This window comes from Ensifer sp. 22460 (assembly GCF_052044935.1).
Taxonomy (GTDB): domain Bacteria; phylum Pseudomonadota; class Alphaproteobacteria; order Rhizobiales; family Rhizobiaceae; genus Ensifer.
In genome coordinates, this window is record NZ_JBQENZ010000008.1 from 56,417 (window position 1) to 114,087 (window position 57,671).

Consider the following 57,671-nt stretch of genomic DNA (forward strand, 5'->3'; position numbering starts at 1 on the left):
GGCTGGAGCGGGCTCATCGCCGCGAACGGGCCCGAACTTTTGTTCATGCTGCTGACGGTGATGGTGTTCCGCTTTATTGCGGTGTCGCTGGCGGCGCTCGTGGAAGAGCAATCGATCATCACCGGCTTTCTCAATCTGGTGCGCTGGCAGTCCTATGTGCATGTGGCCCGACAGTCGCTGACCTTCTTCCAGAACGACTTTTCCGGCCGCATCGTCACCAAGGTCTGGGCAGGCGCCCAGGCGACGAGCGATCTGATCGTCTCGCTGCTGCAGGTCGTCTGGTTCATCGTCATCTACACCGCCTCCACCATGGCGCTGGTGGCGCAGCTCGACTGGCGCCTGGCGGCGATGGTCGCCTTCTGGATCGTCGTCTTCCTGGCGCTCGCCCGCTACTTCGTACCGCGCATCCGCAAGCATGCCCGCGATACCGCCGAAATGGCATCGATGCTGAATGGCCGCATGGTCGATGCCTATTCCAATATCCAGACGCTGAAGCTCTTCGGTCGCGACGATGAGAACGACCGCTATATCCGCTCCGGTTTCGATCGGTTCCAGCACGCGGTCATTCCGTTCACGCGGCTTCTGACGGCGGTGCGCGCTTCGCTGGCGCTGCTTTCCGGCATGATGATCACGGCCATCGCCATCTATGCGATCCATCTCTGGCTCGGCGGCGCGATCAGTTCCGGCGCCGTCGCCTTCACGCTGGCGCTGGTGCTCCGGCTCAACATGCTGCTCGGCCGCATGATGACCCAGTTCAATTCGATCATGCGCAACATCGGCACCATCCAGAACTCGGCCGAACTCGTGTCGCAGCCGATCGGTCTCGTCGACCGGCCCGATGCCGCAGAGCTCGCCGTCAGCCAGCCGGAAATCCGCTTCGAACACGTCCGTTTCCACTACGGCAAGGGCGAGCGCGTCATCGACGATTTCTCGCTGATCGTTCGCCCGGGTGAGAAGGTGGGCATCGTCGGCCGTTCCGGGGCCGGCAAGTCGACGCTCGTCAATCTGCTGCTGCGCTTCTATGACCTCGAGGGCGGCCGGATCCGTATCGACGGGCAGGATATCGCAGCGGTCACGCAGGAGTCACTGCGCGCCCAGGTCGGCATGGTCAGCCAGGATACTTCGCTGCTGCACCGCTCGATCCGCGACAACATCCTCTTCGGCCGGCCGGATGCGAGCGAGGAGCAACTGATTGCCGCCGCGCGCAAGGCCGAAGCCTACGACTTCATCCTCGGCCTGCAGGACCAGCGCGGCCGCCAGAGCTTCGATGCCCATGTCGGCGAGCGCGGCGTCAAGCTTTCGGGCGGTCAGCGCCAGCGCATCGCCATTGCCCGGGTGATGCTGAAGGATGCGCCGATCCTCGTGCTCGACGAGGCGACCTCGGCGCTCGATTCTGAGGTCGAAGCGGCGATCCAGTCCAATCTCGACCGCCTGATGCAGGGCAAGACAGTGCTGGCGATTGCGCACCGGCTGTCGACGATCGCGGCGCTCGACCGGCTCGTGGTGATGGACAAGGGGCGGATCGTCGAGGAGGGAACCCACGCGGAGCTCGTCGCCCGCGGCGGACTTTACGCCGCGCTCTGGTCGCGTCAGTCGGGCGGATTTCTCGCCCGCGAGGAAGCGGCGGAGTAGGGCGGTACAAGACTGCTTCAACGCCCGCTCGACCGGCCCGAATTCAGCCTAACTGGCGACCGTCAAGTCCTTGTGCCGATTGGCCGCGCTTTTCCCCGCGACAATCTGCCCACATCCCCTTGTCAAGGCTGGACATAATTTGCGATCAAGCATAGAACGCGCCGGATTGACGGGGAATCTGTGTGCCGTGGGTGCGCAGAATTTTTTCGGATTCTGGTGCCGATGTCGTGTTTGCAGGCGCAAAACGGCGGGGGCGTTAGCACTATGAATAGGGCGTGGTTCCTTGACCTGGATCAAACCGCAAGGGGCAGGAATTTCGCCGGGGGCGGATGCGGTTTCCGCAACATTGCGTGAGAGGATGGTTTAGCCGTGAGCGAACACGACACTTCAAGCGAGGCCTTGGGCGAGCCCACTCGCCGCGATTTCCTTTATCTGGCTACCGGTATGGCAGGCGTCGTCGGCGCCGGTGCTGTCGCTTGGCCGTTCATCGACCAGATGCGTCCGGATGCATCGACGCTCGCGCTCGCCTCGATCGAGGTTGATGTTTCGAGCCTGCAGCCCGGCATGTCGCTGACGGCAAAATGGCGCGGCAAGCCGATCTTCATCCGCAACCGTACTGAGAAGGAAGTCGAAGAGGCAAAGGCCGTCAAGCTCGACGACCTGAAGGATCCGGTTGCGCGCAATGCCAACCTTCCGGCCGACGCATCGGCAAGCGACGTCGATCGCTCTGCCGGCGAAGGCAAGGAAAACTGGATCGTCATGATCGGTTCCTGCACCCATCTCGGCTGCGTGCCGCTTGGTCAGGCCGGTGACTTCGGTGGCTGGTTCTGTCCCTGCCACGGTTCGCACTACGATACGGCCGGCCGCATCCGTAAGGGTCCGGCGCCGGAGAACCTTCACGTGCCGACCTTCACGTTCGTTTCCGACACAGTTATCAAGATCGGTTGAGGGGACTACTGATAATGAGTGCTGAACATTCAACCTACACGCCGACGACTGGCATTGAGAAATGGGTTGATTCCCGTCTGCCGTTGCCGCGTATGATTCACGACAGCTTCATCACCTATCCGGTTCCGCGGAACCTGAACTACGCATACACCTTCGGTGCCATGCTTTCGGTGATGCTGGTCGTCCAGATCCTCACCGGTATCGTTCTGGCGATGCACTATGCCGCCGAAACGACCGTTGCGTTCAACTCGGTCGAAAAGATCATGCGCGACGTCAACCAGGGTTGGTTGCTGCGCTACATGCACGCCAACGGCGCATCCTTCTTCTTCATCGCCGTTTACCTGCACATCGCCCGTGGTCTCTACTACGGTTCCTACAAGGCTCCGCGCGAAATCCTCTGGATCCTCGGCGTGGTCATCTACCTGCTGATGATGGCGACCGGCTTCATGGGCTACGTTCTGCCCTGGGGTCAGATGTCCTTCTGGGGCGCGACCGTTATCACCGGCTTCTTCACCGCCTTCCCGCTGGTGGGTGAGTGGATCCAGCAGTTCCTGCTTGGCGGCTTTGCCGTTGACCAGCCGACGCTGAACCGCTTCTTCTCGCTGCACTACCTGCTGCCCTTCATGATCGCCGGCGTTGTCGTGCTGCACATCTGGGCGCTGCACGTCGTCGGCCAGACCAACCCGACCGGCGTTGAAGTGAAGTCCAAGACCGATACCGTTGCCTTCACGCCCTATGCGACGCTGAAGGATGCGCTCGGCGTCTCCGTCTTCCTGCTCGTCTATGCTTGGTTCGTCTTCTACATGCCGAACTTCCTCGGCCACCCGGACAACTACATCCCGGCTGACGCGCTGAAGACGCCTGCTCACATCGTTCCGGAATGGTACTACCTGCCGTTCTACGCGATGCTGCGCGCCATCACCTTCAACATCGGCCCGATCGACTCCAAGCTCGGCGGCGTTCTGGTGATGTTCGGCTCGATCATCGTCCTGTTCTTCCTGCCCTGGCTCGATACGTCCAAGGTCCGTTCGGCCGTCTACCGTCCGTGGTACAAGCTGTTCTTCTGGATCTTCGTCGTCAACGCCATCATGCTCGGCTGGCTCGGCTCGCGCCCTGCAGAAGGCCTCTACGTCGTGATGTCGCAGATCGGCACGCTCTACTACTTCGGCTTCTTCTTCGTCGTCATGCCGGTTCTCGGTCTGATCGAAACGCCGAAGCGCATTCCGAACTCCATCACCGAAGCGGTGCTGGAAAAGCAGAATGCCAAGGCGCAGCCGGCCGCCGCGCGCGCCTGATCAGAACAGCGATTGATAAGGAACCCACAACAATGAAAAAGCTTGTTACAGGCATTCTGTCACTCGCTGTCGTCGCTGGTCTCGGTCTCGGTGCAGCTATCGCCGAAGAGGCGAAGGGCGGCGAGGAGCACGGCGGCGGTACGCCTCACTATCCGATCCACAAGCCGGAACAGCAGGAATGGAGCTTTGCCGGCCCCTTCGGCCACTATGACAAGGGCCAGCTTCAGCGCGGCCTGAAGGTCTACGCCGAAGTCTGTTCGGCCTGCCATTCGATGAACCTGGTGCCCTTCCGTACGCTCGAGGGCCTCGGCTATTCGGAAGCACAGGTGAAGGCGTTTGCGGCCAACTACGAAGTTCAGGACGGCCCGAATGCCGATGGGGAGATGTTCACCCGCAAGGCTCTGCCGTCCGACCACTTCCCGTCGCCTTACGCGAACAAGGAAGCGGCTGCGGCATCGAACAACGGTGCAGCTCCGCCGGACTTCTCGCTGATCGCCAAGGCACGCGGCATCGAACGCGGCTTCCCGCAGTTCGTCTTCGACATGTTCTGGCCCTACCAGGAAGGCGGCCCGGACTACATCCACGCGCTGCTGACAGGCTACCAGGAGCCGCCGCAGGGCGTCGAAGTCGCCGAAGGCACGCACTACAACCCGTACTTCGCGAACGCTGCCGCTCTGGCGATGGCGCAGCCGATTTCCAACGACCAGGTCACCTACGACGACGGCACGCCGCAGACGGTCGACCAGTACGCCAAGGACGTTGCGTCGTTCCTGATGTGGGCGGCCGAGCCGCACCTCGAAGACCGCAAGCGCACCGGCTTCATGGTCATGGTGTTCCTACTGATCTTCACCGGCCTCGTCTACCTTACGAAGAAGTCGGTCTACGCCAACAAGGAACATTGATCGTCGGCCGGCTTAAGCCGGCTCTGATTAAGATCCAAAGAAAAGGCCCCGGTTCGTCCGGGGCCTTTTCTTTTGGAAGTCCGGTCGCGGCGGGATGCAGGCCTTGCAGGGGGCCAGCCGACCTGGCGCTGGCCGCAGAGTGCTCGCGCTCGCTGTGGCGCGTGCGGTCAAGCGTCGGACGGGCCCGGCTGCCAGCCGGTTTGGGCCGCCCAGCGATCTGCACGATGGATAATTGTCCAGAGGTGTTCGGACTTGGCCTCGGTGTAGGCCACTCGATCATTCTGGTATCGCGCCGCCAAGGCGCGCTTGAGTTCTCCATAGGGCGCGTGCTCATGGGCGTGGGCACGCATGTAATCCCGGAACAGCAAGGACCATTGCTCGCTCCAGCTTCCGCGCCCGCGCACATGAACATGCGTACGCTCGTTGCCTGGCGCCTCTCGGAAATAGCGCTTGGTCAGGTCAGCATTCGATGGTCGCCACACGTATCCAATGGCCGTCATCCTCTCCCTCAGGACTTCGACGGATTGCAGATCGGCCACCGAAATTTGAATGTCGATGATCGGCTTTGCCGCCAGACCTCGGATCGCCGTCGAGCCAATGTGGTCGATGCGCATAGCGTGCGCGTCCAACACGCTTCGGATGAGCTTTGCCTTGACGGCGAACTGAGTTGGCCATTCGGGACACCAGGCGCAGATTTCAATCGGTTGCATCGTATTTGTCGGCGCTGTGTTCATTGGCGTTGAGAGATCAAGCTCGTGTCGGGCTCTACCCTGGCGGATTAACCGGCTGGTTTGGAGACGACGGCGTAAATAGGTTCGTCGTCCGCAATCGGCAAGCCGGCCAAGGCCGCGGTCCAACGGAGACCGATCATCTCGCAAGAATGCACAGCGCTTGGTTGTGATTTCACGCACATGTCTCTAAATGTGCCCAAGCTCAAACTTCTGCTCCCGAAGGTTCCTTGAAACAGGATCGCGCTAATGAAGCTGGTGACCGGTAACTCGAACCGCGCCCTTGCCGAAGCCATTGCCAACCACTTAAATCTTTCCCTCACAGATTGTACGGTCAAGCGCTTCGCCGACCAGGAAATCCACGTTCAACTTCATGAAAATGTACGCGGGGAGGACGTCTATGTTCTCCAGTCGACAAGTGCCCCCGCCGACGGCAATCTTATGGAGTTGCTTCTCCTGGCCGATACGCTGCGCCGCTCATCCGCTCGCCGTATCACCGCCGTTATCCCTTACTTCGGCTATGCCCGTCAGGATCGCCGTGCCACTGGCCGTACACCGATCTCGGCGAAGTTGGTAGCCAATATGATTGCCGCTGCAGGCGTCAACCGCGTGATAACGCTCGATCTCCACACTGACCAGATACAGGGGTTTTTCGATATCCCCACCGATAATCTTTATTCAGCACCCGTGATGACCCGTGACATTGAGCAGCACTACGACATCGAGAACTTAATGGTCGTTTCGCCTGATGTGGGCGGCGTGGCGCGCGCTCGTGCCATCGCCAAGCGCATTGGTACCGATCTTGCGATCGTCGACAAACGGCGACCCCGTGCTGGCGTGTCCGAAGTGATGAACATTATTGGCGATGTTTCCGGGAAGAGATGTCTTCTGGTCGACGACATCGTCGATAGCGGCGGCACGTTGATCAACGCGGCTGAAGCGTTGTTGATGTCTGGCGCCAAGGACGTTTCGGCCTATATCACCCATGGCGTTCTTTCCGAAGGTGCCTGCGAACGCATTGGTGCCAGCCAGCTCAAGGAATTGGTCGTGACCGACTCCATTCACGAAACCGAAGCGCAACGTGAGACCCCCAACATCAGACGCATCACCATCGCGCCGTTGATAGGCGAAGCGCTAGCTCGCACGGCGAGAGAGCAAAGCGTTTCAAGCCTTTTCAACTAAGCCGACACAAGCCGCGACGACCCCGCGACTGAGGATCGCCCCTCCACAAGGGCATCTTCGAAGGAACGTGGCAGCGGAAGCTACCAGCAGGTTTGCTTCGTGATGATCGCGCAAATGAAAACGCCCCGTCTTGCGACGGGCCGTTGTGTTTTCTAACACCGCCGGCCGCTTTGTTGATCGTAGCGGGCGCCACCCGAGCCTTTCAATCCGCGACAGTCCATTGCGGGTTCCAGGCGATCTCCCAAAGGTGGCCGTCGGGATCCTGGAAGTAGCCGGAATAGCCGCCCCAGAAGCGGTCGTGTGGGCGATCGGTGATGGTCGCGCCGGCGTCTTCGGCCTGTTTCATGACCACATCGACCTCCTCCTTTGATTTGACGATGTGCCCGATCGACACTGCGCCGAGCCGCGTCTGCGTCGCGGTTATTTTTGCGTCTTTGGTAAGTGACGCCGCGGGATAGAGCGCCAGTATCAGGTCGTCGCCCATATGGAAGAAGACCACTGCGCCGTCTTCGAACTCCTGGCCAATAATTCCTTTCGTCGGCAGCTCCATGCCGTCGCGATAGAAGGCCAGAGACTTTTCGAGATCGTTTACCGCGAGCGTAAGGACTTTCAACCGTGGTTTCATGTCCGCCTCCTGATCTGAAAACGGAGAGACGCTGCCGGATGGGCCGCGCTGCTTCCAATACATTATAACGGAGGACGTCTGCTTTTTGAGCGGTAGTAATGGCGGTCGGCGCGACGGCCGAGCCCATGCACGAAGGTAGCACCGGTTGGTCTTGGCGGGTTTGCATATGCGAAAACGGCCCCGTCTTGCGACGGGGCCGTTTCTTTATCGTATGCCAGCGCCGCTTAGCTGAAGCGGCCGGCGGCGTGGGCGAGCATCGTGTAGACCTTGCCGGTATCCGACGTCAGATAGGTCTGGGTGATGCGCTTGTCCGGATCGTTGCGGGCAACATCGGCGAGCAGCTTCTCGAAGTCGGCGATGTAGCGGTCGACGGCGGTGCGGAACTCCGGCTCGCGATCGTACTTGCGCTTGATCTCGTCGAAGGTCTGCTGGCCCTTCAGCGTATAGAGGCGACGGGTGAAGACGTCACGCTCGCCGCGCTGGTAGCGGCGCCACAGTTCGACCGAGGCATCGTGGTCGATGGCGCGGGCGATGTCGACCGAGAGCGAGTTCAGCGACTCGACGACGTGGCGCGGGTTGCGGCTGTCGCCGGTACGGGCCGCAGGCTGTGCTTCGGCCGGGCGCTGTGGCGCCGGCGAGGGGGCCTCTTCGCGCGATGCCGCACGCAGCAGATCGCGCATCCAGCCACCACCTTCTGCAACCTCGCTGGTCACCGCCTGCGATGGCGCGGGCTGGCGAACGGCCGGCTGTTCGATGCCGAGGCTGCCGCGGAGCGCCGGGGCCGGCTCCTGCCGGCGCGGCTGCTCAACCGGCTGCTGCACCACGGGCTGCTGGGCTACGGGTTGCTGGGCAACAGGCTGGGGCTGGACGACCGGCTGCGGCGCCGGCTGCTGCTGCACCGGCTGCTGTTGCACCGGACGGGCGACCGGAGCGGCGGCAGGCTGCTGACGCAGCGGCTGGGCGACCTCGAGCTGCGTCGAGGACTTGCCGATGATGTCGGACAGTTCCTGCAGCGCCTTGATCTGTTCGCCGACGGCGCGACGCATGACCGCCGCATTTTCCTTGGCCTCTTCCGGCAGGTCGAAGGCACCGCGCTTCAGTTCTTCGCGGGTCATATCGAGTTCCTTGCGGATCTCGCCGGCAGAGCGACGGATTTCGTCGGTCGCACCGCTGAAGCGGCCGATAGCCTCGTCGATCGCAACGCGAACCGCGTCGCGCAGTTGCCCTGCGACGCCGTCAGACTTCTTGCCGCTTTCGGTGAGCATGCGCTCGATGTCGGACACCGAGGCTGCGACGCTGCCGCGCAGACGCGAGGCGACTTCCTTGGAGCGTTCCTCGGCGTTGGCAAATGCGCCTTCGATCGATGCACCGGCATCTTCGCCGACCTTGGCGATCGCCTGGCGCAGCGCTTCCGAGGCGCCGAGCGCACGGCCCTCGACCGAGGAGAGCGTCTTGTTGACGTCGGCAAACGAGGTCTCGACGCCGGAGCGGAGCGTGTCGGCGATCTGGCGCGAGCGCTCCTCGGCTCGGCTGAAGACCTGCTCGACCGAGGCGCCTGCTTCGTCGCCCGCCTGGGCCAGCGTGTTGCGCATCGCTTCGGCTGCTTCGGCTGCGCGCTGTTCGGCGCTGGTCAGCAGGCGGCCAACATCCGAGAAGGACTGCTGGATGCCGCTGCGCAGGTTGCCGGCGACAAGGCCCGAGCGTTCTTCGGCCCGCTGGAAGGCGCCATCGACGAAGCCTTCGAGCGCACGCATCGTCCGTTCGATCTCTTCCGAGCGCTGAACGAGCCCGACCGACAGGGTGCGCAATGCATCCTGGCGTTCTTCGAGCGTGCTGACGAGGTTCGACTGGGCGGCGCCGAGCAGGTCGGACGCCTGGCCGAGCACCTTCGAATGGTCCTCGAAGCGGCCGACGATGCCGCCGATCTTCGACAGGGTGGAGGCGGAAATGTCGGACAGCTTGTCGACCTTGCCCTCGATGAGGCGGGTCGAGGTCGAGAGCATGTCGGAGGCCTGACGGGTCGATTCCGACACGCGGGCTATCGTCGATTCCAGACGCTGGTCCATTTCGCCGAGGTTGTTGCTTGCCTGGTCGATGACCGTGGCGATCGCAGCGTTGTTGTTGGCGAGCTGGTCGATCAGGCCCATGGCGGTCGACTGCAGACGGTTCTCGACCATCTTCATCGCCTTCGCCGTTTCCTCGGCGCGGTGCGAGATCGCGTTCAGCGTTTCACCCGTGCGCTCGGCAATGGCGTTGACCAGGGCCGCATTTTCCGCGCGCAGGCGATCGGCGCTTTCCTGGGTCACGGCGGCGATGCGTTCGGCGGCCTCGCGGCCAGTTGCGGCATATTGGTCGATGACCGGGCGGGCCTGCTCGTCGATCAGGCGCGACAGCTCCAGCGAGCGGCCGGCGAGCATCGAGTTGAGCTCGCGGGTGCGGTCGTCGAGTGTGTTGCGGATCGCTTCGCCGCGCGCTTCCAGTGCCTTCTCGGTGTTGGCGAGGCCCTGGTGGATGTTGTCGGCGTGGCTGGCGATCTGGCTGTGCGTGGCAGCAAGCCGTGCCGTTGCCGTATCGGCCGCGTCGGCGATCGAACGGGCAAGATCGGCGTGACGCGCAGCGCTGGCAGCAGCCTTCTGCTCGATCGTATTGGCAAGGTCCGCATGGCGGGCGGCGGTTGCCGCTGCCGTCTGGTCGATCGTGTTGGCGAACTCGGCCTGACGGGCCGCGAGCGCCGAAGCGAAGTCGTCGCCGGCCCTGGAGAGGAGCTCGGCCGAGCGTGCCGCTTCCGCGTCGATTTCCCGGGCAACGTCGCCGACGGCGCCGCGAAGGGTGGTGGCGAGGCCAGCAGCCTTGTCCTCGATGCGGATGGCTTCTGCGCCGAGTTCCTGAGCGACATCGCCGACAGCGCCGCGAAGTGTGGTGACGAGGCCGGCAGCCTGGTCCTCGATGCGGACCGTCTCTGCATCGAACTCCTGGGCCACGTTGCCGACTGCGCCGCGAAGCGCGGTGACGAGGCCGGCGGCCTGGTCCTCGATGCGGACGGCTTCTGCATCGAACTCCTTGGCCACGTTGCCAACCGCGCCGCGAAGCGTTGTGACGAGGCCGGAAGCCTTGTCCTCGATGCGAACGGTCTCTGCATCGAACTCCTGAGCCACGTCGCCGACTGCGCTGCGCAGATTGCTGACGAGATCGGTGGTCTTGCCTTCGAGGCGGGAGGCTTCCGCGTCCAGATCCTGCGTCGCTTCGCTGACCGCACCACGCAGGCTGCTGACGAGAACGGCGGCCTTGCCTTCGATGGTCCGGTTGACGTTTTCAAGGCCGATGTTGAGGGCACGATCCATGGTGCCGAGACGTTCAGCGATGCGTTCCGCACCAGCCTCGATGGCGCCGGAGATCCGGCTTGCCGCCGTCTCGCTCATGCGATCGATGTCGCCGGCCCGGTCGCCGAGGCTGTCGGCGATGCGCTGGCCGGCGCCGTCGACGACCTCGTTGACGCTGCCGACGCTGTCACGGACGCGTTCCTCGAGCGAGCTGAGGCTGACTTCCAGGCGCAGGCCGGTATCGTCGACCAGGGCGTTGACGTCGTTGACGCTGCCGCGGATGCGGTCCTGCAGGGCGCCGAGGCTGTTTTCAATGAGGGTGCCGGTATCGCCGACGACCGAACCAACGCTGGTGACGCTGCCGCGGATCCGATCTTCCAGCGCACTGAGGCCGCCCTCGACGCGGGCTGCGGCATCGTCGACGACGGAGCCGACATTGGCAACGCTGCCACGAATGCGGTTTTCAAGCGCGCCGAGGTTGCTTTCGATGCGGGCGCCGGTGTCGTCGACGACCGTGCCGACATTGCCGACGGTGTTGCGAATGCGATCCTCGAGCACACCGACGCGGGTTTCGATATGCATGCCCGTTTCATCGACGATCGAGCCGATGTTGCCCGCGCTTTCGCGCATGCGCTCCTCAAGGGAGCCAAGGCTCGTCTCGATGCGCAGGCCGGTATCGTCGAGGCGGTCGTTGATGCCGTTGATCGACATGTCGACGCGGTTGGTGAGGCTGTCGGCCGCGAGGCTGATCTGGTTGGCGGTCTCGGCCAGGCGCTCTGCGATGTGCCCCGTCGTCGAACGCATGCGCGTGTCGAGCGTTTCGCCGCTGCGGTCGATGACGCCGGCAAGCGCGGACTGGCGCTCTTCCAGCGACATTTCCAGCATGCTGGCGCTGGTGGCGAGCGTGGTGGCGATAGCGGTCGACTGATCGGCCAGCATGCCTTCGAGCTGATCGCGACCCTGGCCGACGGCGAGATTGATCGCGTTGATCCGATCGTCGAGCGTGGCGCGGATCTGTTCGTGCGTCGACGACAGCGTATCGCGCAGATGCTCGGCGCGGCCGCTCAGCGTCTGCTCGATTTCGGCTGCCTTGCCGGCGAGCGAGGCGGTCGCCTCGGTCGTGCGTGCGGTCAGGGCATCGGCGATGTGAGCGCTGGTCTCGGTCAGCGTGTCGGAAATCTTGCCGACGCGGCCACTGAGATCCTCGGCGATGCGGGCGCTCGTCTGGGTGAGGGTATCGGAGATCAGGCTGACGCGGCCGCCGAGGTTTTCTGCGATCGAGCTGACGCTCTCGGAGAGCTTCTGCTCGATATCGCCGACGCGGTCGGTCATGGTTTCGGCGACGGCCGTTGCGCGGAACGTCAGGCTGTCGGCCACGTCTTCGGCGTGGCGGCTCAGCGTGTTGGCCATTTCATTGGCGCGCGACGACATCGTCGAGGTAATGGCGGCGGCACGTTCGGCGAGAACGCCATCGAGGGCCGACGTCTGGGTCGTGAGCGCTTCGGAGATCGCTTCGCCACGCTCGGACAGAACACGCTCCAGCCGGTCGGCCGTGCCGCTGACGGCGTTGTCGATCGAGTCCGTGCCCATGGACAGAATGGTCGAAAGGGCGAGCGTGCGCTCGGAGAGCGTGTTGTCCAGGCGGTGCTGGCTGGCAGCGATCGCGCTGGTGATTTCGTCGGTCGAGCCGCTGAGCGTCTGTTCGATGCGGGCATGGGCAGCGTGCAGGCCGTCGACGAAGGCGGCGGTGCGGGTGTCGAGCCCCTCGGTCAGGCGCTGTTCGCTGGTGGTGAGCGCGCTTGCAAGGGCGTCGGCGCGCTGGCCGAAGCCGTTTTCGATGCGCTCCTGCGCCTGGGAGAGGGCGCCCATGAGGCCGCTGGTCTTCTCGGAAAGGACGCTGTCGATGCGGCTGTGCGCATCGCCGACCAGGTTGCCGAGCTCCGAGGTCCGGCTGGTGATCGTTTCCTCGATGAAATCCTGGGTCGCGCCGAGCGTCGCCGCCAGCGTCAACGACTGGTCGGAGAGGGCGGAGCCGATCTTCTCGATGCTGCTGTCGAGCGCGCCGCCGATCGCTTCCGAGCCGCCGGAGACGGTCTCGTTGATGCGGTGCAGGCTTTCCATGAGCTTGGTGTCGAGCATGCTTGCGCGCTTGTCGAAGGCCGAGGCAAACTCGTGGAAGCGCTCGTCGAAGGCGGTCGCGAGCTGGCCGACGGTGGTCTGCAGCTTTTCTTCGAAGAAGCCGCCGCGCAGGTCCAGATCCATGATCGCATCGTCGGCGCTGGAACGCAGGCTCTGACGGAAGCTTGCGCCTTTCTCGTCGAGCGTGGCGTTGAGCGAGGCGAGGACATGATCGAGGCCGCCGGTGATCGCCTGCTGGCCGACGCTGAGACTTTCATTCAGGTCACGCGTGCGGGCGATCAGCGTCTCGTTGAGCTGGCGTGCGCGGTCGTTCAATGCCGCGTTCAGCCTTTCGGTGCTGGCGTCGAGCGAGGAGGCGCGCGTTTCGAACTGGCTGAGCAGGTCGTCGCCGCGCTTCGTCAGCGTCTCGCTCAACTGGTCGAGCCGGGTATCGAATTCGGTGCTGAGGCCAAGGCCGGCCGCCGTCAGGCCGGAAAGCAGCGCATCCGTGCGGGATGACAGCATGGTGCCGATCGACTGCAGGGCGGTGTCCGACTTTTCGCTAAGGGCTGCGGCGCGCGTGTCGATCAGCGAGGCGAAGGCTTCGCCCGAAATCGCGATGCGCGAGGCGATGTCATCGCTCGCCTGTTCCAGGTCATCCTTCAGCTTGCCGTGGGCGCCGGATATCGCCGAACGGATACGCTCCGAATGACCGATGATCGCTTCGCGCTCGAGGCCGAGTTCTTGGACCAGCGTGCGGACGCGCAGTTCGTTTTCGCTATAGCTGCGCTCAAGCGCGTTGACTTCGGAATGAACAAGCGTTTCGAGTTCGGTGGCGCGCGCGATGGTGCGCTCGATACCCTCGTTCATCGCCGAGACTTCGCGGCGAACGGCCTGGCCGACAGTCATGACGCGATCGGCTGCGGCCGTTTCGGGCTCGGCAAGGCGCAGCGCGACCTCAGCCATGGAGCGGGCCGCGTTGCGCAATTCCTGCGCACGGGCGATCATGATGGCGAAGGAGAAGAAAAGCATGACCGGCAGCAGGATGCCGATCGCAACGCCAATGGCGCCGGGCGTCGCAGCCAGATCGCTCAGGGAGCGGATCTGCCAGATCTGCGGGCCATAGAGCAGGTTGGCAATGCCGAGGCCGGCGATGGCCCAGATGATCGACACCAGCGCGGCAACCCGGATCGCGGCGCGATTGGAGCGCACGTCGAGTGCGCGCAGCATCGCAGCCGGCGAACGGCGCCCATCGTCGTTGGCGGCGGAAAGGGAAGGGGATTTGGGCGCAGGTTCCGGGGCGAGCGTCTTGGCGGCTTCGGCAGCACGCGCCGCGCGGGATGGCTCCGGTTGAGTCTTTGCTCTTTTATTCTGATCGGGCGCGGGCGCCTGATTGCCGGGCTGAGACACATTTTCCTCCGGATCATCCAAGGAAGTCTTGTCGTTCGGGCTCGAGTTAAGCTCGTCGAAATCGATCGTCAGGGCAGCTTCCAAAGCCTGGAAGGCCTTCTCGTCGATTGACTCATTGCTCTTTTTCGTCGCCATAGGGATACGCCTCATTACCTTTTGCCAGCGACAAAGCTGCCAGCGCTCGCGCACAACGGGCGGGCCGGCTTCTTCCTCGCGGGCTGTGACGGCAAGATACGCGCATCGGATCTACGCAATACCCTACTGATCACACACTGCATTGCCTCGACGGATAGTCACATTTGTGGCCGAAAGGGACCACGAGTTGAGCTTATCCACCGGAACGGTTGCCATTTTCGTACGCAGGCAAGTTCCTAAGCGTATCGTAGTGACACATTAGCTGGGTTCTTACAATTATGAGCGCTCGGGCTTAATTAAAATCCTAATGAAATCTTAATGTGATAACGGTGCCAAAGCCAGAAAATACAAGGAAATCAGACGGTTTAACAGCCGTTAACCATTTCCCCAGATTCCTGCCCATATTGCGCCCCGATTTAAGCTGATAGCAGCCCGCACCCGCAAAGGATGTGTATCTGAGTTTGCGCGTGTAGGTGTGGGCGATATGGCGACACCGAAACAAGACCAACATACAATAAACAATAGGGAATTTGGCTCATGGCGGCCCTCAGGATTGCCTTCGAAGCTCCGGACACCCCGGGAAACTCTGCAGCTACCGGCAAGAAGCCGATCGACTTCGCCCACCTTGCGGCACAGACGATGGGTGACAAGGCTTTGGAAATCGAAGTGCTGCAACTCTTCGCGCGCCAGGCGCGCCAGGTCATGAAAGAGATCGTCGAGGGAGAGAGCACGCTTCGCGCTCAGGCTGCCCACCGGCTGAAGGGCGCTGCACTTGCAGTCGGCGCCGTCGACGTTGCCAGCATTGCCGGCGCGATCGAGCAAAACCCGGCAGACGCATCGCTCTCCGACACGCTTTCGGCCGCTGTGCTCGAGGCCGAGCTCTTCATATTGAAGCTCAGCCGCTAAATCGCGGCCCGACGGCGCCGGAAACGGCCAACGCTTTCCCGCCGTCCCACATTTCAAGATAGTGGCCTCGCGCTTGCTGTGCGCGAGGCACGCAGCGATTGCCGTTGTTGACTGGCCGGCGGATTTGTTGGAAGAACTTCCACTGAATTTGCGCCCGAGCGGCGTGCGTTCTGAACAGGCTTTGCGCCTTGCCAGTCCCAGCAGTTCATTCCGGAAAGAGACATGACAAAACTTACGATCGTTGCCTTTGATGGCGCGCGCCATGAACTTGATGTCGAAAACGGCTCGACGGTCATGGAAAATGCCGTTCGCAATTCGGTTCCCGGCATCGAAGCCGAATGCGGCGGAGCCTGCGCCTGTGCGACCTGTCATGTCTATGTCGACGACGCCTGGTCGGCTGCGGTCGGCGCTCCGGAAGCCATGGAAGAAGACATGCTGGACTTTGCCTACGATGTCCGGCCGACGTCGCGGCTTTCCTGTCAGATCAAGATGAGCGACGCACTCGACGGTCTCGTCGTGCATGTGCCGGAGCGCCAGGCCTAAAGCGCGCCGCGAGTTCTCAAATTCGCTCCTTGCGCCTTAAGTTATTGGTATTTCGCATGTCGTTGTCGCAGAACCGCTGCACGGTTTTTTGCGCGACATGCTCAGGCACCCTCCAATTCGTAGCTGACCCACAAAAAAAGCGCCTCGCCAGTCGTTGGACAAGCGAGGCGAGGAGGGCGCATCGCTGACAGATGAGGGAGGGGACATCTGCAGCACCAAGACACGCCAGGAGAACCCACTTTGGCCTCGCTGTTCAATTTCTTCTTTTTAATATTGAACAACGCCGCCTAAACTAAAGTAATGGCAACATTTAAGCTCTTCGCACAACTACTGCGCCGCGCTTAACCCGCTCATTCGGCGGAGGCTAGTCTTGACCCTGGCCCCTCGCTCTATGGTTTCAATATAGATGAGTCGGCGGCTGCCAGCCATCGTTATATTTCACCAATAAAATACTGTGGGTATTGGCGCTGAAATCGCGCCGAGCCGGACTATAGTCAGGCTCTTCTTCAGGGTATGGCCCCCGCTACCTATTGTTGCGTTTTCTTCAGCGCTTCGAGCCGGTATTGCAGGAGCCGGATCATGCGTTTGTCGAAATTGGCGGCTTCGGTGCGATCGAAGCGCGCCTGATCCTTGTCGTGCGCTTCGATCGCCGTGATGCTGACCCGCGCGACGCTTGCCTGCATGCGTTCGCAATCCGCTTCCGGCTTCAGGGCGAGGAACATCTTTTCCATGCGGCGGGCGTGGTTGCGGGCAATTTCAGCGTGCCGCTCCTCATGGCGCTTGATGTCGCTCGAGAGTGTGTCCCAGACCAGAGCCAGGTCACGACCGGCCTGACGGCGGTATTTCCAGCGCGGCAGGATGATGCGGGTGCTGAGCGTTACGCGCGCCGAGCCGACCGCGCAGCGGCCGCCACGGTTGACGTAGGTGATGGAGCCGCCGAACTTTATCCGGGTGGCGCCCGGGTGGCGCGCGCCGGTGGATTTCATCATCGGGCCACCGGCAGAAAGCGCCTTGTCGAGTTCCTCCGCAGTCCGTCCACCGATCGTGAAATAGGAAAAGCTCTTGTTGATCACGGTTTCGCCCGACGCAGCGCTCAAGGGGGCGGCGACCAGGAGAGCGAGGAGGGCGGCTTTGAACGGGACGCGTACTCGGGACATCAATGCGTGGTTCTCTTCAGTTGAACTTCGATCAAGCTTGGGGCATAGCCACGACCGGCGCAACAGCAAATCGAGGGCTCTCGGCCGAATGCGGATCGTGAGGGAAAATGACTTACAATCCATTTCAGAAAATTAGCTGGAAGCTGGCGCATGGGCGCAGCCTGGAACTCGGGCCGCGTGGCGTTTTGATGGCGATCGTCAATGTTACCCCGGATTCTTTTTCCGATGGCGGACGTTTCATCGATGCTGTTGCAGCGGCGGCGCAGGGCGTGCGGTGCCTTGAGGAGGGCGCATTGATCCTCGATATCGGCGGTGAATCGACCCGGCCGGATGCGGCGACAGTGAGCGCCGAGGAGGAGCAGGCGCGCATCCTGCCGGTGATCTCCGCGCTCAGCCGCGACACCGATGCACTGATCTCCGTCGATACCTACCGCGCTTCGACGGCGCGGCTGGCGGTCGAGGCAGGCGCGCACATCGTCAATGACGTGCACGGCCTGCAGCGCGAGCCGGACATCGCGACCGTTGCCGCGGATACCGGAGCAGGGCTCTGCATCATGCATACGGGCCGCGACCGGCAAAAGCTCGCCGACGTGATCGACGATCAGTTCCATTTCCTCGAACGATCCCTCGAAATCGCCGAAGCCGCCGGTGTCACGCGCGACCATATCGTCTTGGATCCGGGCTTCGGCTTTGCCAAGGATACGGATGAAAACCTCGAACTCATGGCGCGATTTGCCGAGTTGCACCGTTTCGAGCTTCCGTTCCTGGTCGGAACGTCCCGGAAGCGCTTCGTTGGGGCGGTGAGCGGCCGCGAGGCGGGCGACAGGGATGTGGCGACGGCGGCGACCACCGCGCTGCTGCGTGCTGCCGGCGCCTCGATTTTCCGCGTACACGATGTCGCAAACAGCAGGGATGCGCTGGCCATGGCCGATGCTATGCTCAAGGCCAGGGCGGAATGAGGAAAAGCGCGTGCGGCTCTTTTCCCGCATCCGACTGCAACCGATCAGAATCGATCACGTCATGAATTAGGTCGGCCTGACCCAATATCAGCGTGATCCCAGAAAAGCCGACGGGACGGAGAAGCATGAGCCCGACTTACACAATCACTCTCAAGAACTGTGCCTTCTTCGCGCGCCATGGCGTCTTCGACGAAGAAGAGCTCCTCGGGCAGCGCTTCTTCGTGGATGCCGAGCTCGAAGTCGAGCAGGGAACGGCGCTCGTCGATGATTCGATCGAAGACACCGTCCATTATGGCATTGCCTTTCAGGAGATCGAGCGCATCGTCACGGGGCGCCGCCGTTACCTGATCGAGGCGCTGGCGCTGGAAGTCGCCAAGACGCTCTGTGTGCGATTTCCGCAGATCAAGCGCGCCAAGGTCTCGATCCGCAAGCCGAACGCGCCCGTGCCCGGCGTGCTCGACTATGTCGAAGTGACGGTCGAGCATGTCGTCTGAGGCGGGCTGGCGGGTCGCCACACTCGGCCTCGGCGGCAACCTCGGCGATCCGCGCAAGGCGATGGCCGAGGCGCTGCGGGCTCTCGATGCGCGCGACGACTGCGTCGTCGAGGCTGTGTCGCGGCTCTATCGCACACCACCGTGGGGAAAGACCGATCAGGCCTGGTTCTTCAACGCCTGTGCTCAGGTCAGGACGACTTTGAAGCCCGAGGCTTTGCTCGATACGTGTCTCGACATCGAACGTTCGATGAAGCGGGTGCGTGACGAGCGCTGGGGACCGCGCACGCTGGATATCGACGTTCTGACCTATGAAGAGGTGGCCCAGGCTGAAACACGGCTGGAACTGCCGCACCCGAGAATGACGGACCGGGGCTTCGTGCTGATGCCGCTTGCCGACATCGCCGCCGATTTGCCGGTGCGCGGGCGCACGGTGGGCGACTGGTTGGGTGGGGCGGATGTAGCAGGCATAGAGGTTGCCGATGGCGACATGACCTGGTGGCGCGCAGACACCTGACCTCTCCCATCAAGTCGATGAGACCTTTTTAAAACGATAAAGCCCCGGCAAATACTGCCGGGGCTTTATTGTTTGACTGTGCTTTGGAGTTACTTGATCGAGCCGACGGCAATCGCATCGAGCTGGCGGTTGAGGCTGACGCCGATGACCGGAACCATCGTCTCCTCGACCTTGACCGAAATGGTGATGTTCATCGTCTGATCGTCCTGAAGGCGGGCGATCATGGCGCCGTTCAGCTTCTTGCGGTTGATGCCGACGACGACCTTGTCCTTGGCGACATTGCCGGAAACGACATCGAGGCCCTTGCCCTCGGCGCCGTCGAGGAACTTGCCGCTGTAGCTGTTGCCCTTGCGGGTGATCACCGCCGACATCGGCTGCTTGAACACGCCGACGCGGCAGAAGCCGTCGAGCTTGATGCCCGTGTCGTCACCGGCAACCGGTTCGCCGGAGAGATCGCAGGTGAACTTGGTACCCTTGTACTTGCCAGCGACGATCTCGCCCGGGCCTTTCCACTGGCCGGCAACCTTCTCGAAGAAGGCCTTGTCCTTGGCGCCGGAAAGGGCTGGCGTCGCAACGCCGACGGTAGCCGCAAGCGCGATGGCGGCAGTGCCGCGAGCGATCAAAGAGGGGCGCGAGAACATAAACGATCCTTGATGGGTCAACGTCCGAAACTGGAAGCCACATTTGCGCGCAAATGGTTAACGGACGGTTTCCGGGCGCCTGATGTTGTGGCTTCTTTGTGGCCGTCGGGGCGATTGTTCACAGGGTCTCCGGCGTGTCGGAGCCACCGGCCGGAAGTGCTCTGCCGGACGCAGCGGACGCGTGTGAAACTTGTCCCGACCGCCCTACGTATAGTCATGGGAAACGGGAGATTTCCCATGAACACGACGGAATATGATCCCCAGACGATCACGACACGCGCGCAGGCAAGACTGACGATCCGGCGGCACCGACTTGTCACGCGTCTTACCCATTGGGCGTGGGCGGTGGCCCTGTTCTTGCTGCTGCTCAGCGGCCTGCAAATCTTCAACGCGCATCCGGCGCTCTATATTGGCCAGCAATCCGGCTTCGCCTTCGACAACGGCGTCTTTTCAATCCAGCCGAGTCGCGACCGGAATGGCGAGGTCCGGGGTATAACGACCGTGTTGGGGCGAAACTTCGATACCACCGGCGTCCTCGGCGTCAGCGGGGCCAAGCAGGTACGCGCCTACAGGGCCTTTCCCGCCTGGCTGACCGTGCCATCTTACCAGGACCTTGCTACGGGACGGGTCGTGCATTTCTTCTTCGCCTGGGTCTTTGCTACGGTCTACGCCATCTGGTTCATGGCAAGCGTGATCAATGGGCACCTGAGGCGCGATATCCTTCCCGGCTGGGGCGATATCCGCGCGTTGCCGCACACCTTGACCGAGCACATTCGCTTTCACTTCGACCACGATGGGCGCTACAACAGCTTGCAGAAACTCTCCTACGCGCTTGTTCTCCTGTTGTTTTTCCCGCTGATGATCCTGACGGGCCTGACGATGTCACCGGGCATGAACGCTGCCTGGCCGTGGCTGCTCGACCTCTTCGGCGGGAGGCAGACGGCCCGCACGATCCACTTCGTCGTTATGCTCCTTCTCGTCGGGTTCTTCGTCGTGCACCTGTTCATGGTGTTTGCCGCCGGGCCGATCAACGAGATGCGGTCGATGATTACCGGCCGCTACCGTCTCGACGATCGACACAAGGGAGGGAATGCGAGATGACGCGCTTGTTCGTCAGTCGCCGTCGTTTCATGGGCATCGCCGGGGTGGCTGCATCCACCGTTCCGCTTGCCGGCTGCGACATGCTCGACGGGTTGCTTGCGGGCGACGATCCGGTGCGTGGCTTTCTCGCATCGGCCAACACACTGACCTACCGGTTGCAGCGGCTTTTGATCCCCGCGGACCGGCTCGCACCGGAGTTCTCGGAAAGCGAGATCCGCCAGGGGCAGCGGCCGAACGGCTCGACGGACCCGACCGACCCGGTTTATCTCGCGCTGAAGGACGCGGAGTTTGCTGCCTATCGGCTCAATGTCTCGGGGCTCGTGGAGCGACCGATGCAACTGACGCTCGACGAACTCCGCAACATGCCGTCACGCACGCAGATCACACGGCATGACTGCGTCGAAGGTTGGAGTTGCGTCGCCAAGTGGACGGGCGTGCCGCTGGCCCGAGTGCTGGATGAGGCAGGCGTGAAGAGCGACGCACGTTACGTTGTCTTCCATTGCTTCGACAGCATGTCGCTCGGGCTTGCGGGCTCGGCAGCCTACTATGAATCGATCGACATGATCGACGCCCGCCATCCGCAGACGATTCTGGCCTATGGCCTGAATGGAACGCTGCTTCCAGTCGCCAACGGCGCGCCGTTGCGTGTGCGCATCGAACGCCAGCTCGGCTACAAGATGGCGAAGTACATCCGGGCGATCGAAGTGGTCTCCGATCTCTCGAAGATTGGCGGAGGACGCGGCGGCTATTGGGAAGATCTCGGCTACGACTGGTATGCCGGTATCTAGAGCGCCGTGCGTTCAGATGAACGCACTAACGCCGCTCTGGCACTTTGTTTCTGGAGCATCTTTCCGCGTTTCTGGAGCATCTTTCCGCTTTCACGTGATTCGACTTGAAAGCGGGATGCTCCAGTGCCAACCGAACATGCCCTATTTCTCGCCGCCTTCGCTGCCGGCGCGCCCGGCACCCGGACTTAAGTCGGCCAGAAAATCGCCGATACCAGGGCGTTTCAACGCGCGGAACGGCATAGGACGGCAGAGGTCCATCGCCGCGATGCCGATACGCGCTGTCATCAGGCCGTTGATCACGCCTTCGCCAAGACGCGCCGAGAGCTTCGAGGCGAGGCCGTGCCCAAGCACCTGCTGGATGAGGCTGTCACCGGCGGCGATCGAGCCGGTAACGGCAAGATGGGCGATGACGTCGCGCATCAGCCTCAGCAGACCGAGCGTGCCGGGGCGGCCGCCGTAGAGTTCGGCCATGGAGCGGATCAGGCGGGCGGATTCATAGAGCACATAACCGAGGTCGACCAAGGCACGCGGGCTGACGGCTGTGACGATCGATACGCGCTTCGAGGCGGCAAGAATGAGGCGGCGGGCCTCGCGGTCGAGCGGGCTCAGGAGTTCGCGTTCGGTGAGTTCGATCAGATGCGGCCCATCGATGATCTCGCCCTCGGTTTCCTTCAGCCGCGTGCGGCCGCGTGCCGTTCGTGGATTGCTGGCCAGCAGATGGACGAGCTTCGTCTGCGCCGACCGCGCGCGCTTGGTGTTGCCCGAGGTCGCTGCAGCCTCCGTTTCCGATTTCAGCTTCTGGATGGCGGTAAGCTGCATCATCCCGGAGAGCTCGCGGGCAACGACGATCAGCAGCGCCAGCAGTCCGATCGCGACGACGGCAAGGGCGGTGTAACCGAGCCAATCGGCGCGGGTGAAGAGATCGCGCAGCAGGCGGTCGACCCAAAGGCCGGCGGCCAGCGAGAGAATGATGCCGAGAGCGCCGATCGCGATCTTGCCGACCGACAGGCGACGCTTGCGCGGGCTTGCTTCCGGCAACGCGAGCGCCTCGACCGCCAGCGTGGTCTCGCGGAACGGATCTTCCGCATCCGGCGTCAGCACCACATTGTCATCGAAGCTCGCGGGCGAACGCGGGACGCGCGACTGTGGGGCGGCCTGGACAGGCTTCTCCTCTCCAACCGAAAAGGCGCCGGGTCGGCGGCTGCGGCCGTTACCATCGTCACTCATGCGAGCCGGTCTCCGAACAGAAATTGCATGGCTCGGTCGAGACGGATATGCGGTACCGACAGTTTTAAGCCGCCGCCGGTTTCTTCGAGATGCGGCGGGCGGAAGCGGACGAAGCTGAGCTCTGGCAGAGGGTGGGCGCTTTCGACGAAGGTCGTTCCGCCCGACTGCATCTCGATCGCCTTGAAGAGCACTTCAGGATCTTCCGGCAAGTCACCGGGAAATATTGCGGTTTTCTTCTCGCCGTCAAAGATTTCGCCGTTGATCTCCTCGCCGGCGATCGGGGTGCCGACGATCACCGGCAGCGCATGGCCGTCGTGGTTGACGGTCGCTTCGCGGGTCGCCCTGACGGATGCAAGCGCCATGACCTCGAGGCCGGCGCCGCTCATGCCGATGCTCTGCGCGGCGCGATCGACCAGGCGCGCGGCGATGCGCTCCAACCGGTCGTGGCTTTCGTGATGCAGATGATCCGCCTTCGTCGCGGCGATCAGCACCTTGTCGATCCGGCGTGTCAGGAAGGAGGAGAGCCAGCTGTTGGTTCCCGGGCGGAAGCAGGCGAGCACGTCGGCAAGCGCCTGCTCGAGATCGAGCAGCGCTTCGGGGCCATTGTTGATCGCCTGGAGCGCATCGACCAGCACGATCTGGCGGTCGAGCCGTGCGAAGTGTTCGCGAAAGAACGGGCTGACCACATGCTTCTTGTAGGCCTCGTAGCGCCGCTCCATCATCGCCCAGAGCGAACCTTTCGGTGCGCGGCCATCCGGGAGATCGGGAAGCGGCGAGAAGGTGAGTGCCGGCGACCCCTCGAGATCGCCCGGCATCAGGAAGCGGCCAGGCGGGAGGGTCGAAGGAGAGCGTTCGTCCGCCTTGCACGCCCTCAGATAGCCCGTGAAACTTTCGGCAAGCCTGCGGGCGCTCGCCTCGTCGGCAACGGCCGTCGGTCCGGCCGAAGCGGCCAGCGTCAGCCACTCCGCCGAAAAGGTGCTCCGGCTGGCGGCATGGGCGCGTGCCACGGCGTTGTTGCTGAACGCGCGGAAATCCTGTGCCAGCAGGGGCAGATCGAGCAACCACTCACCGGGGTAATCGACGATATCGAGCGACAGGCGGCCGGAAGAGAACAGCCGGTTCCAGCCGCTGGCACTCTCATAGTCGATCGTGATGCGCAGTTGCGAAATGGCGCGGGTCGAATCCGGCCAGATGCGATCGCGCACCAGGGCAGCGATGTGGTCCTCGTATTGGAAGCGCGGTACGGCATCGTCCGGCTGCGGTTGAAGCCTGACCTTCGAGACCCGCCCGGAACGCACCGGCTCGAACACCGGCAGGCGTCCGCCGTTCAGGAGATTGTGCACCAGCGACGAGATGAAAACCGTCTTGCCGGAGCGCGACAGACCGGTGACACCGAGGCGGATGGAGGGATTGACGAGGCCGGAGGCTCGGTCGGTCAGATTGTCGAGCGCAATCAGGGCGTCGTCTTTGAAGCTGGTCAGGTTGGGCGCCAAATCTTGCTCTTTCTTGCGGCGTAGTTCCGTGGGGCGTTCTGCTGGCGTCGTCCGGCAGAACTGTCGCACGCAGGCAGCCACCGCGATATAGGCAATATTTCCCCGGTCGCAACGAGGATCCGGCAATTCTTCTATTGGTTGGGCAGCAGGATCGAGACCAATGTCGCGACCGCTGCGCCATCTTTCGGCGCGACGACGGGCAGGTCGAGGATCGAAAGCCCCCCCGGCGGATAACCGTAGGCAAACGCCTCACGCGCTGCGTCGTCTCCGATCAGCCGGTGAAGCAATTGCTCGATCATCGGGTTGTGCCCGACCAGCATCAGCGAATTCAGATGCCGATGGGCGTCGATGAGATCGAAGTAGACCGTTGCCGGTCCCGAATAGAGTGCATCGATGTAACGGATATCGAGACTTTCACTGACGGTGCGAAAGAACGGTTCGGCGGTTTCGCGGCAGCGCACGGCGGTGGAACAGAGGATGCGCTCGGGGCGGATGCCGCGGTCGGCAGCCATCTGCGCGAGCCGTTCCGCATCGACATAACCGACCTCGTCCAGCGCCCGGTCGAAGTCGCGTTGCCCGGGCAACGCCCAACCGGAGCGTGCGTGCCGCAGAAGGTAAAGGCGAAGGGCCTTGGGGGCGCTGTCTTGCATCGAGCGGTTTCCGGTGGCTGCCTGTCGCTTGTGGCGGCAGGGTCGAATGGTGTTGTCCGGGCACAGCTTGCGCGTCGCCCGGCAGACCTCCACCTTTTCCCTCGGGAGCCGCAAAGATCAAGCTGCCGGCTGCTTTTTTCCGGGGATCGGCAAGCTGCTGCGCTTTGCCGCGGTCGCGATCAGGCGATCCAATGACGCAAACACATCAGTGTCACTTTTCAGCGAGGACGGCCGGACGCAGCGGTACGTACAAGCAGGAATTCAAGTTCCAATGTGTAATTTTGATGAAATATTCGTCAGTTAGCCTGAATCGCGAGCAATATTAAAATACGGTTGAGTGCCTGTTCCGAGGCTTGAATCAAGGCTTCCATAGGTCTATACAGCGCCGCAATGAGATGTTCTTCAGGAGAATCGCGTTGAGTGAGAAGATCGATCTTAGTACCTTCGTCCTATCCGAGGACGATGAATTCATGAATGCCAACCACCGGGCGTATTTCCGGGCCAAGTTGAATGCTTGGAAAAATGACATCCTTCGTGAGGCACGCGAGACACTGGATCACTTGGCAGAGGAGAGCGCCAATCATCCTGATCTCGCGGACAGGGCTTCTTCCGAAACGGATCGGGCAATTGAGCTCAGAGCCCGAGACCGTCAGCGCAAGCTGATCTCCAAGATCGACGCGGCGCTGCAACGGCTCGATGAAGGCACCTACGGCTACTGCGAAGAGACCGGTGAGCCAATCGGCCTGAAGCGGCTGGACGCACGGCCAATCGCAACCCTGTCGATCGAGGCGCAAGAGCGTCACGAGCGTCGGGAAAAGGTCTACCGGGACGAATAAGATATCCGACTATCGGAACTGTCTGAAAAAAGGCGCGGCTCAAACCGCGCCTTTTTCTTTTGGACCGATTGCTTACCAAGGCTGGACCGCTTCGCGATGCTCAGCGGCGTCACCCGTGAGCGGGGAAGCTATGGCTTCCGGCCGGCCGAGATATCGGCCAGCATGCGGTTCATCTCTTCTTCGATGGACGGTTCCTTGCGGCCGCCTTCAGCGCCGGGCGCGCCAAGCGTAGGCTCCTGACGGCCGGATGGTGCCAGGGAGCGGCTCTCCGGTGCCACCATGTTCGTGGAGGCAACGGTGCCTGGGTTCGGTACTGTGGCCGGGCCAAGACGCTGCAGGTCGCCGCTGATCTCCGCATCGAGCAGGCGCTCGAAATCCGTGAGGGCAGTGGCCGGCGCCGGCTGGGGCTGCTGGATGGTGGGGGCCGGGCGCTGCAACTGCACGGGTTGTACGGGGATTGGCTGCGCCTGGACTTGCTGGACCGCCGGTGCGGACCTGTTTATGGCGATTTCGAAGTTCGACTGGGGCGCCGAAGCGGCCGTGACAGCCGGGATTTCCGGAGCCTGCTGCACGGACGGACGGACAGGCGGACGTTGTTCGGCCGCAAGGACGGGTGCGGCGACCGGGCGCTGCTCCACGACAACGCGCGGCGGCGCGGCCGGCTCGATACGGGTGACCGGTTGTTCCTCCGGTTGGGCAACGGGGCGGACCGGCGTGACGGCGGCGACGGTTTCAGCTTCAAGCGAAGGTGCGGCTTGTTGCGGCAGCTCTCGCGTTGCCGGCCGGCTGTCCACTGCCAGCGGTTCCGCTACCTTGCGCTCCGCGACGGTCGCCCGCTCCTCGGGCGCACCGATCCGGCTCTCGATGACGATATCCGTCGGGCCGCCGATCATGATCAGATGTTCGACATCATCGCGGCGCACGAGCACCAGGCGGCGACGGGTGTCGACGGCAGCGGCATCGAGCACGGCAAGGCGCGGCTGGCGGTTCTTGCCGCCGCGAATGAAGGGCGAGGAGGGGCGATTGCGCATGATCCAGAGCACGGCCACGAGGCAGAGAAGTCCGATCGCGACGGCTGCGGCGGCGATGACGAACCGGCTGCCATTGTCTGCGATGATCGTTTCCATCATAGGCTGAACTCCTTCTGCCTTTCGAGTGCCAGTATTTGACGGCTTTTTTCGGGCCCGGACAAGGACTTCGCCGACATTCCCTGTGAATTGGCTGCAATGCTTCCGCAGAGGTGCTTTTTGCTGTTATCTCTGATTGTTAAAGATGATTCTTGTCCGAATGATCGAGGGCGTATCGGGAATGACCGATTTCGCCCGGTGGATTACGCGGATACCGGCCGGAAGTGCCGGCCCGCGCGCGCGGTGCCGGCCGCATAAGAGGATCCGATGACGAAATTGCGGCAGTCAGGCGACTACCAGATGCCGGTTGTTGACCGTGGCGTCAGGCCAGGCACCGTGCTGCGGATCGTTCTGCTCGCGATCGTCCTCACCGTGTCAGCCATCGCCTTCGTGATCTTCAAGAACGAGATGGAAAACGAGATCGTTCTCGGCATCCTCGGCGTTCTTGCCATGGTCGGCATCTTCTTCCTCGTCTCCTCCGTCATCGGCTTCATCGAGGTCATGCCGCAGTCGCGCCCGGACGAACTGGCGCGCGCCTTTCTCGATGCCCATGAGGACGGCACGATCGTCACCGACCGCAAGGGCCGGATCATCTACGCCAACGCCGCCTATGGCGCGCTGACGGGTGCCAAGAGCGCCGCCGGCATCCAGTCGCTGGAAACCATCCTATCGCGCAATCGCGAGGCGACGGAAGCGATCTATCGGCTGACGAACGGTCTACACGAGGGCAAGCAGGGGCATGAGGAATTCCGCCTGCTGAAGCCGCTCGCGACCAGCACCTCCAGCGGCTCCGGCGCCCATTGGTTCCGGCTGAAGGCGCGGGTGCTGCCGCTCGAAGACAGCGAGCGCAATCCGCTTTATCTCTGGCAGATTGCCGACATTACGGCGGAGCGCGACGACCAGGAGCGCTTCTTCAAGGAACTGCAGAACGCGATCGACTATCTCGACCACGCGCCGGCCGGCTTCTTCTCTGCCGGGCGCAAGGGCGAGATCTTCTACATCAATGCCACGCTCGCCGATTGGCTCGGCATCGACCTGACCAAGTTCCAGCCGGGGTCGATCAGCATCGGCGACCTGGTGGCCGGCGAGGGGCTGACGCTGGTTCAGGCCGTGCAGGCGGAGCCTGGCCTGAAGAAAACCAAGATGCTCGACCTCGATCTGCGCAAGCTGAACGGCCAGAGCCTGCCGGTGCGCATGATCCACCGGGTCTCCTCGACGCGCGACGGGGCACCCGGCGAAAGCCGCACCATCGTCATGTCGCGCGAAGGCGGCGAGGACAACGAGCAATCGGCGTCGAGCGCGGCAATGCGCTTTACCCGCTTCTTCAACAATACGCCGATGGCGATCGCCTCCGTCGATGGCAATGGCCGGATTCTGCGCACCAACGCGCCGTTCCTGAAGCTCTTCTCCGGCCTCGTCTCGCAGGACGACGTCGAGCGCGGGGCGCTGATCGAAGCCGTGGTGCACGAAAGCGAAAAGGGCCGACTGCACGAGGCGTTGGCGGCAGCCAAGGACCGGCAGGGTGACATCGCGCCGATCGATGCGCTGCACCCGAAGGATGGCGAGCGCCACTTCCGCTTCTATATCAACGCCGTGATCGACCAGAGCGATCAGTCGCCAGAGGAAGCGGCAATCATCCATGCGCTTGAAATCACCGAGCAGAAGGCGCTCGAGAACCAGATGGCGCAGACCCAGAAGATGAACGCCGTGGGCACGCTCGCCGGCGGCATCGCGCACGACTTCAACAACGTGCTGACGGCGATCCTGCTGTCGTCCGACCACCTGCTTCTGTCGGCCCGTACGGCAGATCCGAGCTTTGCCGATCTCATGGAGATCAAGCGCAACGCCAACCGCGCTGCGGTGCTTGTGCGCCAATTGCTCGCCTTCTCGCGCAAGCAGACGATGCGGCCGACGGTGCTCAATATGACGGATGTGATCGGTGACCTGCGCATGCTGGTCGACCGCATGACCGGAACCAACGTCAAGGTCGAGGTGGACTATGGCCGCGATCTCTGGCCGGTCAAGAGCGATCTCGGCCAGTTCGAACAGGTGCTGCTGAACCTGGCGGTCAATGCCCGCGATGCAATGCCGGAGGGCGGCACGATCACCCTTCGGACGCGCAACCTGCCTGCCGCCGAGGTTGCGTCCTTCGGACGACGCGAGTTGCCGGACGACGATTTCGTGATGGTCGAGGTCGCCGACCAGGGGACCGGCATCCCGCCTGAGATCCTCGACAAGATTTTCGAGCCGTTCTTCACCACCAAGGAAGTCGGCAAGGGCACTGGTCTCGGCCTGTCGATGGTCTATGGCATCATCAAGCAGTCGGGCGGTTACATCTATCCGGAATCGGAAGTCGGCAAGGGTACGACCTTCCGCATCCTGCTGCCGCGCCACATCGAGGTGCCGGTAGCGGTCGAAGAGACCAACCCGGCGGCGACAGAAACGGCGGAGGCGGCTCCGGCGCGGGTAGCGCAGACAATTGCAGCACCGGCGGCAAAGACCGAGGAGCCGGCCGATCTCACCGGGGATTCGGCCGTCGTCCTGCTTGTCGAGGACGAGGAGGCGGTACGCCGCGGCGGCAAGCGCATGCTGGAAACGCGCGGCTACACAGTCTACGAGGCGGGCTCCGGCGTCGAAGCGCTCGATATCATGGAAGAGCTCGATGGCGCGGTGGATATCGTCGTCTCTGACGTGGTGATGCCCGAGATGGACGGACCGACGCTGCTGACCGAACTGCGGAAGAAGTATCCAGACCTGAAGTTCATCTTCGTTTCCGGCTATGCCGAAGACGCCTTTGCCCGCAACCTGCCGGCGGATGCGAAATTCGGCTTCCTGCCGAAGCCGTTCTCGCTGAAGCAGCTCGCAGTCTCCGTGCGCGAAATGCTCGACTCCTAGATCAGCGGTCTGACACTGAAATCATCAGCCGGTGGAAGCCGGACATGAAAAAGCCCGGCGCTTGCGTGCCGGGCTTTTTCGTCTGGTATCCTATCGGAATTACTTGGCGTTGAGCGCGACCGCGATCTCGCCGGCAAGGCGCGCATTGTTCTCGACCAGCGCGATGTTGGTCTCGAGGCTGCGGCCTTCGGTCATGTGGAAGAGATTGTCGAGCAGGTAAGGCGTGACGGCCTTGCCGGTGATCTCATCGCTCTCGGCATTGTCGAGCGCGCGGGCGATGTAGATTTCCATCTCTTCGCGCGGGATTTCGCTTTCCTCCGGCACCGGATTGGCTACCAGCATGCCGCCGTCGACGCCGAGCAGTTCGCGCATGTTCTGGAAGTTGGCGATCGCCGCCGGGCTGTTCAGCATCAGCGGGCTCTTGAGGCCGCTGTCGCGCGACCAGAAGGCCGGGAAGACTTCGCTGTCATAGGTGACGACGGGGACACCGCGGGTTTCGAGCACTTCGAGCGTCTTCGGAATGTCGAGGATCGCCTTGGCGCCGGCGCAGACGACGATGACGCCGGTGCGGGCAAGTTCGTCGAGGTCGGCGGAGACGTCGAAGGTGAGTTCGGCGCCGCGGTGCACGCCACCGATGCCGCCGGTCGCAAAGACGCGGATGCCGGCGCGGGCAGCCGCAATCATCGTCGCGGCGACGGTGGTTGCGCCCGTGCGGCGCTCGGCGATCGCGAAGGCGAGGTCGGCGCGCGAGACCTTCATCGCACCTTCCGTCTTCGCCAACTCCTCGAGCTTGGCGTCATCAAGGCCGATATGCAGCACGCCATGGATGACGGCGATCGTTGCCGGCACGGCACCCTGTTCGCGGATGATCGCTTCGACGCTGCGGGCCATGTTCAGATTGCCGGGATAGGGCATGCCATGGGTGATGATGGTCGATTCCAGCGCCACGATCGGCGCGCCACGCGCCTTGGCGGCTGCGACCTCGTCGGAATATGCCATCGGCAGGGAGGGAGAAGCGGGTTTGGTCATGGTCTTTCCTTGGGAGTTCTGCTGGCAATTGTCATGACAGCATTTGGGGCGTGGGCACAAGAGCCAGCGCCTGTTCGAGATTGGCCGCGGACATCTCTTCGGATGCGGCCAAGGGAGAGCGCAATGTGATTCCGGCGGCTGCGATGCCGTGCCGCAGGCACTCGGTCAGATTGCAGCCGGCGAGGCGCGCGGAGAGGAAGCCGGAGGCAAGCGCATCACCGGCGCCGGTCACGTCGGCCAGTGCCGGGAGCGCCGGCGGAACGGCAACGCAGATGCTGTCGCCATCGAAGGCGACGACCGCGCGGCCGCCGCGTGTGACCACGCCGCCATTGAGGCCCGCGCTTCTCAAAAGCGCCGGCCATGCTTCCGCCTCGGCCGCGTCCTTGCCGGTCAGCGCCCGTGCCTCGGATTCATTCATGAACAGGAAGGAGAGATGGGGGAGGCACGGCCGGTAGCGGATGACCTTGGCGGGCGAAACGGCAATGCCGGCGACGAGGCGCCCGTTGCCCGCGGCCGACTGGACCAGCGCGGCGATCGTTTCCTCCGGCAGGTTGGCGTCCGTCAGCACGAGCCTGCTCGTGGCGACGACATCGCGGAGCGCCCGGCGTTGCAATTGTCGCGGCGAGAACAGCCGGTAGAGTTCCATGTCGGCGAGCGCGATCACCAGATTGCCGTCGTTTTCAAGGATCGCGGTGTAGCTCGGCGTCTGGCGATCGAGAAAGGTGAGGGGGCTGTCGATGACCCCTGCTGCGGCCGCCGCCGCCGTCACCATCTCGCCGGCGGCATCGCCGCCGCGAGTGCTGATCATGCGCACGCCATGGCCAAGGCGCGCAAGGTTGCGGGCCGCGTTGAAGCCGCCACCGCCAGCCTCTTCGAACCAGGTGCCGGGATTGCTGGAACCCGGTGCGGTCGTCCCCGATATGCGGCCGCGCCTGTCGATATGCGCTCCGCCGAAGACGGCGATTTCAGCTTCCGTCATGAATGTTCCTCTGCTTGGCCCATCGGCCGAAATATCTGTTGGCTTTCTGCAATGGCCGAGGTCCAAATTCCAAGGACCCATGCGCCCGATCTCTTCGTCTCAGGCGAATCGGCCAAGCCCTGAGGGGCAGGTTTGAAGACGTACTGCGCGCATTTGAGAACCTATGGTTTCAATCCCGTGAACATGAAAAGAACGAAACCAAGATAATCATTGTTTTTCAATATATTGTCCTGCTCTTGCAAATACGGAACAAAACATGTACAAAAACTCCTGCGGCGGCTTCATTGCCTCGGTAGCTTCAATAACCTAAAGGTGGACCAAATGGCACAAAACTCTTTGCGGCTCGTAGAGGACAAATCGGTGGATAAAAGCAAGGCACTTGAAGCGGCACTTTCCCAGATCGAACGGTCGTTCGGCAAGGGATCGATCATGAAGCTCGGTGGGAAGGACAGCATCATCGAGATCGAAACCGTCTCGACGGGTTCTCTCAGCCTCGACATCGCGCTCGGCATCGGCGGCCTGCCGAAGGGCCGCATCGTTGAAATTTACGGCCCGGAAAGCTCGGGTAAGACGACGCTGGCGCTGCAGACGATCGCCGAAGCACAGAAGAAGGGCGGCATCTGCGCCTTCGTCGACGCCGAACACGCGCTCGATCCGATCTATGCGCGCAAGCTCGGTGTCGATCTCGAAAACCTCCTGATCTCGCAGCCGGACACCGGCGAGCAGGCGCTTGAGATCACCGACACGCTGGTGCGCTCCGGTGCGATCGACGTTCTCGTCGTCGACTCCGTCGCAGCGCTTGTGCCGCGCGCCGAAATCGAAGGCGAAATGGGCGACAGCCTGCCGGGCATGCAGGCACGCCTGATGAGCCAGGCGCTGCGCAAGCTGACCGCGTCGATCTCCAAGTCGAACTGCATGGTCATCTTCATCAACCAGATCCGCATGAAGATCGGCGTCATGTTCGGTTCGCCGGAAACCACCACCGGCGGCAACGCGCTGAAGTTCTACGCCTCGGTCCGCCTCGACATCCGCCGCATCGGTTCGGTCAAGGAGCGCGAAGAGGTCGTCGGCAACCAGACCCGTGTCAAGGTCGTCAAGAACAAGATGGCGCCGCCCTTCAAGCAGGTCGAGTTCGACATCATGTATGGCGAAGGCGTTTCCAAGACCGGCGAACTCGTCGATCTCGGCGTCAAGGCCGGCATCGTCGAGAAATCCGGTGCCTGGTTCTCCTATAACAGCCAGCGCCTCGGCCAGGGCCGCGAGAACGCCAAGACGTTCCTGCGCGACAACCCGGACCTGGCGCGTGAGATCGAGACGGCGCTGCGCCAGAACGCCGGCCTGATCGCCGACCGGTTCCTCGAAAACGGCGGCCCGGAACCCGACGACGGCAGCGACGACGCCGCCGAGGCGTGAAACACCAGGAACTGAAGCTTCCGGAGAACCGGTCGTCCTATGACGGCCGGTTTTTTGCTGCCGTCTGGACAGTATGATACGTGAACGATAAAAGCCTTTGGTTCCGGCGACCGAGGGCGTTGGAGGGCGCGGCCATCATGGATGGCCACGGGGTTTAAGGACAATGGCTTAGTGGCGCGGCAGATGCCGGATCCGGGCCGGAATCGGTGCTTTAGAATAGGACGCAAGATGAGCGGCGTGAATGAAATCCGGTCGACCTTTCTCGACTATTTCCGCAGGAACGGTCATGAGGTCGTGTCGTCGAGCCCGTTGGTGCCGCGCAACGACCCGACATTGATGTTCACCAATGCCGGCATGGTGCAGTTCAAGAACGTCTTCACCGGCCTGGAACAGCGTCCCTATTCGACGGCCGTGACCGCGCAGAAATGCGTGCGCGCCGGCGGCAAGCACAACGACCTCGACAATGTCGGCTACACCGCGCGCCATCACACCTTCTTCGAAATGCTCGGCAACTTCTCCTTTGGCGATTACTTCAAGGAGAACGCCATCGAGCTTGCCTGGAACCTGATCACTAGGGAATACGGCCTCGACGCCAAGCGCCTGCTGGTCACGGTCTACCACACCGACGACGAAGCCTTCGATCTCTGGAAGAAGATCGCCGGCTTCTCCGACGACCGCATCATCCGCATTCCGACGAGCGACAACTTCTGGGCCATGGGCGATACCGGGCCCTGCGGCCCATGCTCGGAAATCTTCTACGACCATGGCGACCATATCTGGGGTGGACCGCCCGGCTCGGCCGACGAGGACGGTGACCGTTTCATCGAGATCTGGAACCTCGTCTTCATGCAGTACGAGCAGATCACCAAGGAAGAGCGGGTCAACCTGCCGCGTCCGTCGATCGACACCGGCATGGGCCTCGAGCGCCTGGCAGCGGTGCTGCAGGGCCAGCACGACAACTACGACATCGACCTTTTCCGCGCCCTGATCGCAGCTTCCGAGGAAGCAACCGGCGTCAAGGCCGAGGGCGACCAGCGCGCCAGCCATCGTGTCATTGCCGACCATCTGCGTTCGTCCGCTTTCCTGATTGCCGACGGCGTGCTGCCGTCGAACGAGGGCCGCGGTTACGTGCTGCGCCGCATCATGCGCCGCGCCATGCGCCACGCGCAATTGCTCGGTGCCCGGGATCCGTTGATGTGGAAGCTCTTGCCGGCGCTGGTCGGCCAGATGGGCCGCGCCTATCCGGAACTGATGCGCGCAGAAGCGCTGATCTCCGAGACGCTGAAGCTTGAGGAAACCCGCTTCCGCAAGACGCTGGAGCGCGGTCTGAACTTGCTTTCGGACGCATCTGCCGATCTCTCGGAAGGCGACCAGTTCAACGGCGAAACCGCCTTCAAGCTCTACGACACCTACGGCTTCCCGCTCGACCTGACCCAGGACGCCCTGCGCGCCAAGGGCATCACCGTCGATACCGACGCCTTCTCTGTCGCCATGGAGCGCCAGAAGGCCGAAGCCCGCGCCAACTGGGCCGGCTCGGGCGAAGCGGCGACCGAGACGATCTGGTTCGAGCTCAAGGAAAAGCACGGCGCCACCGACTTCCTCGGCTATGACACCGAGACCGCCGAAGGCGTGATCCAGGCGATCGTGCGCGACGGCGCCGTCGTCGCTTCGGCAGCCAAGGGCGACACGGTCCAGGTGGTGCTCAACCAGACGCCGTTCTACGGCGAATCGGGCGGCCAGATGGGCGACACCGGCACGATCACCACCGAAACCGGCAAGCTTGTCGTGACCGACACGCAGAAGCGCGGCGAGGGGCTCTTCGTTCATTTCGCGACCGTTGCTGAAGGTACGGTGAAGACCGGCGACGCCGCGCAGCTCGACGTCGACCATGCGCGCCGCTCGCGCCTGCGCGCCAACCACTCGGCAACCCACCTGCTGCATGAGGCGCTGCGCGAAGTGCTCGGCACCCATGTCGCCCAGAAGGGCTCGCTGGTAGCCCCGGAACGCCTGCGCTTCGACGTTTCGCATCCGAAGCCGATGACGGCGGAAGAGCTGAAGATCGTGGAGGAAATGGCCAACGAGATCATCGTGCAGAACACGCCGGTGACCACGCGCCTGATGAGCGTCGACGATGCGATCGCCGAAGGCGCGATGGCACTCTTTGGCGAGAAGTATGGCGACGAAGTGCGCGTCGTCTCGATGGGCCGCGGCATTCACGGTTCCAAGGCCAACCGCGCCTATTCCGTCGAGCTTTGCGGCGGTACCCACGTGTCGGCCACCGGTGACATCGGTCTCGTCCGTGTCGTTTCGGAAAGCGCAGTCGGCGCCGGCGTTCGCCGCATCGAGGCGCTGACCGGCGAAGCCGCACGCGCCTATCTCAACGAGCAGGACGAGCGCGTGAAGACACTCGCCAACACGCTGAAGGTTCAGCCGGGCGACGTGCTCGGCCGCGTCGAGGCGCTGCTCGACGAACGCCGCAAGCTGGAACGCGAACTGACCGAAGCCAAGAAGAAGCTGGCGCTCGGCGGTGGCGGCGAGGCGGGTTCCGCCGACGCAGCCCGCGACATCGCTGGCGTTCGTTTCCTCGGCAAGGTCGTCTCGGGCGTCGAGCCCAAGGATCTGAAGAGCCTTGCCGATGACGGCAAGAAGAGCCTCGGCTCTGGCGTCGTCGCTTTCGTCGGCGTGTCCGGCGATGGCAAGGCGAGTGCGGTCGTGGCCGTCACCGACGATCTGACCTCGAAGCTCAGCGCCGTCGACCTCGTTCGCGTCGCATCAGCCGCGCTCGGCGGCAAGGGTGGCGGCGGACGTCCTGACATGGCCCAGGCCGGTGGTCCGGATGGTGAGAAGGCGGCCGAAGCCATCGAGGCCGTGGCCGTTGCACTGGCCGGGTAACCGTCAAAGACAGAAACTAGAAGGGCGCCACTTCGGCGCCCTTTTTTGTTCGATGTCCTCAAATTGTTAGAAAACGTCGGCATCGCTCTGAATTCTCTATTCTTTCGTCGCACCGCGGATGTTGTCGAGCGCAAGTTCGATGGACGCAAACGTTGCGACACGTGGCTCGTGCACGTCGTGGCTCGCCAGCATGCGCCGGACTTGGTGCGAGGCGCCGGTAACGATGAAGCGCACGCCGGTCCGTTCGGCCTTTCGGACGGTGCCTTCGATCACGTTAGCCGCGGTTGAATCCATGAAAGGCACGTCGCTGCAATCAAGAATGAAGTTGCGGCGCTGGTCGGCAATCCGGTCCAGCACCGAGCCAACAGTTGCCGCGGAGCCGAAGAAGAAGACGCCGGAAATGTGATAGATCACCGTATCCGGGTCGTCGGCGGCAACGGGATGTTCCTCGGCGCCATTTTCTTCCGCGCTGGATCCTGGGCGCTTCGCTTTGCCGATGGCGATGCTCTTGGCCATACGGTCGATGAAGAGAACGGCTCCAAGCGCGAAGCCGACGACGATACCTTCGGTCAGATCGCGAAAGACGACGATGGCAAAGGTGGCGAGCAGCACCACGGCATCGCCGCCTGATGATCGCAACAACGCCATGAAGGCCGGCTTCTCGACCATGTTCCAGGCGACGACCGCAAGCATGCCGGCAAGGGCTGCAAGCGGGATATAGCTTGCAAGTGGAGCAGCCACCAGCATGAAAGCGAGAAGGAAAGCCGCGTGCAGCATGCCCGACACCGGACTGGTGCCGCCGGCCCGCACATTCGTCGCCGTGCGTGCGATGGTGCCGGTGACGCAGATGCCGCCGAAGAGTGCCGAACCGATGTTGGCAATGCCCTGGCCGATCAGTTCGACGCTGGAGCGATGACGCCGGCCGGTCATGCCGTCAGCGACGACGGCGGAAAGCAGGGATTCGATGGCTCCGAGCAGCGCGAACGAAACTGCATCCGGGAAGACCGCAGCGACCCGGTCGAAGGATAACGGCGGCAGCGCCGGCCTCGGCAGGCCGCCGGGGATGCCGCCAAAGCGGGTGCCGATCGTTTCGGTCGGCAGGTGTAACAGGGCGACGGCGACAGATGCGACGGCGATCGCGATCAGCATGCCCGGCCAATGCGGCCTCAGCTTGCGTAGGACGAAGATAACAGCAATCGTCAGTGCTGCGGTTGCCACGGTCGGCGGGTTGATCGTGTCGATCGCGGCAGCGAGGGCGGTGATCTTGTCGAGGAAGGGGCCGGGCTCATTGCCCTCAAGCGTGATCCCGAGAAGATCGCGCAGCTGGCTTGCGAAGATGATCACCGCGATGCCGGCGGTAAAGCCAACGGTGACGGGATAGGGAATGAACTTGATGTATTTGCCGAGCCGCAAATAGCCGGCAGCAATCAGCATCACCCCGGCCATCATCGTCGCCAGCAGGAGACCGTCGACGCCGTGGCGATTGACCGTGGCAGCGACCAGCACGATGAAGGCGCCAGCCGGACCGCCGATCTGGGAGCGGCTGCCGCCGAGGAAGGAGACAAGAAAGCCGCCGACAATGGCGGTATAGAGGCCGCGATCAGGCGTGACGCCCGATGCGATGGCGATCGCCATCGACAGGGGCAAGGCAACGATTGCGACAGTGAGGCCGGCGATCGCGTCGGCGCGCAGGCGGGCGCCGTCATATCCTTCAGTGAAAACGCTTACGATCTTCGGAACAAGAGTATCGGTCATCGGCTGGGCCTTCGGCCAGAAGAGTTCCGTCCGGTGGATCCCGGGCGGAGCCTGCAAGACGGCAATGATAATAGAGCTAGCTTGAGTCGCGGCGCTTGCAAAATTGTGGCGGTACGCCGGAGAAGTCCGCAGGATTTGTCAAATTGATCTATGGTCTACCGATCCGTGAGCAAAGCGCGAAAGGGTAGACATGGACGATCGGGTAGCGTGGGCGACCTATGAACGGCGCCTGCACAGGGTCAGCGACTACATTTATGGCCATCTCGACGGCGATCTCGACCTCGATCGTCTCTCCGAGATCGCCTGTCTATCGCCGCACCACTGGCACCGCATCTATCGTGCGGTCCATGGCGAGACGCTGGCCGCAACCGTGAAGCGGCTGCGACTGCAGCGGGCCTCGGCCGATCTCGCCCAGTCCGATCTTCCTGTCGAAGCGATCGCGCAGCGCTCTGGCTACCCCAATCTCCAATCCTTCAACCGCACCTTCAAGGGAGCTTACGGGCTGCCGCCGGCGCGCTACCGGAAGGAGGGCAGCCATGTCGCCTTTGAAACCGCGTCAACGGAAGGAATCCCTGATATGTATGAAGTCACCCTCAAGGAGGTTGAGGCCTTCGACCTCGTCGGCGTCGCCCATAGCGGCTCCTACATGGAGATCGGGCGGGCGTTCGAGACGCTCTACGGAACCTTGTTCTCGCGCCAGCTGTTCCGGCCGGACATGGAGATGATCGGCATCTACCTCGACGACCCCGAACTGGTTCCGACCGACAAGCTGCGCTCCTTCGCCTGCGTCAGCGTTCGCGAACAGATGCCGGTGGAGACGCCGCTGACACCGCAGCACCTCGACGGCGGCCGCTACGCCGTGCTGCGCCACAAGGGTCCCTATGCGGATATGCCGAACGCTTACCAATGGCTCTACGGCACCTGGCTGCCACAGTCAGATCGTGAAATCCGCGACAGCCTGATGTTCGAGAAGTATCTCAACAATCCCCGCGAAGTGGCGCCGACGGAGCTTTTGAGCGAGATCTACCTGCCGCTGAAGTGAGGCTTGCAAGACGTCGGTGGTCGGTTGCGATCGGCGAAGTGGAACACCTCTGAACGGCCGACAAGGTTTCAAGCCTTGTCTGCCTTTTCCTGATGGCACCTGCCGATCCAAGCGCAGACATCCGGCCACACAAACAAGAAGGGCCGGCTGAGCCGACCTCTCCTCGTCCGCCATTTTGCAGTGCCGGTACATCCGTGGCCAGCAATCGCATGCTATCGAGCCGTCGGCTTTCGCCCCTCACGGCCCGCAAGGCTTGATCAACTTGCTCATATTGATGCCGGTAACGCGAAAACCTGCGACATCGTAGACGTGTTTGGCACGTCGATTGTTCTCCGCGACACGCAGCTTTATCTGCTTAAAGCCTTTCGCTGAAAGCTCGGTTTCGAGCGCATTGAGGGCCTGCTTGGCGAAACCTTGCCCCTGCTGGCTGGCAAGGATGTGGAAATCGCTGATGAAGACCGAATGGCCGGCGAGGTCTGGTCTATACCAGAGGTAGCCTATGAGGCTGGAATCGGTCTCATTGATCACACAGAGCAGCACGTTGCCCGGCGTCTTCACGCCCTGCGGCAGATCTTGTGCGATTTCACGTCTTGCCTGCACCAGCGCGTCAGCGTCGGAAAAGCCGTAGTTGGCCGAAATTTCAATGGCGTAGTCCGGAATGAAATAGTCGAGATAGGCCGGGTATTCGCTATCAAGCATCGGTCTGAATGAGATCATCGGTCGTTCCCGTAAGGGCTTGCCGCCGCGGAGATCAGCTGAGCGACGGTGCTGGTAAAAAAGAAACCCGGCGCATGGCCGGGTTCCGTGTTTTTCGAAGTGTCTGGCGCCCTATCAGGCAGCCATGGCCTTCTGCAGGTTCTCGTCGATCTTGTCGAGGAAGCCGGTGGTCGAGAGCCACGGCTGATCGGGACCGATGAGCAGCGCCAGGTCCTTGGTCATGAAGCCGGATTCGACGGTGTCGACGCAAACCTTCTCAAGCGTGTCGGCGAACTTCGCGAGTTCGGCATTGCCGTCGAGCTTGGCGCGGTGCGCAAGGCCACGGGTCCAGGCGAAGATCGAGGCGATCGAGTTGGTCGAGGTTTCCTCGCCCTTCTGGTGCTGGCGGTAGTGGCGGGTAACCGTGCCGTGGGCAGCTTCGGCTTCGACCGTCTTGCCATCCGGCGTCATCAGAACCGAGGTCATCAGGCCGAGCGAGCCGAAGCCCTGGGCCACGATGTCCGACTGCACGTCGCCGTCGTAGTTCTTGCACGCCCAGACGTAACCGCCGGACCACTTCAGAGCGGAGGCGACCATGTCGTCGATCAGGCGGTGTTCGTACCAGATCTTCAGTTCCTTGAACTTCTCGGCGAATTCTTCCTCGAAGACCTTCTGGAAGATGTCCTTGAAGCGGCCGTCATAGACCTTGAGGATGGTGTTCTTGGTCGAGAGGTAGACCGGAACCTTGCGCTGGATGCCGTAGTTGAACGAAGCACGCGCGAATTCGGTGATCGAATCGTCGAGGTTGTACATGCCCATGGCAACACCGGCCGACGGTGCGTCGAAGACGTCGTATTCGATTTCCTTGCCGTCTTCGCCGACGAACTTCATCGTCAGCTTGCCCTTGCCCGGGAACTTGAAGTCGGTGGCGCGGTACTGGTCGCCGAAGGCATGACGGCCGACGATGATCGGCTTGGTCCAGCCCGGAACCAGGCGCGGAACGTTCTTGCAGATGATCGGCTCGCGGAAGATAACGCCGCCGAGGATGTTGCGGATCGTGCCGTTCGGCGACTTCCACATCTTCTTCAGCTTGAATTCCTCGACGCGGGCTTCATCCGGCGTGATCGTGGCGCACTTGACGCCGACGCCGTGCTTCTTGATCGCGTTGGCCGCGTCGACCGTCACCTGGTCTTCGGTGGCATCGCGGTTTTCGACGCTGAGGTCGTAATATTCCAGATCGATGTCGAGGTAGGGATGGATCAGCTTGTCCTTGATGAACTGCCAGATGATGCGGGTCATCTCGTCGCCGTCGAGCTCGACGACCGGATTGGCGACCTTGATCTTTGCCATGAATATGCCTCGTAGCTTATGCGGGACAGCGGGAGCGATGTCCCTTCCTCTCTGAAAAATCCTGTGCCCTATAGCACTCAGAACCGGCAAGGCAAAGCGTGCTTGGTTGAAACTTTGGATGGAGGTTGCGACTGGCCTCGCACAAGGCTTCGGCACGCCTTTCCGGCTGGGCTCTCAGCGCGCCGGCCTTGCAAAGATCGCGCCTGCCGCTATGCAGGAAGAACCCCCGCGAAGCGACGCGCACGTGAGGCGAACGCAGACAGACAAAGGCATCCGATGGCATTTCGTTCCCGTATGCGCGATTGGCTTCTTGCCAACGATCCGGCCTTCTCCCGCCTGCGGCAGGCCTCCCGCATCACCGCGACGATCGTCGTTTCCATTCTGCTCCTGATGGCGTTTCACTATCTCGTGGCGCCGCTGCCGCCGGCCGCCTTCGGCCTCGCTGCGTCGCTGTCGATCGAAGGCGGTCTCGCCGTTCGCGACACGACGGTGGCAGGCCAGCGCCTGACCCGCATCGTCGCCGTCGCCGTCGGTGTTTGCATGGTCGGGCTTGCATCGGTTCTCGAGAATCATCGCTACGTCTCGGACGTCGTTTTCCTGTTGATCATCTTTCTCGCCGTCTATGGCCGGTCCTTCGGCCCGCGCGGCTTTGCCGTCGGCATGTTCGCGTTCATGTCTTATTTCACCGGCGCCTATCTGCGGCCGACGCTTGATCAGCTGCCGGCGCTGTTCTTCGGCGCGGCGGTCTCCGCCACGGTCGCGCATCTCGTCCGCACACGGCTGCTGCCGGATGATCGCTACCAGGATCTGTTGCGGGCGACCGCCAGCGTGCAGCGCCGCGTCGACCAGATGCTGCTGCAACTGGCGGAGATTGCCCGCAAGCCGGTTCTTTCCGAGGTCGATCGGCGGCGGCTGCACACGGCGGAAGAACGGCTGAAGGAAGCGGTGCTGATGGCCGAAAGCTTCATTCCCACCGAGAACCGGCGGCCGGAACCGGAGCCGGGCCTCGTCTCGGCCGACGTCGTCGTCAATCTTTTCGACCTGCATCTCGCGGCCGAGAGCGTGATCGTGGTGAGCTTCCAGTCGATGCCGCCGCCGGCGCTGGTGGAGGCGACGCTGGCGCGTGACGGCGAGCGGATCGACGAGGAGATCGCGCGGCTTGGCGATGCGGCACCACGGCGTGCGGAAACGGTGAAGGCGCTGCTCTGGCTTCGGAATGTCAGGCAGAGGCTTGCCCGCAGCCTTGCAAAGCTGACGCCGGCCGACCTCGAAGAGCCGCAGGCACAACAGGAGGGCGGACCAAGCCGCTGGAAGCCATCGCTTGCCGACCCGGCGCTGAAGGCAGCGATCCAGATCACGCTCGCATCCGGCATCGCCATGGTCTTCGGGCTGATGCTGTCACGCGAGCGCTGGTTCTGGGCGGTGCTCGCGGCCTTTCTGGTCTTCACAAACACACGTTCGCGTGGTGACACGGCCGTCAAGGCGCTGCAGCGCTCGGCAGGCACGCTCTTTGGCATCGTAGTCGGCATCATCGTCGGCACGCTGGTTGGCGGCAATATCTATCTCGTGCTGCCGCTCAGCGCCCTCTGCGTCTTTCTCGCCTTCTATTTCCTCGCCGTTTCCTACGCGACGATGACCTTCTTCATTTCCGTCGTGCTGTCGCTGGTCTACAGCCTCATGGGCGTGCTGACGCCGCATCTCCTGCAGCTTCGTCTCGAGGAAACCATGATCGGCTCGATCGCCGGTGCGGCCGTCGCCTTCGTCGTTTTTCCGACGCGCACCCGCACCACGCTCGATACAGCTGTCGCGACCTGGTGCGACGAACTGATCGGCCTGTTGCAGGCTGCGCGGGACGGCACTTCCGGCATGGTTCTCGTTGCCCGCTCTCAGGCGCTCGACCGGGCCTATCGCGAGCTCGCGGCGGCGGCAAAACCGCTTGGGCTTCCGTGGCAGCTGGTGACGCGCCCCGGCCATGTGCGCCAGGCGCTGGCAATCTTCATGGCCTGCACCTACTGGGCACGGGTCTTCGCGCGACGCGTCGGCACGGATGCGGAGCTGGAGGGCACCGATTTCAAAGAGGACATCGACGCCAATCTCGAACTCGTTCGGTCGGTGCGCGACAAGGCGTCCGCCTATTTCTACGAGGTCGGCCGGATCGGTGCGCCGGTCGATCGGCACCTGCCGATCTCGAAGGACGATGCGGAGCTTGGTCTCGAGATGATCGGGGTCTCTCTCAACCGGCTTCATTTGTAGTGGACTTTAATTTCCGCGGTATTTGTGCAAGGGAAGCGCCGAACGACAGGCGAAGGCACGGGAAAATGGCAGGTACGAACAGCGAGCGCGAACTTCTGGTGGAAGGACCGGCGATCATTCTCGCCTATCCGCAGCTCGGCGAAAACATCGGCATGGTCGCGCGGGCAATGGCGAATTTCGGCCTGGCAGAGCTTCGGCTCGTCAATCCGCGCGACGGCTGGCCGAGCGAAAAGGCGCGCTCTGCCGCAAGCCGTGCCGACCACGTGATCGACGCTGCCAAGCTCTATGGTTCGGTCGAAGAGGCGATCGCCGATCTCAACTTCGTCTATGCGACGACGGCCCGCGACCGCGACGGCTACAAGCCGGTGCGTTCGCCGATCGTTGCCGCGCGCACGCTGCGCCAGCGTTTTCAAGGCGGTGAGAAGACGGGCATCCTGTTCGGGCGCGAGCGCACCGGACTTACCAACGAGGAAGTGGCGCTTGCCGACGAAATCGTGACCTTTCCGGTCAACCCGGCCTTCGCGTCGCTCAATCTCGCTCAGGCCGTGCTCTTGATGTCCTATGAATGGCTGAAGACCGGCATGGAATCGGAGGACCAGACCTCGTTCCAGGCGATCGAGCAGCGGCCGGCGACCAAGGAACATCTGCAGGGGCTCTTCGAGCATGTCGAGGAAGCGCTCGACGCGCGCAACTATTTCCGCTCCGCCGACAAAAAGCCGAAATTGGTCGAAAACCTGCGCGCTGTTCTGACCAGACCATCCTTTACCGAATCCGAAATCCAGGTGCTGCGCGGCGTCATTTCTTCGCTCGACCGGTTCACGCGGGAAAACCCGCGGGGCTCCGGCGCTCCAGGTGATCACAGCAGGGGCGAGCACAACAGGAAAGCGCGAGACAAAGGTGACAGCGAGTGAACTGAAACCCATCCTCGTCTTCGACAGCGGCATCGGCGGCTTGACCGTGCTGCGCGAGGCGAGGGTGCTGATGCCCGAGCGGCATTTCATCTATGTGGCCGACGACGCCGGCTTTCCCTATGGTGGCTGGGAAGAGGCGGCGCTGAAGGCGCGCGTGATCGAGCTTTTCGGCCGGCTGCTTTCCGAGCATGATCCGGAAATCTGCGTGATCGCTTGCAACACCGCCTTTACGCTTGTCGGCGCAGATCTGCGCGCGGCCTATCCTCAGATGACCTTCGTCGGCACAGTTCCGGCGATCAAGCCGGCAGCCGAGCGCACACGTTCCGGTCTTGTGTCTGTTCTGGCGACGCCGGGCACCGTCAAGCGCGCCTATACCCGCGATCTCATCCAGTCCTTCGCCAGCCAATGTCACGTGCGCCTCGTCGGCTCGGAGAACCTCGCCAAGATGGCGGAGGCCTATATTCGTGGCGAGAAGCTGGACGATGAGACGGTCCTTGCCGAAATCGCCCCGTGTTTCGTCGAGATGGACGGCAGGAAGACCGATATCGTCGTGCTGGCCTGTACGCACTATCCCTTCATGGCCAATGTCTTCCGAAAGCTCGCGCCATGGCCTGTCGACTGGCTGGATCCGGCGGAAGCGATTGCCCGGCGGGCGCGTTCGCTCGTGCCGCTGCCGAACGGCTTCGAGCCGCTGAATGGCCAGGATCCGGCAATTTTTACCTCCGGCAAGCCAGATTTTGCGACCCGGCGGCTGATGCAGGGATTCGGCCTGACGGTAACGCCCGACGCGACCGTCGAGCACCGGGTGGGACGGACCGAGACGATCGGCTAGAAGAAGATCGCCAGCGAAAGTCCGATCAAGGCAGCCAGCACGCAGGCGGTCCGGAAGTGCATGCGGCTGATGCGTGCGGCTTCATCTCTTGACGTGATGCGTTGCCCATCCTTGTAAGCGTCGCGCATGCGCTGATCGAGATTGTTCATCTCCATTTGCTGTTCTGTTTCGTAGTGTTCCATCACTGCCCCTGGCAGAACGCTTCGACCATAACCGATATGGGCATTCGTCATTGCTCGCAAAAGTACGACCCTCAGCCAATCTCAACTTTATCTTGCGGCGAGCGGATTTGTGCATCCGGTTCTTTCCGGGTGACTTTCCGGCGTGTATTCCCTGTGGGTTTTCTGCGTCGGAGGCACGCATTCCGGCAAAAGCGTGCTAGGTGTCGCCGGCTCGGCGGTCTGCGCCCGAGCGCGAATCAGTACAGCAAGAGGTGGAAATGAAGGTCGGCATCGACATGGGAGCGACGTCCGAAGGGACATCGGCCTCGCTCGATATCGAGGAGCTTCTGGCCACCCGTCTCCTGGTGCAGGGTAATTCCGGTTCGGGCAAGTCGCACCTGTTGCGTCGGCTGCTGGAGCAGTCGGCACCCTGGGTGCAGCAGTGCATCATCGATCCCGAGGGCGATTTCGTCACGCTCGCCGACAAGTTCGGCCATGTGGTCGTCGAGGGCGAGCGGACCGATGCGGAGCTGATTGGCATCGCCAACCGCATTCGCCAGCACCGCGTCTCCTGCGTGCTCTCGCTCGAAGGCCTCGATATCGAGCAGCAGATGCGCAACGCCGGCGTGTTCCTCAACGCCATGTTCGATGCCGACCGCGAGTTCTGGTATCCGGTGCTCGTCGTGGTCGACGAAGCACAGATGTTTGCGCCGTCCGTTGCCGGCGACGTCACCGAAGAGGTGCGCAAGATTTCGCTCGGCGCCATGACCAACCTGATGTGCCGCGGCCGCAAGCGCGGACTTGCCGGCGTGATTGCCACGCAGCGTCTGGCGAAACTTGCCAAGAACGTGGCGGCCGAAGCCTCCAACTTCCTGATGGGTCGTACCTTCCTCGACATCGACATGCTGCGTGCGGCCGATCTGCTCGGCATGGACCGGCGCACGGCGGAAATGTTCCGTGACCTGAAGCGCGGCTCCTTCGTCGCACTCGGCCCGGCGCTGTCGCGCAGACCGCTGAAGGTGACGATCGGCACGGTCGAGACATCGGCCCGTTCGACGAGCCCGAAGCTCATGCCGCTGCCGGAGGCGCCGCAGGACGTCGAGGATTTGATCTTCACGCCGGACCCGGACGAGTTGACCCGGCCGATCATGCGCCGCGCGGTCGCGCCGCCGCGCCCGACAACGGACATCCTCGCCGAACTATCACGCCCGCGGCCGGAAGCAGCAGCGCCAATCGAGGCGAGGCCGGTTCAGCCGGAGATGACCGCTGACGAGAAAGAAAGCCTGCTCGACAGCGTCTTCGCGGAAATCCTCGCCAATCCGGAGGCGGCCTTCCGTCCCGATGCAGAACTGTTCCAGGACTTCCTGGTCCGTTGCCGCATTCGCCGCCTGCCGTCAGGTGCAGCACTTTCCCTCAGTGCCTTCCGCCGCAAGATGGCGGTTGCCCGTTCCGGTGTCGACGCCGAGACGGCGGCGACCGAGACCTGGGCGCAGGCCTTGCAGCTTGCCGATCGTGTGACCGAGGATCTTCAGGCCGTGTTCCTGATGATGGCGCAAGCAGCCGTCCGCCGCCTGCCGTGTCCTTCGGACGCGATGATTGCGCGCGCCTATGGCACGCATTCGGCCCGTCGTGCGCGCCGCCTGCTCGGATATTTCGAGGAACACGGGCTGATCGTCATCCATGCGGACTTTTCCGGCAAGCGCATCGTCGCCTTTCCGGACCTTGGCAGCGAAACCGCGCCGGGGGATGCGAACGGACCGGATATGGGCAACACGCCGGCCACCGCGGCCGAGTAAGCCACCTCCATTCCCGTGCCTTTGGGGTACTGACACAGCCAAAAGCGCACGAACGCTAGAGCCAGGTCTGAACCACCCGATCCGACGCGTGGATGCAAGTCATCTGCAGCCGGCTGGTGCCAGTGTTGACGAAACGGTGCGGCGTCTCGGGATCGACGACGATGATGTCGCCGGCCTTGCCCATGATCTTTTGCTCACCGACAGTGAACTCCGCTTCGCCGGAATGCACGATCCAGGTCTCCGGATAGGGATGGACGTGAAGGGCAGGCCCCTGGCCGGGCGCTGCATCCATCAGGAACAGCGAGATGGGCGTGCCGTATTGCCCGCCTTCAAACAGGATGGTTCGGTTGGGGCTCTGCTTCTGCTCTGCACGCGGAATGACATGAAACATGCTGGCCTCCATCTCCGGTCGGCTTGGCTTCCTGCAGTGGATGAATTATCTTCACGAGAAGATATTATTCGAAACTATCTTCTCGTCAAGATATATTGATGAATTACCGAGGTGAGCAATGCAGAATGAGAACGAGGCGAGGGATCACGTCGACCGGCTGCAGGCGCAGTGGGCGGCCGAACTGCCCGACCTCAATACCGAGCCGATGACCATCCTTGGGCGCGCCTACCGCCTTTCCAACCTTGTGCGCCCGTCGATCGAGGAGACATTCTCTTCATTCGGCCTCGACCGCGGCGAGTTCGACGTGATCTCGACGCTTAGGCGTTCAGGCCCGCCTTATCGCCTGACGCCGACCGACCTCTATACATTGCTGATGATCTCGTCGGGCGGGCTCACGCATCGCCTCGACCGGCTGCAAAAGGCAGGGCTGATCGTGCGCGAACGCTCGGCATCCGATGGCCGAAGCAGCGTCGTCGGACTGACCGAGAAAGGAATAGCGCTTGCGGAAACGGCGATTCGTGCGGATATGACCAGCGAGGCGCAGTACCTCGCAGGGCTGAGCAAGGAGGATCGCGCCGCATTGGCGGCGCTCCTCAGGAAACTGCTCGTCTCGCTGGAGCGGGCCGAGGCCGTTGATCCGGCTTGAACGGATGCCGGTTTGTCACAATTTCGTTGACAATAGGCGCTGGACCCACTAAAGCCGCCCCAACGCCGGGCAGAAATGTCCGGTGTTTCATTGACATGTCCCGTGGCTTCTCCGTCAGCGTGATCGTGAGAAACCTGTCAGAACCCCGAAAATGGGTTCAGAGGAGGGCGTGTTTCCTTGATCCGGCTTGGAAACAGGCTGGTGTAACTGTTTGAAAGGAAATGCGATGAGCAAGCGCGAATCGTCCAAGTACAAAATTGACCGCCGTATGGGCGAAAACATCTGGGGCCGTCCGAAGTCTCCGGTGAACCGCCGCGAATACGGCCCGGGCCAGCACGGCCAGCGCCGCAAGTCCAAGCTCTCGGACTTCGGTGTACAGCTGCGCGCCAAGCAGAAGCTCAAGGGCTACTACGGCGACATCCGCGAGAAGCAGTTCCGCGCGATCTTCGCTGAAGCTTCCCGCCGCAAGGGTGACACCCCGGAAAACCTGATCGGCCTGCTCGAATCGCGCCTCGACGCGATCGTCTACCGCGCCAAGTTCGTTCCGACGGTCTTCGCTGCTCGTCAGTTCGTCAACCACGGCCACGTCAAGGTCAACGGCGTCCGCGTCAACATCGGCTCCTACCGTTGCAAGCCGGGCGACGTCATCGAAGTCAAGGAAAAGTCCAAGCAGCTCGTAACCGTTCTGGAATCGGTTTCGCTCGCTGAGCGCGACGTTCCGGACTACATCGAAGCCGATCACAACAAGATGGTTGCGACCTTCGTCCGCGTTCCGGGCCTCTCTGACGTTCCGTACCCGGTCGTCATGGAACCGCACCTGGTCGTCGAATTCTATTCGCGTTAATCCGAGGCTCACGCCTTGTGACGTATCGAAAACCGCCCGGAAACGGGCGGTTTTTTTGTCGGTAGCGATTACCGTGGCGCTGCCGTCCATAGCGCGATTTCATCCCTTCGACAGGCGATGAGTGAGAGGGAAGCCGATGCCCGAGCAGAATGCTGCGCAGGACCTGCAGGCGATTATCGACAACATCCACCGGGAGCTGAGCCCAAGGTTCGGCCAGGGCAAGGTCGCCGATTACATTCCGCAACTCGCGCGCGTCGATCCCAAACATTTCGGCATGGCGATCGTGACCACCGACGGCAAGATCTACCGGGTCGGCGATGCCGAAGTGCCGTTCTCCATCCAGAGCGTCTCCAAGGTATTCACACTGACGCTGGCGCTCGGCAAACACGGCGAGAACATCTGGCACCGTGTCGGCCGCGAGCCATCCGGCTCGGCCTTCAACTCCATCGTCCAGCTCGAGCAGGAAGGCGGCAAGCCGCGCAATCCCTTCATCAACGCCGGCGCCATCACCATCAGCGACCTGATCCTCGCCGGCCATACGCCGCGGGAACTGATCGGCGAAATCGTGCAGTTCATCCGTTACCTTGCCGACGACGACGAGATCGTCATCGACCACGAAGTTGCGCGTTCGGAGACGGCCACCGGCTACAGGAACTTCGCCCTTGCCAATTTCATGCGCTCCTTCGGCAAGCTCGACCATCCGGTGGAGCATGTACTCGGCGTCTATTTCCACCATTGCGCCTTGGCGATGACCTGCAGCCAGCTGGCCAAGGCCGGGCTGTTTCTGGCCGCTGGCGGCAGCAATCCGCTGACGGGCCATAACGTCGTCTCGCGCCAGCGGGCGCGACGCATCAACGCGCTGATGCTGACCTGCGGCCACTATGACGGCTCCGGTGACTTCGCCTACCGCGTCGGCCTGCCGGGCAAGAGCGGCGTGGGTGGCGGCATTCTGGCGGTGGCGCCGGGCAAGGCGTCGGTTGCCGTCTGGTCTCCTGGTCTCAACGAAAACGGCAACTCGCTGCTCGGCTCGCTGGCGCTTGAGATGCTGGCAGCGCGCACCGGCTGGTCGGTCTTCGGGTCCTAGGACCTTCTGCGTCATCAACCAGCACAATCCGGCCGATTTCCCTTGATCTTGACGGCCGGAGCGGGCAAGTGCAGGCCAAGATTTGCCGGGCGCGGGTTGCGCCCGTGCCTGCCGCACAGGATCCCCGCCATGGACCTTTCGCTTAACGTGTCGCAAGACCAGGCCGAAACCACTTTCGGTGAGGGCGAGATCGACGCCGGCGCGCATCCGCTGTTCAGCCGCATGCCGTCCTCCGTCTCGTTCAACAAGCTGCGCAAGCGCCTCCTGCGCCAGACGCGGCAGGCGCTCGACGACTTCGGCATGCTGAAGGGCGCGAAGCGCTGGCTGATCGGCCTTTCCGGCGGCAAGGACAGCTACAGCCTGCTGGCGCTCTTGATGGACCTGCAATGGCGCGGGCTGCTGCCGGTGGAGCTCATCGCCTGCAATCTCGACCAGGGCCAACCGAACTTCCCGAAGCATATCCTGCCGGAATATCTTCAATCGATCGGCGTCAAGCACCGCATCGAGTATCGCGACACCTATTCGATCGTGAAGGAAAAGGTACCGACGGGGGCGACCTACTGTTCGCTCTGTTCGCGGCTGCGCCGCGGCAACCTCTATCGCATTGCGCGCGAAGAGGGGTGCGACGCACTGGTGCTCGGCCACCACCGCGAGGATATTCTCGAAACCTTCTTCATGAACTTCTTCCATGGTGGCCGACTCGCCTCGATGCCGGCGAAGCTGCTGAACGATGAAGGCGACCTGATGTTGCTTCGCCCGCTCGCCTATGCGGCCGAGGACGATCTCGCCAAGTTTGCCTCCGCGATGGAGTTTCCGATCATCCCCTGCGACCTCTGCGGCTCGCAGGATGGTCTCGAGCGCAATGCGATGAAGGCGATGCTGGCCGATATCGAGCGGCGCATGCCCGGCCGCAAGGACACGATGCTGCGCGCGCTCGGTCACGTGAACCCGTCGCATCTGCTCGATCCCAAGCTGTTCGATTTCCTGTCCCTTACACCGGAGCCCAAAGAATGAGCCATTCCGTTGACATCGCCGGCCTTGCCAACCTCCTGCAGGAAGCGGCGGTCAAAGAGATCCTGCCGCGGTTCCGCAATCTTGATGCAGGCGATGTCCGGATGAAGTCGGAAGCGATCGATCTCGTGACCGAAGGCGACGAGGCGGCCGAACGGCTGATCAAGTCACGTATCGAAGAGGTGGCACCGGGCGCTCTGTTCGTCGGCGAAGAATCGGTAGCGGCCGATCCGACCCTTCTCGACAAGCTCAACGAGGCCGATCTCGCCGTCGTCGTCGACCCGATCGACGGCACTTTCAATTTCGCCGCCGGCCTGCCGCTCTTCGGCGTCATGGCAAGCGTCGTCGCAAAGGGCGAGACGGTCGCCGGCATCATCTACGATCCGCTCGGCAATGACTGGGTGATCGCGGAGAAGGGCTCGGGCGCCTGGATGTGCCGCCCTGACGGCTCGCAGGAGCGTATGTCGGTGACGGCGGGCGTGCCGCTGGAAACCATGGTCGGCGGTGCCTCGACTGGCTTTTACCAGCAGGAAGCACGGCGCGAAGTCATGGCCAATTTGGCCAAGGTGCGTATGGCCACCAGCTACCGCTGTGCGGCGCACGAGTATCGCATCTTCGCGGCTGGGCATCTGCACTTCCTGATGTACCAGAAGTTGATGCCCTGGGATCACTTGGCGGGAACGCTGATTTCGCAGGAAGCCGGTGCCTATGCGGCCCGCTTCGACGGTTCTCCCTATCTGCCTGCGCATCTCAACGGCGGCCTGCTACTGGCGACCGACAAGGAGAGCTGGGAGACGCTTCGCCGCGAGGTTTTCACGGTCTGATTTCAGCAGCCAGTGCTGAAACAAAAAAGCCCGCCCGGATCGCTCCGGGCGGGCTTTTTTTGCCATGCGGTTGCCGGTTACATGTGGCCGCCACCGTGATCCATGGTGACGTCCTTGTCGCCAGGATGGGTGAAGAGCTTACCCTTCTCGGCCCAGAGCGTCGCCAGAACCGTCAGAGTGCCGAAGAGGGCGAAGCCGCCAAAGAGCGGCTGCAGCGTACCGTTGAAGAGCTGGCCGACGGTGCCGCCGATCAAGGCGCCACCGGTGGTCGAGACAAAGCCGGTGATCGCTGTCGCCGTGCCGGCGAGGTGCCCCATCGGCTCCAGGCTGATCGCGGTGAAGTTCGTCGCGATCACCGCAAAGAACATCAAGAGCACCGAGAACATCAGGTAGCTGACGACGAAGGCCGGCGTGCCGGAGAGCGACATCACGAAGCCGACGACCGAGAGCAGCGTGAACAGGATCATTGAGACGTGCGAGATCCGGCGCATGCCGAAGCTGCGGACGAAGAAGCCGTTAGCGAAGTTCGCGACCGCGATGCCGCCGGCCGTGCCGGCAAAGGCGATCGGCAGCCAGTCACCGAGGCCATAGACCTCGCCGAAGATCTGCTGAACCGTGACGATGTAGGCGCAGATGACCGCGGTGAAGAGAGTCATGCCGATCATGTAGCCGCAGGTGATGCGGTTGGTGAGAACGGTCTTGAAGCCCGAGCAAACCGCCCCGACGGAAAGCGGCATGCGCTCCTCGCGCGGCAGGGACTCCTTCATGCGGGAAAAGGCCCAGACGAACAGGATCGCACCAATGACGCCGATCAGGATGAAGATCCAATGCCAGTTGGCATACAGGATCACGAGTTGGCCGATCGAGGGCGCAACGATCGGCACGATCATGAAGACGATCATGACATACGACATCACACGCGCCATCTCGCGGCCACCGAAGCAGTCGCGCACGATCGCCATGGTGGTGATACGGATCGCGGCCGCGCCGATGCCCTGAATGAAACGCAGGATGAGCAGCGTCTCGAAGCTCTGGGTGAGGGCGGCCGCGAACATCGACACGGTGAAGAAGGCGAGGCCGCCGAGCAGCACGCGGCGACGGCCGAAGGCATCGGAGAGGCTGCCGAAGAAGATCTGCGAAATGCCGAAGCCGAGGAAGAAGACGCCGATCACCAGCTGGCTATCATTGGTGTTGGCGACATTCAGCGACTGGCCGATCGCCGGCAGCGCTGGCAGCATGCTGTCGATGGCGATGGCGACACTCGCCGTCATGACGGCGATGGTGATGATGAACTCGACGATGCCCATGTTGAGGCGCTGAGCCCCGGAAACCCCGTCGATATGTTCGGATTGATTGGTGATGGTGGTCATTGGATGAGCCCGTAAATTCTTCAAAAATGAGGACTGGCCGGTTCTGGGATCAACCGGCCGGCTGATGGTGCGGTTTGAAGAGCTTGCCGCGTTCGGCAATCAGAACGAACACGAGACCGATCGCGGCGACAGTGAAGTAGCCAGTGGCGAGCGGCGTTGCGGTGCCGTCGAAGGACTGGCCGATGAAGGCTCCAATCACGCTTCCGCCGATCGTCTGCATGAATCCGAGAACCGAGGAGGCAGTTCCGGCGACATGGCCGAGCGGCTCCATGGCCATGGCGTTGAAGTTCGGCGCGATCAGCCCGAACTGGAACATCGTGGCGCAGTAGAGGACCACGAAGACCGGGAAGGGCAGCGGCGCATAGAGCGAGGCCGACATCCAGACGAAGCTCGCCAGCGTGAAGCCGATGAGTGCCGCATGGGATAGCGGCCGCATGCCGAAGCGGCGGACAAGGCGGGAATTGGTGAAGGAAGCGACCGCCATCATACTGGCAAAGGCGGCGAAGACAAGCGGAAACCACACGCCGAGGTCGTAGACGCCGACGAGCACCTGCTGCGCCGAGTTGATGAAGCCGAACAGTGCACCAAGGATCACCGAGGTCGCGAGCGTGTAAAGCAGCGACACCCGGTTCGTCAGCACCATGCGGAAACCGCTGAGGATGACCGCCGGCGTGAAGGCGCGGCGATGGGCCGGATCGAGCGTCTCTCCGAGTTTCGACACGACGATTGCAATGTTCATCACGGCATAGAGTGCGACGACGACAAAGATCATGTGCCAATCGGCAAGGCTGATGATGAGTTGGCCGATCGAAGGCGCCACAACTGGCACGATCATGAACACCATCATGACCAGAGACATGACCTCAGCCATCTGTCGGCCGCCATAGACGTCGCGGACGATCGAGATGGTGATGACGCGCGTCGCCGCAGCACCGGCGCCCTGCACGAAGCGCAGCGCCAGCATGAGGCCGAAGCTCGGTACGATCGCGATCGCCAGCGCGCAGAGCGCATAGAGGGCAAGGCCGGCAATCAGCGGTGGCTTACGCCCGAAGCGATCCGAAAGCGGGCCGAAGAACAACTGTGCCACCCCCATGCCGAGCAGATAGGCGGTGATGATGTACTGCCGCTCATTTTCAGAGGCGACGCCGAGGCTGGCTCCGATCTGCTGCAGACCTGGCAACATGATGTCAATCGAGATGGCATTGGTTGCCATCAGCATGGCCATCAGCGCGATGAACTGGAATTTCGTGACCCCGGGCCGGGCGTCTTCGTTGGTCGTGCTGGTCATTTGCAAAAAGTCCTAGCGGCGCACCGGGCGCAAGCGAAACAGGTTGGTCCGGAGCAAATCCGGAAAAGAAGGGTGTCGGCTGACGCCATGCCAGCAGACATATCGAATTTGAGCGGGGGCAGCCGGGGCGATTGGAAACCAACCGCATGGACCGGGCCGGCATGAAGCGTAGGAAGCGTCGAGCGGCAGGGACCGGACTTTCCGGGCGCCAAGGGGCGAGGCGAGACCCTCTACAGGCAGCTTATGCCGAACGATCGCAACCGATTCATGACAGGCCGGACATCCGGCCCTTCGCTCCCCGAAGGAAGCACGCTCTGAACGTATCTTGGCGGCACCTGCGCGAATCGCACGCGCAAGTCCTTCTGAAGGACAACGAAAATTAGGCGATGCGGAATTACGGCCAGAATCAAAAAAGGCGGTTGCCCGCCTTCTCCGAAAGATCGGGACGAGGCGTCCTTAGATCAGGCGGCGGCGCCCTTGACGGCAATGCCCTGTGCCTCAAGGTGAGACTGCAGTTCGCCGGCCTGGAACATTTCACGCACGATGTCGCAACCGCCGACGAATTCGCCCTTGACGTAGAGCTGCGGGATCGTCGGCCAGTTGGAGTAGTCCTTGATGCCCTGGCGCAGGTCAGCATCGGCGAGCACGTTGACGCCCTTGTAGTCGACACCGATGTAGTCGAGAATCTGGACAACCTGACCGGAGAAGCCACACTGCGGGAACTGCGGCGTACCCTTCATGAAGAGCACCACATCGTTCGTCTTGACTTCGTTGTCGATGAATTCGTGAATTCCGCTCATCTCGTCTTCCTTCCTGCGCCGGCTTCAAGGGCCGGATATCGATTGGGTTCTAGATAGCATGCATATTGGTGATTTTCACCACCCAATCGCAACAAATATTGATGGGCCTCAAGATGTGGTTTTATTACCACTACAGCGGCGCGCGTCTTTCCAGACGCGCAAAGGTCGCTGTAGCACTTTGATTTTCTGCATGTTTTTGTCCTTAAATCGGCGACGAGTTAAGGAAACATGCAGTCAGACGGTGCGGCGACGGGTCTTGCTGCGCGCTGCAGCCGTTCGACGACGGCTGACCTGCTTCTTGGCCGGCTTGCGGATGGCCGCTTCGAGGACATCCCCGAGGATACCACCGCCGGACGAAGTCGCGCGCGTGCGGCGCTTCGTCCGCTTGGTCGTCGTCCGCTTGACGCCGGTCTTCTTGAGGATTTCCTTCAATGCACTGTCAACGACGCCGCTGACGAGTTCCTTGATCAGGTCAGCCATTCCGGCTTACTCCGGCGCGCTCGTCTGCAGGGCGAGGGCGTGTAGAACACCGCCCATGTTGCCCTTGAGTGCGTTGTAGACCATCTGGTGCTGCTGCACGCGGGTCTTGCCACGAAACGCCTCGGCCACGACTTCGGCGGCATAGTGGTCGCCGTCACCGGCCAGATCGCGGATCGTGACCTTGGCACCGGGAATCCCTGCCTTGATCATGTCTTCGATGTCGCCTGGTGTCATGGGCATGATACGCCAACTCCCTTTTTATTCTGCAACGTCAGCAGCCTGCCGACGCCATCCATGAAATTAGGGAACCACGATTCAGGGGCGGAACGCAATTGCTGAATTGGGTGAGGGCGGCCAGTTGCTGGCGCCGGTACGAGCAGATGATCACGCTTGATCGCGTCCCCAGATGACACCTTTCGAGGCATGCGAAGAGCCAGACGGGAGCCGCCGATCAGCGGCTCCCGTCGTCGTTTCTCAGTTCTCGGGAGCGAGATCGCCCTGCATGAATTCCGGGAACCAGCCTTCGTGGGTCGAGCGCAGCTCAGCGACCGAAACCGCCCTGGCATCGCCGAGCTTGACGGCATCGCCAGCGGTCTTGCCGATGACGGGCAGGGCAACGCCTGCGGCCTTAGCGCGGGCGGTAACCGCGTCGAGTGCGCCAGCGGCAACAGTTACGACGTAGCGGCCCTGATCTTCGCCATAGAAGGTCGCGATCGGGTCGTGACCGGCGACGGCATCAACCGTGGCGCCAATGCCCGAGGCCATCGCCATTTCGGCGACCGCAAGCGCCAGGCCACCCGACGAGCAATCGTGAACGGCCGTCACGAGGCCATCGACGATGAGGCCGCGGACGAAATCGCCCACCTTGCGTTCATGCGCCAGATCGACATGCGGCGCCGGACCGTCGGTGCGGCCGTGAACGTCTCGCATGTAGACCGACTGGGCGATGTGGGTGCCCAGGCCAACAGGTGCACCGGCAAGCAGGATCGTTTCGCCTTCCGCAGCAAAGCGGATGCGCGCCATCTTCGACCAGTCCTTGATCAGGCCAACGCCGCCGATCGTTGGGGTCGGCAGGATCCCTTGGCCATTGGTCTCGTTGTAGAGCGAGACGTTGCCGGAAACGATCGGAAAGTCGAGCGCGGTGCATGCTTCGCCGATGCCCTTGATGGCATGGACCAGCTGGCTCATGATTTCCGGGCGTTCCGGGTTGCCGAAGTTGAGGTTGTCGGTGGCTGCCAGCGGCAGCGCGCCGGTTGCCGTCAGGTTGCGCCAGCATTCGGCGACCGCCTGCTTGCCGCCTTCGAACGGATCGGCTTCGACGTAACGCGGCGTTACGTCGGAGGAGAAGGCCAGCGCCTTGGAGACGTGACCCTCGACGCGCACGACGCCAGCGTCACCGCCCGGAAGCTGCAGCGAGTTGCCCTGGATCAGGGTGTCGTACTGTTCGTAGACCCAGCGGCGCGAGGAGTTGTTGGCCGAACCGACGAGCTTCACGAGTGCGTCGGCGACGTCAGCAGCCGGGATGTCGTTGGTTGCCAGCGGAGTCGAGGTCTTGGCAGGGGTCCAGGGACGATCGTATTCCGGCGCTTCGTCGCCCAGTTCCTTGATCGGCAGGTTCGCCACTTCTTCGCCCTGGTGCAGGATGCGGAAGCGCAGATCGTCTGTGGTCTTGCCGACGATGGCAAAGTCGAGGCCCCACTTGACGAAGATCGCCTTGGCGACTTCTTCCTTGGCGGGCTCCAACACCATGAGCATGCGCTCCTGGCTTTCCGACAGCATCATCTCGTAAGCGGTCATGCGTTCTTCGCGAACGGGAACGCTATCAAGGTTGAGCTCGATGCCGAGGTCGCCCTTGGCGCCCATTTCGACGGCCGAGCAGGTGAGGCCGGCCGCACCCATGTCCTGGATGGCGATGACGGCGCCGGTCTGCATCAGCTCGAGGCAGGCTTCAAGCAGGCACTTTTCGGTGAAGGGGTCGCCGACCTGGACGGTCGGGCGCTTTTCTTCGATCGACTCGTCAAACTCGGCCGAGGCCATGGTCGCGCCACCAACACCGTCGCGGCCGGTCTTGGCGCCGAGATAGACGACGGGGAGACCCACGCCTTCGGCCTTGGAGTAGAAGATCGCATCGCTCTTGGCGAGGCCGGCGGCAAAGGCGTTGACGAGAATGTTGCCGTTGTAGCGGGCGTCGAACTCGA

At 62.6% G+C, this 57,671-nt stretch carries 48 protein-coding genes (2 of these 48 running past the window's edge); 26 read left to right on the forward strand and 22 right to left on the reverse strand.

The window, feature by feature from the left end:
- From ACTJKM_RS12075 to ACTJKM_RS12090, 4 genes are all read left to right on the forward strand, one after another.
- On the forward strand, positions 1-1,632 hold the 3' portion of the coding sequence (locus ACTJKM_RS12075) for an ABC transporter ATP-binding protein (RefSeq protein ID WP_058328277.1). The gene continues 234 nt to the left of window position 1, outside the view; only the last 1,632 of its 1,866 coding nucleotides appear in the window; its start codon lies off the left edge, out of view; the stop codon is at positions 1,630-1,632.
- Between the two features lie 369 nt (positions 1,633-2,001).
- Positions 2,002-2,580 (forward strand): ubiquinol-cytochrome c reductase iron-sulfur subunit, encoded by a 579-nt coding sequence (gene petA, locus ACTJKM_RS12080; protein WP_057248898.1) that lies wholly within the window; start codon positions 2,002-2,004, stop codon positions 2,578-2,580.
- Positions 2,581-2,594: 14 nt separating this feature from the next.
- A complete protein-coding gene (locus tag ACTJKM_RS12085) occupies positions 2,595-3,875 on the forward strand; it encodes a cytochrome b (RefSeq protein ID WP_058324095.1) in 1,281 nt (426 codons plus the stop codon).
- A 32-nt stretch (positions 3,876-3,907) separates the two neighbouring features.
- Positions 3,908-4,777 carry a cytochrome c1 gene (locus ACTJKM_RS12090; RefSeq protein ID WP_057248900.1) on the forward strand — a complete coding sequence of 290 codons (870 nt, stop codon included), beginning with the start codon at positions 3,908-3,910 and terminating at the stop codon, positions 4,775-4,777.
- A gap of 167 nt (positions 4,778-4,944) precedes the next feature.
- On the opposite strand, the gene ACTJKM_RS12095 is transcribed toward ACTJKM_RS12090, so the two are convergent.
- A complete protein-coding gene (locus tag ACTJKM_RS12095) occupies positions 4,945-5,487 on the reverse strand; it encodes a GrpB family protein (RefSeq protein ID WP_113132892.1) in 543 nt (180 codons plus the stop codon).
- A 267-nt stretch (positions 5,488-5,754) separates the two neighbouring features.
- Between ACTJKM_RS12095 and ACTJKM_RS12100 the strand changes: the two genes are divergently transcribed.
- A complete protein-coding gene (locus ACTJKM_RS12100; protein WP_058328275.1) occupies positions 5,755-6,687 on the forward strand; it encodes a ribose-phosphate pyrophosphokinase in 933 nt (310 codons plus the stop codon).
- Between the two features lie 202 nt (positions 6,688-6,889).
- On the opposite strand, the gene ACTJKM_RS12105 is transcribed toward ACTJKM_RS12100, so the two are convergent.
- A complete protein-coding gene (locus ACTJKM_RS12105; protein WP_058328313.1) occupies positions 6,890-7,312 on the reverse strand; it encodes a VOC family protein in 423 nt (140 codons plus the stop codon).
- A 224-nt stretch (positions 7,313-7,536) separates the two neighbouring features.
- Positions 7,537-14,295, reverse strand: coding sequence for a kinesin (locus ACTJKM_RS12110; RefSeq protein ID WP_058328274.1), 6,759 nt, complete (start codon positions 14,293-14,295; stop codon positions 7,537-7,539).
- A 537-nt stretch (positions 14,296-14,832) separates the two neighbouring features.
- On the opposite strand from ACTJKM_RS12110, the gene ACTJKM_RS12115 reads away from it, so the two are divergent.
- Positions 14,833-15,201, forward strand: coding sequence for an Hpt domain-containing protein (locus ACTJKM_RS12115; RefSeq protein ID WP_058328273.1), 369 nt, complete (start codon positions 14,833-14,835; stop codon positions 15,199-15,201).
- Positions 15,202-15,423: 222 nt separating this feature from the next.
- Positions 15,424-15,744 (forward strand): 2Fe-2S iron-sulfur cluster-binding protein, encoded by a 321-nt coding sequence (locus tag ACTJKM_RS12120; protein WP_058324100.1) that lies wholly within the window; start codon positions 15,424-15,426, stop codon positions 15,742-15,744.
- Between the two features lie 527 nt (positions 15,745-16,271).
- Here the strand turns inward: ACTJKM_RS12120 and ACTJKM_RS12125 are convergent.
- A complete protein-coding gene (locus ACTJKM_RS12125; protein ID WP_058324101.1) occupies positions 16,272-16,901 on the reverse strand; it encodes a DUF922 domain-containing Zn-dependent protease in 630 nt (209 codons plus the stop codon).
- A gap of 107 nt (positions 16,902-17,008) precedes the next feature.
- On the opposite strand from ACTJKM_RS12125, the gene folP reads away from it, so the two are divergent.
- From folP to folK, 3 genes are all read left to right on the forward strand, one after another.
- Positions 17,009-17,860: a dihydropteroate synthase gene (folP, locus tag ACTJKM_RS12130; RefSeq protein WP_058324102.1), complete on the forward strand. Its 852-nt coding sequence runs from the start codon at positions 17,009-17,011 to the stop codon at positions 17,858-17,860.
- Between the two features lie 125 nt (positions 17,861-17,985).
- Positions 17,986-18,354, forward strand: coding sequence for a dihydroneopterin aldolase (gene folB, locus ACTJKM_RS12135; RefSeq protein ID WP_057248908.1), 369 nt, complete (start codon positions 17,986-17,988; stop codon positions 18,352-18,354).
- A complete protein-coding gene (folK, locus tag ACTJKM_RS12140) occupies positions 18,344-18,868 on the forward strand; it encodes a 2-amino-4-hydroxy-6-hydroxymethyldihydropteridine diphosphokinase (protein ID WP_058324103.1) in 525 nt (174 codons plus the stop codon). The genes folB and folK overlap by 11 nt, the downstream gene beginning before the upstream one ends.
- Positions 18,869-18,957: 89 nt before the next feature.
- Here the strand turns inward: folK and ACTJKM_RS12145 are convergent, their stop codons facing one another.
- Positions 18,958-19,509, reverse strand: a complete 552-nt coding sequence (locus ACTJKM_RS12145; RefSeq protein WP_057248910.1) for a hypothetical protein — start codon at positions 19,507-19,509, stop codon at positions 18,958-18,960.
- 237 nt (positions 19,510-19,746) lie between these two features.
- On the opposite strand from ACTJKM_RS12145, the gene ACTJKM_RS12150 reads away from it, so the two are divergent.
- Both ACTJKM_RS12150 and ACTJKM_RS12155 read left to right on the forward strand, forming a co-directional pair.
- Complete coding sequence (locus ACTJKM_RS12150; protein ID WP_057248911.1) at positions 19,747-20,610, forward strand: cytochrome b/b6 domain-containing protein; 864 nt, start codon at positions 19,747-19,749, stop codon at positions 20,608-20,610.
- Positions 20,607-21,398: a molybdopterin-binding protein gene (locus ACTJKM_RS12155; protein ID WP_440660380.1), complete on the forward strand. Its 792-nt coding sequence runs from the start codon at positions 20,607-20,609 to the stop codon at positions 21,396-21,398. The genes ACTJKM_RS12150 and ACTJKM_RS12155 overlap by 4 nt, the downstream gene beginning before the upstream one ends.
- Positions 21,399-21,539: 141 nt before the next feature.
- Here ACTJKM_RS12155 and ACTJKM_RS12160 read toward each other — a convergent pair whose 3' ends face one another.
- From ACTJKM_RS12160 to ACTJKM_RS12170, 3 genes are all read right to left on the reverse strand, one after another.
- The gene (locus tag ACTJKM_RS12160; RefSeq protein WP_058328271.1) at positions 21,540-22,625 is read right to left on the reverse strand and encodes a YcjF family protein; all 1,086 of its coding nucleotides are present in this window, start codon (positions 22,623-22,625) and stop codon (positions 21,540-21,542) included.
- The gene (locus ACTJKM_RS12165) at positions 22,622-24,118 is read right to left on the reverse strand and encodes a YcjX family protein (protein ID WP_058328270.1); all 1,497 of its coding nucleotides are present in this window, start codon (positions 24,116-24,118) and stop codon (positions 22,622-22,624) included. Before ACTJKM_RS12165 ends, ACTJKM_RS12160 begins: the two co-directional genes overlap by 4 nt.
- Before the next feature lie 131 nt (positions 24,119-24,249).
- The gene (locus tag ACTJKM_RS12170) at positions 24,250-24,768 is read right to left on the reverse strand and encodes a SixA phosphatase family protein (RefSeq protein WP_058328269.1); all 519 of its coding nucleotides are present in this window, start codon (positions 24,766-24,768) and stop codon (positions 24,250-24,252) included.
- 416 nt (positions 24,769-25,184) lie between these two features.
- On the opposite strand from ACTJKM_RS12170, the gene dksA reads away from it, so the two are divergent.
- Positions 25,185-25,604: an RNA polymerase-binding protein DksA gene (gene dksA, locus ACTJKM_RS12175; protein WP_034794589.1), complete on the forward strand. Its 420-nt coding sequence runs from the start codon at positions 25,185-25,187 to the stop codon at positions 25,602-25,604.
- Positions 25,605-25,732: 128 nt separating this feature from the next.
- Here the strand turns inward: dksA and ACTJKM_RS12180 are convergent, their stop codons facing one another.
- Positions 25,733-26,734 (reverse strand): flagellar biosynthetic protein FliO, encoded by a 1,002-nt coding sequence (locus ACTJKM_RS12180; RefSeq protein ID WP_440660382.1) that lies wholly within the window; start codon positions 26,732-26,734, stop codon positions 25,733-25,735.
- A gap of 264 nt (positions 26,735-26,998) precedes the next feature.
- On the opposite strand from ACTJKM_RS12180, the gene cckA reads away from it, so the two are divergent.
- Positions 26,999-29,626: a cell cycle histidine kinase CckA gene (gene cckA / locus ACTJKM_RS12185; protein ID WP_058328267.1), complete on the forward strand. Its 2,628-nt coding sequence runs from the start codon at positions 26,999-27,001 to the stop codon at positions 29,624-29,626.
- Between the two features lie 99 nt (positions 29,627-29,725).
- Here cckA and ACTJKM_RS12190 read toward each other — a convergent pair whose 3' ends face one another.
- A complete protein-coding gene (locus tag ACTJKM_RS12190; RefSeq protein WP_058328266.1) occupies positions 29,726-30,655 on the reverse strand; it encodes a pseudouridine-5'-phosphate glycosidase in 930 nt (309 codons plus the stop codon).
- Positions 30,656-30,686: 31 nt separating this feature from the next.
- Entirely contained in the window at positions 30,687-31,634 is a 948-nt protein-coding gene (locus ACTJKM_RS12195) for a carbohydrate kinase family protein (RefSeq protein WP_058328265.1), read from the reverse strand.
- 321 nt (positions 31,635-31,955) lie between these two features.
- Between ACTJKM_RS12195 and recA the strand changes: the two genes are divergently transcribed.
- The gene (gene recA / locus ACTJKM_RS12200) at positions 31,956-33,047 is read left to right on the forward strand and encodes a recombinase RecA (RefSeq protein ID WP_057248921.1); all 1,092 of its coding nucleotides are present in this window, start codon (positions 31,956-31,958) and stop codon (positions 33,045-33,047) included.
- 228 nt (positions 33,048-33,275) lie between these two features.
- Positions 33,276-35,939: an alanine--tRNA ligase gene (alaS, locus tag ACTJKM_RS12205; protein ID WP_057248922.1), complete on the forward strand. Its 2,664-nt coding sequence runs from the start codon at positions 33,276-33,278 to the stop codon at positions 35,937-35,939.
- A 96-nt stretch (positions 35,940-36,035) separates the two neighbouring features.
- Here the strand turns inward: alaS and ACTJKM_RS12210 are convergent, their stop codons facing one another.
- On the reverse strand, positions 36,036-37,694 hold the full coding sequence (locus ACTJKM_RS12210) for a SulP family inorganic anion transporter (RefSeq protein WP_058324113.1): 1,659 nt from the start codon (positions 37,692-37,694) through the stop codon (positions 36,036-36,038).
- A 190-nt stretch (positions 37,695-37,884) separates the two neighbouring features.
- Between ACTJKM_RS12210 and ACTJKM_RS12215 the strand changes: the two genes are divergently transcribed.
- Positions 37,885-38,736 (forward strand): AraC family transcriptional regulator, encoded by an 852-nt coding sequence (locus ACTJKM_RS12215; RefSeq protein ID WP_058324114.1) that lies wholly within the window; start codon positions 37,885-37,887, stop codon positions 38,734-38,736.
- A gap of 237 nt (positions 38,737-38,973) precedes the next feature.
- Here ACTJKM_RS12215 and ACTJKM_RS12220 read toward each other — a convergent pair whose 3' ends face one another.
- Both ACTJKM_RS12220 and ACTJKM_RS12225 read right to left on the reverse strand, forming a co-directional pair.
- The gene (locus tag ACTJKM_RS12220) at positions 38,974-39,435 is read right to left on the reverse strand and encodes a GNAT family N-acetyltransferase (RefSeq protein WP_197417423.1); all 462 of its coding nucleotides are present in this window, start codon (positions 39,433-39,435) and stop codon (positions 38,974-38,976) included.
- Between the two features lie 132 nt (positions 39,436-39,567).
- On the reverse strand, positions 39,568-40,782 hold the full coding sequence (locus ACTJKM_RS12225) for an NADP-dependent isocitrate dehydrogenase (protein WP_058324115.1): 1,215 nt from the start codon (positions 40,780-40,782) through the stop codon (positions 39,568-39,570).
- A 276-nt stretch (positions 40,783-41,058) separates the two neighbouring features.
- Here ACTJKM_RS12225 and ACTJKM_RS12230 point away from each other — a divergent pair, with 276 nt between their 5' ends.
- The 3 genes from ACTJKM_RS12230 (at position 41,059) to murI (ending at position 44,778) form a co-directional block, all read left to right on the forward strand.
- Positions 41,059-43,035: an FUSC family protein gene (locus ACTJKM_RS12230; RefSeq protein ID WP_058328264.1), complete on the forward strand. Its 1,977-nt coding sequence runs from the start codon at positions 41,059-41,061 to the stop codon at positions 43,033-43,035.
- A 65-nt stretch (positions 43,036-43,100) separates the two neighbouring features.
- Positions 43,101-43,946, forward strand: a complete 846-nt coding sequence (locus tag ACTJKM_RS12235) for an RNA methyltransferase (protein ID WP_058328263.1) — start codon at positions 43,101-43,103, stop codon at positions 43,944-43,946.
- Positions 43,933-44,778 carry a glutamate racemase gene (gene murI / locus ACTJKM_RS12240; RefSeq protein WP_058328262.1) on the forward strand — a complete coding sequence of 282 codons (846 nt, stop codon included), beginning with the start codon at positions 43,933-43,935 and terminating at the stop codon, positions 44,776-44,778. The genes ACTJKM_RS12235 and murI overlap by 14 nt, the downstream gene beginning before the upstream one ends.
- Here murI and ACTJKM_RS12245 read toward each other — a convergent pair.
- Entirely contained in the window at positions 44,775-44,960 is a 186-nt protein-coding gene (locus ACTJKM_RS12245) for a hypothetical protein (RefSeq protein ID WP_156436917.1), read from the reverse strand. The genes murI and ACTJKM_RS12245 overlap by 4 nt on opposite strands.
- 257 nt (positions 44,961-45,217) lie before the next feature.
- On the opposite strand from ACTJKM_RS12245, the gene ACTJKM_RS12250 reads away from it, so the two are divergent.
- Positions 45,218-46,735, forward strand: a complete 1,518-nt coding sequence (locus tag ACTJKM_RS12250; protein ID WP_440660389.1) for a helicase HerA domain-containing protein — start codon at positions 45,218-45,220, stop codon at positions 46,733-46,735.
- 55 nt (positions 46,736-46,790) lie between these two features.
- Here ACTJKM_RS12250 and ACTJKM_RS12255 read toward each other — a convergent pair whose 3' ends face one another.
- Positions 46,791-47,126 carry a cupin domain-containing protein gene (locus ACTJKM_RS12255; protein ID WP_058328312.1) on the reverse strand — a complete coding sequence of 112 codons (336 nt, stop codon included), beginning with the start codon at positions 47,124-47,126 and terminating at the stop codon, positions 46,791-46,793.
- Between the two features lie 118 nt (positions 47,127-47,244).
- On the opposite strand from ACTJKM_RS12255, the gene ACTJKM_RS12260 reads away from it, so the two are divergent.
- The 5 genes from ACTJKM_RS12260 to ACTJKM_RS12280 all read left to right on the forward strand — a co-directional run bounded on the left by ACTJKM_RS12260 (position 47,245) and on the right by ACTJKM_RS12280 (position 51,535).
- Positions 47,245-47,772 carry a MarR family winged helix-turn-helix transcriptional regulator gene (locus ACTJKM_RS12260; RefSeq protein ID WP_058324119.1) on the forward strand — a complete coding sequence of 176 codons (528 nt, stop codon included), beginning with the start codon at positions 47,245-47,247 and terminating at the stop codon, positions 47,770-47,772.
- Between the two features lie 226 nt (positions 47,773-47,998).
- Positions 47,999-48,616: a 30S ribosomal protein S4 gene (rpsD, locus tag ACTJKM_RS12265; RefSeq protein ID WP_057248932.1), complete on the forward strand. Its 618-nt coding sequence runs from the start codon at positions 47,999-48,001 to the stop codon at positions 48,614-48,616.
- 136 nt (positions 48,617-48,752) lie between these two features.
- The gene (locus ACTJKM_RS12270) at positions 48,753-49,700 is read left to right on the forward strand and encodes a glutaminase (protein WP_058328260.1); all 948 of its coding nucleotides are present in this window, start codon (positions 48,753-48,755) and stop codon (positions 49,698-49,700) included.
- A gap of 129 nt (positions 49,701-49,829) precedes the next feature.
- Complete coding sequence (ttcA, locus tag ACTJKM_RS12275; RefSeq protein ID WP_058328259.1) at positions 49,830-50,714, forward strand: tRNA 2-thiocytidine(32) synthetase TtcA; 885 nt, start codon at positions 49,830-49,832, stop codon at positions 50,712-50,714.
- On the forward strand, positions 50,711-51,535 hold the full coding sequence (locus tag ACTJKM_RS12280; RefSeq protein WP_058328258.1) for an inositol monophosphatase family protein: 825 nt from the start codon (positions 50,711-50,713) through the stop codon (positions 51,533-51,535). The genes ttcA and ACTJKM_RS12280 overlap by 4 nt, the downstream gene beginning before the upstream one ends.
- Positions 51,536-51,612: 77 nt before the next feature.
- Here ACTJKM_RS12280 and ACTJKM_RS12285 read toward each other — a convergent pair whose 3' ends face one another.
- The 6 genes from ACTJKM_RS12285 to purL all read right to left on the reverse strand — a co-directional run.
- Positions 51,613-52,905, reverse strand: coding sequence for a multidrug effflux MFS transporter (locus tag ACTJKM_RS12285; protein ID WP_440660393.1), 1,293 nt, complete (start codon positions 52,903-52,905; stop codon positions 51,613-51,615).
- Between the two features lie 49 nt (positions 52,906-52,954).
- Positions 52,955-54,193 carry a multidrug effflux MFS transporter gene (locus tag ACTJKM_RS12290; RefSeq protein WP_058324123.1) on the reverse strand — a complete coding sequence of 413 codons (1,239 nt, stop codon included), beginning with the start codon at positions 54,191-54,193 and terminating at the stop codon, positions 52,955-52,957.
- Positions 54,194-54,654: 461 nt separating this feature from the next.
- Positions 54,655-54,993 carry a Grx4 family monothiol glutaredoxin gene (grxD, locus tag ACTJKM_RS12295; protein WP_058328257.1) on the reverse strand — a complete coding sequence of 113 codons (339 nt, stop codon included), beginning with the start codon at positions 54,991-54,993 and terminating at the stop codon, positions 54,655-54,657.
- A gap of 234 nt (positions 54,994-55,227) precedes the next feature.
- Positions 55,228-55,473 (reverse strand): hypothetical protein, encoded by a 246-nt coding sequence (locus ACTJKM_RS12300; protein ID WP_058328256.1) that lies wholly within the window; start codon positions 55,471-55,473, stop codon positions 55,228-55,230.
- A gap of 6 nt (positions 55,474-55,479) precedes the next feature.
- Positions 55,480-55,713 (reverse strand): BolA family protein, encoded by a 234-nt coding sequence (locus tag ACTJKM_RS12305; RefSeq protein WP_057248940.1) that lies wholly within the window; start codon positions 55,711-55,713, stop codon positions 55,480-55,482.
- A gap of 234 nt (positions 55,714-55,947) precedes the next feature.
- On the reverse strand, positions 55,948-57,671 hold the 3' portion of the coding sequence (gene purL / locus ACTJKM_RS12310; protein ID WP_057248941.1) for a phosphoribosylformylglycinamidine synthase subunit PurL. The gene runs 508 nt beyond the window's last position; only the last 1,724 of its 2,232 coding nucleotides appear in the window; its start codon lies beyond the right edge, outside the window; its stop codon occupies positions 55,948-55,950.

Coding starts and splice junctions, on each gene's coding strand:
- ACTJKM_RS12305 (WP_057248940.1), bottom strand. CDS start 55,713: ATGCCCATGACACCAGGCGACATCGAAGACATGATCAAGGCAGGGATT.
- ACTJKM_RS12195 (WP_058328265.1), bottom strand. CDS start 31,634: ATGACGGAAGCTGAAATCGCCGTCTTCGGCGGAGCGCATATCGACAGG.
- ACTJKM_RS12100 (WP_058328275.1), top strand. CDS start 5,755: ATGAAGCTGGTGACCGGTAACTCGAACCGCGCCCTTGCCGAAGCCATT.
- ACTJKM_RS12210 (WP_058324113.1), bottom strand. CDS start 37,694: ATGACCGATACTCTTGTTCCGAAGATCGTAAGCGTTTTCACTGAAGGA.
- ttcA (WP_058328259.1), top strand. CDS start 49,830: ATGGACCTTTCGCTTAACGTGTCGCAAGACCAGGCCGAAACCACTTTC.
- ACTJKM_RS12255 (WP_058328312.1), bottom strand. CDS start 47,126: ATGTTTCATGTCATTCCGCGTGCAGAGCAGAAGCAGAGCCCCAACCGA.
- ACTJKM_RS12220 (WP_197417423.1), bottom strand. CDS start 39,435: ATGCTTGATAGCGAATACCCGGCCTATCTCGACTATTTCATTCCGGAC.
- folK (WP_058324103.1), top strand. CDS start 18,344: ATGTCGTCTGAGGCGGGCTGGCGGGTCGCCACACTCGGCCTCGGCGGC.
- ACTJKM_RS12215 (WP_058324114.1), top strand. CDS start 37,885: ATGGACGATCGGGTAGCGTGGGCGACCTATGAACGGCGCCTGCACAGG.
- ACTJKM_RS12170 (WP_058328269.1), bottom strand. CDS start 24,768: ATGCAAGACAGCGCCCCCAAGGCCCTTCGCCTTTACCTTCTGCGGCAC.
- recA (WP_057248921.1), top strand. CDS start 31,956: ATGGCACAAAACTCTTTGCGGCTCGTAGAGGACAAATCGGTGGATAAA.
- ACTJKM_RS12260 (WP_058324119.1), top strand. CDS start 47,245: ATGCAGAATGAGAACGAGGCGAGGGATCACGTCGACCGGCTGCAGGCG.
- ACTJKM_RS12225 (WP_058324115.1), bottom strand. CDS start 40,782: ATGGCAAAGATCAAGGTCGCCAATCCGGTCGTCGAGCTCGACGGCGAC.
- folP (WP_058324102.1), top strand. CDS start 17,009: ATGACTTACAATCCATTTCAGAAAATTAGCTGGAAGCTGGCGCATGGG.
- grxD (WP_058328257.1), bottom strand. CDS start 54,993: ATGAGCGGAATTCACGAATTCATCGACAACGAAGTCAAGACGAACGAT.
- ACTJKM_RS12235 (WP_058328263.1), top strand. CDS start 43,101: ATGGCAGGTACGAACAGCGAGCGCGAACTTCTGGTGGAAGGACCGGCG.
- ACTJKM_RS12110 (WP_058328274.1), bottom strand. CDS start 14,295: ATGGCGACGAAAAAGAGCAATGAGTCAATCGACGAGAAGGCCTTCCAG.
- ACTJKM_RS12105 (WP_058328313.1), bottom strand. CDS start 7,312: ATGAAACCACGGTTGAAAGTCCTTACGCTCGCGGTAAACGATCTCGAA.
- ACTJKM_RS12090 (WP_057248900.1), top strand. CDS start 3,908: ATGAAAAAGCTTGTTACAGGCATTCTGTCACTCGCTGTCGTCGCTGGT.
- ACTJKM_RS12150 (WP_057248911.1), top strand. CDS start 19,747: ATGAACACGACGGAATATGATCCCCAGACGATCACGACACGCGCGCAG.
- ACTJKM_RS12285 (WP_440660393.1), bottom strand. CDS start 52,905: ATGACCACCATCACCAATCAATCCGAACATATCGACGGGGTTTCCGGG.
- ACTJKM_RS12085 (WP_058324095.1), top strand. CDS start 2,595: ATGAGTGCTGAACATTCAACCTACACGCCGACGACTGGCATTGAGAAA.
- ACTJKM_RS12180 (WP_440660382.1), bottom strand. CDS start 26,734: ATGATGGAAACGATCATCGCAGACAATGGCAGCCGGTTCGTCATCGCC.
- rpsD (WP_057248932.1), top strand. CDS start 47,999: ATGAGCAAGCGCGAATCGTCCAAGTACAAAATTGACCGCCGTATGGGC.
- ACTJKM_RS12250 (WP_440660389.1), top strand. CDS start 45,218: ATGAAGGTCGGCATCGACATGGGAGCGACGTCCGAAGGGACATCGGCC.
- ACTJKM_RS12115 (WP_058328273.1), top strand. CDS start 14,833: ATGGCGGCCCTCAGGATTGCCTTCGAAGCTCCGGACACCCCGGGAAAC.
- ACTJKM_RS12270 (WP_058328260.1), top strand. CDS start 48,753: ATGCCCGAGCAGAATGCTGCGCAGGACCTGCAGGCGATTATCGACAAC.
- ACTJKM_RS12300 (WP_058328256.1), bottom strand. CDS start 55,473: ATGGCTGACCTGATCAAGGAACTCGTCAGCGGCGTCGTTGACAGTGCA.
- ACTJKM_RS12095 (WP_113132892.1), bottom strand. CDS start 5,487: ATGCAACCGATTGAAATCTGCGCCTGGTGTCCCGAATGGCCAACTCAG.
- ACTJKM_RS12245 (WP_156436917.1), bottom strand. CDS start 44,960: ATGGAACACTACGAAACAGAACAGCAAATGGAGATGAACAATCTCGAT.
- cckA (WP_058328267.1), top strand. CDS start 26,999: ATGACGAAATTGCGGCAGTCAGGCGACTACCAGATGCCGGTTGTTGAC.
- ACTJKM_RS12125 (WP_058324101.1), bottom strand. CDS start 16,901: ATGTCCCGAGTACGCGTCCCGTTCAAAGCCGCCCTCCTCGCTCTCCTG.
- ACTJKM_RS12120 (WP_058324100.1), top strand. CDS start 15,424: ATGACAAAACTTACGATCGTTGCCTTTGATGGCGCGCGCCATGAACTT.
- ACTJKM_RS12230 (WP_058328264.1), top strand. CDS start 41,059: ATGGCATTTCGTTCCCGTATGCGCGATTGGCTTCTTGCCAACGATCCG.
- ACTJKM_RS12145 (WP_057248910.1), bottom strand. CDS start 19,509: ATGTTCTCGCGCCCCTCTTTGATCGCTCGCGGCACTGCCGCCATCGCG.
- ACTJKM_RS12160 (WP_058328271.1), bottom strand. CDS start 22,625: ATGAGTGACGATGGTAACGGCCGCAGCCGCCGACCCGGCGCCTTTTCG.
- ACTJKM_RS12280 (WP_058328258.1), top strand. CDS start 50,711: ATGAGCCATTCCGTTGACATCGCCGGCCTTGCCAACCTCCTGCAGGAA.
- alaS (WP_057248922.1), top strand. CDS start 33,276: ATGAGCGGCGTGAATGAAATCCGGTCGACCTTTCTCGACTATTTCCGC.
- folB (WP_057248908.1), top strand. CDS start 17,986: ATGAGCCCGACTTACACAATCACTCTCAAGAACTGTGCCTTCTTCGCG.
- ACTJKM_RS12155 (WP_440660380.1), top strand. CDS start 20,607: ATGACGCGCTTGTTCGTCAGTCGCCGTCGTTTCATGGGCATCGCCGGG.
- ACTJKM_RS12190 (WP_058328266.1), bottom strand. CDS start 30,655: ATGACCAAACCCGCTTCTCCCTCCCTGCCGATGGCATATTCCGACGAG.
- ACTJKM_RS12290 (WP_058324123.1), bottom strand. CDS start 54,193: ATGACCAGCACGACCAACGAAGACGCCCGGCCCGGGGTCACGAAATTC.